We start from the raw sequence: 56396 nt of genomic DNA on the forward strand, positions 1-56396 counted from the left end.
GAGCATGCGCCGGCGGTTCAGATGTGATGTGCCGGCGGTGAGCGTGCTGGTGCCGACTTTCACCACAAGCGTTTCGATGGCGGGCGTCGCGGTCACGCGCGGGATTATAGAATCGTGAGCGAAGTCCGCTGCAAGCGGGGGGAGTAAAGCACAAGTGGATTGACCAGTCCGCGCCAAGCCCGGGTTGAGCGATGCGCGCTGGGCTGCGGTCGCTGCCGATGTTGAAACGCTCGGCGTCGGCGGCGTCATCCGCGACATCATCGCCGTCAGCGCGCGCCCGATCGCCAACGCGGATGTGCTGTGCTTCGTGCCGCGTGCGCTCAGGCGTGATCGCCGGCATCGAGGACTACGGCAACAAGATGGGCATTCCTGCGACAAGCGGCGCGATGGCGTATGACGCCGGTGACGTCGCCAATCCGCTGGTGTATGGCGGCTGCGTTGGCATCGCGCCGGTGAACGCGCATCCACGCCCCCGCACTTTGTGCTCGCCGAACCGGTCACGCAGCGTCATCTCCAACGCTCCGCCCAAGCTGATCGGCGGGCGTAGCCCTGCCTCGCGACGCGACGGGGCGAGTAATCCCTACAGCGGCGCCTCGATCAACTCAGCACCTCATCCGCGTTGCACATCTCACGCCGTGAGCGCGCCGGGCGGCTCGACCGCATCGCGCGTGAGCGTGCGGATTCTGCTGGCCAGGACGGCGGCGTTTTTTGTATTGCCGCTGGCGCGCAAATCAAAATCCGCTCGCTAAACGCAACAGGAAGCCTGTAGCGGCCCCCCTGTTTGGCCCCGAAAATCGCTGCCTGTGCGGCCCGGCGTAGCGTTTGCCGAACGGTCATTTTGCCCTGGACATCGTGTGAACGACGAGGCAACCCATCGTTGCCGTGTATATTCACACGTATGGCAGCCGCACATGACCTCGGCCCGCTCCCGCACTGGGATCTTTCGAACGTCTTTCCCGCACTCGAATCGGACGAGCTGAACGCCGCGATTGCACGCTGCGATAACATGCTCGGCGAACTGGAAGGCTATCTCGATGCGCAGGGCATCGCGAAGGATGCGCCGCGCGCCGAAGATGACACCCTCCGCACGACGCTCGACGGTTATCTCGAACGCATGAACGACCTCGTCGCTTTGTATCACACCATCGGCAGCTACATCCGCGCATTCGTGACCACCGATTCGTTCAACCAGACGGCGCGGCGCATGTTGAGCGAGATTGAGCCGATGGGCGTGCGGCTACGTCAGATAGACGTGCGCGTCGGCGGCTGGGTCGGCGCCATCGCCGATGCGCTGCCGCGCATCACGGCGCAACCTGGGCCGGCGCAGGCGCACGCTTTTTACCTGCGCGAGACGGCCGAGCAAAGCCGCTACCTGATGAGCGATGCCGAGGAGTCGCTGGCTGCCGAGTTGAGCCTGAGCGGCGCGAACGCCTGGAGCAAGCTGCAGGGCACGATCACGTCGCAGTTGACGGTGGACTTCGCACGGGACGGCAAGGTCGAGAAGCTGCCCATGCCGGCGCTGATCAACCTGATGCAGCATGATCCCGATCCTGACGTGCGCCGGCGGGCCTACGAGGCGGAGATCGCCGCCTGGGAGACGGTGAAGGAGCCGCTGGCCGCGGCGATGAACGGCGTGAAGGGCGCGACGAGCACGTTGGACAGGCGACGGGGCCGGCGCGACCCCCTGCACGCCGCGCTCGATCATGCTCGGATCGACCGCGAGACGCTGGACGCGATGATGGGCGCGATGCAGGAAGCCTTCCCCATGTTCCGCAGATACCTGCGCGCAAAGGCCAAGCGGCTCGGCCACGCAGGCGGGCTACCCTGGTGGGACTTGATGGCGCCCGTGGGCCGGCGCGAGCGGACGTACACCTGGGACGAGGCGCGCGCGTTCATCCTAGAGCACTTCGCCGGCTTCAGCCCACGGCTGGAGCGTTTAGCGCAGCGTGCGTTCGATTCCTGTTGGATTGACGCCGAACAGCGGCCGGGCAAGCGCGCCGGCGCGTTCTGCATGGGCGTGCCGCTGGTCAAGGAATCGCGCATCCTGTGCAACTACGATGGCTCGCTCGACCAGGTGTTCACCATCGCGCACGAACTGGGCCACGCCTTCCACAACGAATGCATCTATGCCGCCGGCAAGACCGCGCTACAGTCCATCACGCCGATGACGCTGGCCGAGACCGCCTCGATCCTGTGCGAGACCATCGTCACCGATGCCGCGCTGGCCGAAGCGCAGAGCGCCGATGAAGAACTGGCCATCCTCGAAACCGACCTGATCGGCAAGACGCAGGTGATCGTGGACATCACCTCGCGCTACCTGTTCGAGCTGGAAGTGTTCCGGCGACGTGCGAAGGCGGAGCTGTCCGCCGACGAGTTGTGCGAGCTGATGCTGCGCTACCAGAAGGAGACCTACGGCGACGGGCTGGACGAGCGCTATCTGCACAAGTTCATGTGGACGTGGAAGCCGCACTACTACTTCGCCGGCCTGTCGTTCTACAATTTCCCCTATGCTTTCGGCCTGCTGTTCGGGCTGGGGCTATATGCCATCTACAAGCAGCGCGGGGAGGCGTTTGTGCCGGAGTACGAAGCGTTGCTGGCCAGCACCGGCGAGGACACCGCCGCCAACCTCGCGGCGCGCTTCGGGATTGACCTCCGCGATCGCGCCTTCTGGAAGCACAGCCTGGACCTCATCGGCGAGCGAATCGAACGCTACGTGAGCTTATAGGTCAAAAATCCTCCACATTGATGATCCGGCGCTTGACGCGGTTCTCCACCGCGCCGCTGAGGAAGAACAGAATCAGCACGTCCACCCAACCGACGAAGACCAGCGCCCCAACGGGCAACAGGTTCTCCGGCGAGAGGAAGCCGGTGGAGATCAAGCTGGCGAAGAGTTGAAGGATGAAGGCAATCATCACGACGGCGATGACCGTCGAGCCGATCGCGTTGCCCAACAGCACGCGCCGCTTCAGCCAGAACGGCAAGGCGGCCAATGACCCCAGCGCCACCGGCAACAGCATGTAGACCAGTCCCCACCAGACCAGATCGAGGATCGTGTCCATGGGGTGATTATCCACCGGCCCCGCGCATCGCTGGTATTGCCGCTACCGCCGCGACAACGCCGGCAATCACTTCGGCTGTTGGGTCAGTTGTGGGTTCAGACGACAAATTCCCCATCCACCATCACGCGCTCCACCTTCACGTGGAGGATCTCATCGGGCACGATGGCCGTCAGGTCGTGCGAGAGCACGGTCAGGTCGGCCAGTTTGCCCGGCTCGATCGAGCCAAGTTCATGCTCGCCGTAGCCGGCGTAAGCCGCGCCCATGGTATAGCCGTAGATCGCCTCTTCAACCGTCAGGCGCTGATCGGCATACCAACCGCCTGTAGGCGCACCGTCTTTGCGCTGGCGTGTGACCGCCGCGTGGATGCCGACCAGTGGATCGAACGTCTCGACCGGCGAGTCGCTCCCCAGCGCCAGCCGCGCGCCGCCGCTCAGCAAATCGCGGAAGGCATAAGCGTAGCGCCCGCGCCGGCCCCAGTAGCGATCCACCATGAACATGTCCTGCGTAGCGTGAATCGGCTGCACCGAGGCGATCACACCGAGTTGGCCGAAGCGGGCGACGTCGTCGGGGTGGAGCACCTGAGCGTGTTCGATGCGGTCGCGCAGCGGACGACGGATGGGGGACGGAGGGCGATCCCCCTGCCTCACCCGCGCATACGCATCCAAGACGGCGCGATTGGCGCGGTCGCCAATCGCGTGCGTGGTGACCGATAAGCCGTGCGCATGTGCTTTCGTTACCCACGCGACGAGCTGCTCCGGGTCACACACAGCGATGCCGTAGTTGTCCGGCTCGCCCTCGTAGGGTTCGATCATCCAGGCCGTGCGTGGGCCGAGCGCGCCATCGGCGAAGATTTTGATCCCACCGATGCGCAGCCAGGCGTCGCCGAAGCCGCTGCGCAGGCCGGCGGCGATGACCGCGTCGAGGTCTTCGACCGGCAACTGCTTGCAGATGCGCAGCGTGCTGCGCCCCCGTTCGCGCAGGCGCTGGTAGGTGTTGAACGTGCCGATGCCGCCTGCGCCATCCATGCAGTGCACGCCGGTCAGTCCGGCCACGTTCATGGCGCGCATGGCCGCTAGCGTCGCCTCTTCCTCCTGCTGGGGCGTGGGCGGGGGGATCACTCGCGCAACCAACGCCATTGCACTTTCGAGCAGCACGCCGCTGGGTTCGCCTTGCGCGTCGCGCACGATCTCGCCGCCGGCCGGGTCGGGCGTGTCGCGCGTGACGCCCGCGAGATGCAGCGCCAACGAATTGACCCACAGCGCATGCCCGCTCTTGGCGCGCAAGGCCACCGGATGCGCCTGGGTCGCTGCGTCGAGCTGCGCCGCTGTGGGGAACGGGTCGCCCCAGAGGGCTTGTTGCCAGCCCCAGCCTTGGATCCACTCGCCGGCCGGGGTATGTGCCGCGCGGTCGCGCACGCGGCGCGCGGCTTCCTCAACGCTGGGCGCCGCGTCCACATTCACACGCTGCATGGCAAAGCCGGTGTGCTCCAGGTGCAAATGCGCGTCAATCAGCCCCGGCAGCACGAACGCGCCGTGCATGTTCAGCCGCTGCATATCCGGCAGCCGGATGGCCTCGATGTCTTCATCGCTGCCGACGGCGAGGATGCGGTTGCCGGCGATGGCGATGGCCGAAGCGCGAGGCTGGCGCGGGTTGACCGTATAGACGCGGGCGTTGGTAAGTAGGAGATTCATCCTCGCTGGCGGGACTCCCTGAAGGCGCTCTCTCGGCGCTTTCGGGATTGTCTGCTGGATAACCCGCCCAGGATGCCGCGCACCAATGCGCCGGTTGAGCCGCCCAAAGACCGCGCGGCGCTTTTGGCAAACGCTTCGAACACCTCGCCGACGACCTTCTGACGCTCGCGGGCCTCGCGCTCGGCCTGGCGTTGGCGCTCGCGCTCCCAACGCTCCAGTTGCTTCGCTCGCATCGCCTCCTGCTTGGCCTGCGCGCGCGCTCGCCGTTCGGCCTCCTTGGCGGCCCTGGCTTCGGCTTCCTTCTGCGCTTCGAGCGCAGTGGCCTCGGCCGCAGCGCGCTCCACCTGCTTGGCCAACATCTCGTAGGCCGACTCTCGCTCCAGTGGCTTTTCGTAGTAACCGTAGACCAGCGAACTGGTGATGAGCTGCCGGCGCTGCTCCGGCGTGATGGGCCCGATCTGGCTGCGCGGCGGCACGATGAGCGCGCGTTCGACGACGCCGGGCATGCCCCTCTCGTCCAGGAAGGACACCAGCGCCTCGCCCACGCCCAGCTCGGTGATGGCCTGCTCGGTGTTGATCTTCGGATTGGGGCGGAAGGTGGTGGCGGCCGCGCGCACGGCTTTTTGGTCGCGCGGGGTGAACGCGCGCAGGGCATGTTGCACGCGGTTGCCCATCTGGCTCAGGATGACGTCGGGGATGTCAATTGGGTTCTGGGTGACGAAGAACACGCCGACGCCTTTCGAGCGGATGATGCGCACGACTTGCTCGATTTTGTCGAGCAGCGGCTTGGGCGCCGCGTCGAACAACAAGTGCGCTTCGTCGAAGAAGAAGAGCAACTTGGGCTTGTCCAGATCGCCGACCTCCGGCAGTTGTTCAAAGAGTTCGCTCAGCATCCACAACAGGAAGGTGGTGTAGAGCTTGGGCGATTGTAGCAGCCGGTCGGCGACGAGGATGTTGACCACGCCGCGGCCGTTCGCGTCGGTCTGGATCATGTCATACAGGTCGAGCGCCGGCGCCAGGCCGTGATGCAGGCCGACCGCGCGCAGTTGGCAGCGAATGACCTTCGGTCATCTCAGCGATGAGGTCCGGCTGGAAGGCGCTGGCCAGGCCGATGGGCTGGGGAAGATGGCACTCTGGCGCACCATCGCGTCGGGCACAGCATTCCTTGTGCAAGATGGCTGGGATGCCCAGCCAGGTCTCCTCGATGAAGAAGCGCTGAATCTGGTTGATGGCCTCGGCCAGCGCGTCGGGGGGCAGGGCAGCGCTTCCGCCGGTGCGGATGATCTGGCCGATGCCGTGGCGGAGATGCCGGCGCAACGAGCCAGGCCTCTTGCTCCTGCCCTTTTCACTCGCGTTCGGCGGGACGGTGGCTGTTAACGTGGGCTTCGTTGGAGGATTCATCCTTTGCTTCATCGGCGCGCGACGATTTCTGCGTTTCTTCACATTCTGAGTTCGTCGCCTCGTTGGGCGCCAGCGCAGTCACGTTCGCCCCTGGGCGCACCGCTCACGTCTCTCGTATAAGGCGCTCTGGTTCGCGAATCTGGATTCTGAGGGGCTGCTCAACGGCCTGGCCAGCTTAGCGATGCTGCGCCGCGCCCAAGTGGGAGTGATCTTCGCGTACTCTACGACGCGAACAATCCCAGACCGGCGCCCCCTCTCCGTGCTGGTCGAGCGGCTGCGCGTGCTGCCGACGGAAGCCGCAAATGCAGGCCGGTAAAATAATCAGCAGTGCATGATAGGACACGACAGCTCCACTCCGCCCTTCCCTATGCTCCTGTCTGTGGTTTGCGTGCTGCGCAATCAAGCCAAACACCTGGAGGAACTCGTTTGCGAAGTCTCCAGCCAACTTGCGTCGCTTGTGACAGATTATGAGTTTATCGTCGTTGACAACGCCTCGGAAGATGACAGCATGAGGGTGCTCAAACGACTCACCAGCGAGTCGGGCTACCCCAATTTACAGGTGTATGCGCTGACCAAGGCGGTGGACGACTCCACGGCGTGCTGGGCAGGAATCGAGAATGCGCTGGGCGATTTCGTTGCCGTGCTCGATCCCCTTGTGGACGACATCCGTTTTTTGCCGACCATGCTTGAGCGCGCGGCTGACGGTGCCGATGTGGTCTTCGCGCGGAACCAACAAAAGCCACAGCAAGGCTTCGCCTACAGGATAGCGTCTTCCATTTTCAACCTGCTCTACCGATTGTTCAACGGCGTGGACCTTTCCAAAGAAGCGCCAAGCTATCGGCTGCTCAGCAGGCGGGTGGTGAACTTCATCCTTCGACACCCTCAGCCGGTCATTAGTTACAGATACCTGCCTGCGACAAGCGGTTTCGCTCGCGTGAATCTCGAGTACAGCGCCGCCCCGCGCACCCAATTCAACAAAAAGCTCAGCCAGAGCATTGAACAAGGCATCCGTCTTATCTTCTCAACCACGCGTACGCCGATGCGCATGGTGACCTCGCTGTCACTCTTCGGCGCTGTCGCCAACCTGCTTTACTCCATCTATGTGGTGCTGATCGGCATCTTCAAGCGCGATGTGGCCCCTGGTTGGATCAGCCTGTCGCTCCAGCAGTCTGGTATGTTCTTTCTCCTGTCTCTGGTGTTGCTGGTGCTGGGCGAATACATCTTGAACATGGTCCGGCTGAACAACGAAGGCCCGCCCTACCACGTCAGTCAGGAATTGACCAGCGCGCGCCTCACCCGTAAAGAGAGGCTCAACGTTGAGGAAGCTGAACCCCAACCGTCGAACCGACTGCAAGATGCGCGCCTATGACAACTGTAGACGTTGTGATCATCGGCGGCGGCTTTTACGGGTGCGTCATCGCCATTTACCTTGCCCAGAGAGGGGAATTCAAGCGCATCGTGCTTTTCGAGCGGGATGACCAGCTATTGGGCCGCGCCTCATACAACAACCAGGCGCGCATCCACGCCGGCTACCACTACCCGCGCAGCTTCACCACCGCCTTTCGCAGTCGCGTGAATCTTCCCCGCTTTGTGCGCGATTGGCCCGACGCGGTGCAGAGCGACTTTATCAAGCTTTACGCTATTGCCAGGCGCAACTCCAAGGTCACCGCGAAACAGTTCGAGCGATTCTGCGCTGAGATCGGCGCCAAGCTGCAGCCTGCCGAAGCCGCGCTCAAACGACTCTTCGATCCACACCTGGTAGAGGAAGTTTTCCTCACAGAGGAATATGCTTTCGACCCAACAAAGCTGGCAGAATGGGCGCGGCGAGAGCTGCGCCAGGCCGGCGTGCAGGTTTACTATCGAACGACGGTGACAGCCGTTGCTCGTGCTCAGGTCGGCGCGGGGCTGCGTGTGACGGTCAAGCTGCCCAACGGCGCGCTGGAGTCGCTCGCGTGTCGCTATGTCTTCAACTGCACGTATAGCTGGCTCAATCAACTGCAAGGCGACTTCCCAGGCGTCCAGACCAGCCTCAAGCATGAGATCACCGAGCTTGCGCTGGTCGAGCCTCCGCCAGAGCTGAGAGAGATAGGCGTCACCGTTATGGATGGGCCGTTCTTTTCCATCATGCCATTTCCTGCGCGGCGGCTACACACGATGTCGCACGTTCGCTACACACCTCATCTGAGCTGGAAAGACGAGCGCGGCAGTGACCCCTATCTAAAGTTAGCTGCGTATGACCAACAGACGCGCGTGGATCGCATGTTGAGAGACGCAAGCCGCTATCTGCCTTGTGTGCTCAAGGCGAGATACGTAGACTCCCTGTTTGAGGTCAAAACTGTGCTGGTTAAAAATGAGGGCGACGACGGCCGGCCGATTCTCTTCGAGAAGTATACTGCGCTGCCAGGCTGTTACTCCGTGCTAGGGGGAAAGATAGATAACATCTACGACGTGCTAGAGCGCCTGGAACAGGAGATTGCACTGCCTCAACACGAAAAGGCGGAGGTGGCATGAGCAACGCCCTTATCGGCTACACCGGTTTCGTTGGGAGCACAATACTAAAACAGACAAACATCTTCGATGCGCTCTATCGCTCAACTAACATCCACGACATTTGCCATCGCACGTTTGAGATGATCGTGTGCGCCGGCGCGCCCGCCCAGAAGTGGATCGCTAACCGCGAGCCAGAGCAGGACCGAAGCAACATCGAGCGGCTGATGGATTGCCTTCGGACCGTTGACTGTCAACATTTCATCCTGATCAGCACGGTGGATGTCTTCAAGACGCCAGTGGAGGTTGACGAGTCATCGCCAGTAGAAGAAACCGGCTTGCATCCCTATGGGCTTCATCGCCGACTGCTTGAGAAGTTCGTCGAAGAGCGCTTCCCACGGCATCTCATTGTTCGCCTGCCGGGGCTGGTCGGCCCAGGGTTGCGCAAGAACGTGATCTACGACTTGCATCACCATAACAACCTCCACGCTGTGGACAGCCGAGGTATCTTTCAGTTCTACCCGATGGTAGGCTTATGGTCTGATATCCAAACTGCGCGCGAAGCCGGCTTATCCCTCGTGCACTTGACGGCTGAGCCGATCAGCGTGGCCGACGCTGCGCTGCACGGCTTCGGGCATCCTTTTGTGCAAACCCTAGACGGCACGCCGGCGCACTACGACATGCAGACCAAGTTCGCTACCCTTTTCGGCGCGCGGGGACGCTACCAGTACAGCGCGCGGGAAAGCATCATGGCGATCCGCTGCTACGCGCAGTCGGAACCTCGCTGAGCCAGACCAGGCGCAAAAAAGATGCGGCTAGCTATCTCTAACCTTGCTTGGGACGCTGCCGAAGACACCGAAGTGGCAGCCATGCTCGGCGAGTTTGGCGTCAACGCGATTGACGTCGTGCCAGGAAAGTACTTTCCCACGCCACAGGAGGTGGAAGATGCGGCGATCAAGCGCGTCAAACAGTGGTGGGCGGAGCGCAGTATCGAGATCACCGGCATGCAAGCGCTGCTGTTCGGTGCTTCGGGCCTAAACTTATTCGGCGAGGCTGCCGTCCAGGAAGCCATGCTGACGCGCCTGCGCTCGATATGCCGCATTGGGGCTGGCCTCGGCGCGCGGCGTTTGGTGTTCGGCTCACCCCGAAACCGCGACCGCAGCGGCTTGAGCGACGCGCAGGCGCTCGAACAGGCTGTGACCTTCTTTCGTCGGCTGGGCGACATTGCGCAGGCGTATGGAGTTGTGATTTGCCTCGAACCCAACCCCGTAGAGTACGGCGCGAACTTCATGACCAACAGCCAGGAGACCGCCGCCGTCGTGACAGCCTTGAGCCATCCCGCTATCAAGATGCAGTTCGACACCGGCGCTATGACCCTCAACGGCGAGAAGCCGGAGGAAGTGCTGAAAGCGTATGCGCACCTCATCGGCCACGTCCACATCAGCGAGCCTCACCTGGCACCCATCGGGGACGGCGAGACCGATCACCGCGCTGCGCGCGACGCGCTGCAGCGCTACCTGCCCGAACACGTCATCGCGATCGAGATGGCGGCGACAAAGGACGAGCCTCACACCGCATCCATTCAGCGCGCGCTCGCCAGGGCAGTCGCGTGGTACTGCGCGAGCTAAACCACACGCATATGACCAGCACAGCTTACGACGCAAGAGACGCAACCGGCGACATTGACCCCGCTTACCGCGCCACATGGGCAGTGCCCGCCATGGAGACGCCGCTATGGCTGGGCAAACAGCATACCCACTGCGTCGTCATTCCGGTGATTAACGAAGGCGAACGCATTCGGCGCTTGCTTCGACGCATGACGAACCATCGCATCGCAGACATCGCCGACATCATCATCGTAGACGGCGGCAGCACCGACGGCTCGCTGGCGCTGGAGGTCTTACAGCGACACAACGTGTGCGGCCTGCTGGTCAAAACCGGCCCAGGCAAACTCAGCGCACAGCTTCGATGCGCCTACGCCTTTGCGCTCGACCAAGGCTATCAAGGCATCATCACCATAGACGGCAACAACAAAGATGACCCAGAGGCGATCCCGCGCTTTGTCGTCGCTTTAGAGCAGGGCTTTGACTTTGTCCAGGCCTCTCGATTCCTGCCCGGCGGCAGGGGGGTGAACACGCCGCTGCTCCGGCACCTTGCCGTGCGATACATTCATGCCCCCTTGCTCAGCCTTGCTTCTGGTTTCAAGTGGACCGACACCACTCAAGGCTTTCGCGCATACAGCCGAAGGCTGCTGCTGGATGAACGACTTGCGCCGTTCAGAGACGTCTTCAACACCTACGAGCTGCTCGCCTACATCTCCTACCGCACCCCTAGACTCGGCTACCGGTGCATTGAGATCCCGACCGTCCGCGAATACCCCCCCGATCAGGTGCCGACCAAGATTGGCGGGGTTGCCGGCAACTTAAAGCTGCTTTCCATCCTCTTTGCGGCGTGCTTGTCGAAGTACAACCCTTAGCCTAGCTTCCGGGTCGCTACGCGTTGTGGCCCTAATTGGACTTTCACTTGAAGCGTGTATCCGATACCATGTGGGCATGATAACCAAGCAACAATGCCGTTGAATTTCTGATTTGCACCATCGGCAACTTCATGAGCACACACCTTGCCGAGCATTTGGATGATGTTCGCCATGACGTCATCACCGACGATTTGAGTCAGGTGCGTCGTACCACGCCTGGTCTGTGGGATTTGATAGATTATGGCCATCCCGTTTTACTCAAAACCGCCTGAGGCAGCTATGACACAAAGGGTGAGACTTAACATTACCGCTACACTCAGCATCCTGGTCGCATCGCTCGGCATTGCTATTCCTGCCCTCATGCTGATACTCCGCGTCGAATTCGGCCAAGCCTACACAGAGTTCCTGGCTGGCGATGTGACCACCTTCAAGGCCCTGGGGAAGCAGCAGGACCTCGTCGCCATGCCGGTGTTTATCCTGGCCTTCTATGTTTCTTTCTCCGTGCTCAGCAGAGTAACCCGAGAAATCCACTATCATGCCGACGCCATAGCCGCCACCGCCTTTGTCGAGCAAATCGCTTGGTGGTCAATTCCCTTTTACTTCGGCCTTGCCACAATTCTTCAGGAATCTCAATTGACGCTCACGCGCGCTGAGCTGCTGATATCAGCGCTCGGCATCATCTCTTTGACTGCTATCGTGGCCTTCAACAGGCGCTCATTGCAAGCGGCTGACATACGCACCTGGAGCGTTTTGCTTTTTCTTGCCTTTCTACTGGCGCTCATCCCTGTCAACCTGGCTGCTCTGTTGAGCAGAGCACCTATGAGCCTCGTTGGTCACTTTGACCATACGGCCTTCGCCCAAGCCAGCGAGGCGCTGCTGATCGTCTGTCCTGCGTTGATGGTGCTGCTGTTACTCCTTTCGCCACGGGTGAACGCTCAATCTTGGTTTGTCAGAGTACTGTATTGGCTATCGTATGCGACTCTGCCCCTGCTCTTTGTCACCTTATACCCCGCCAAATTGTTTGACGCTTCAACATCTCAGCTCTACGCCTACCCTGCCACCCTATACCTGAAAGCGGCTATCCTGATCTTGCTGCTCGTCTCTTATGCGGATGTGCTCATCCGGTTCAGGAAGCTGAACCCGGCAGACCTTGGCCGCGCCATCTCACCCTTTGCGCTGCTGGCGCTCGTGCTTGCAATACGCGAAGGTGTGACTATTCCTCCCCTCCTCAGCGCCGATGATTACCACTTTGGCGAGCGGCTTATCGGCCGATGGAGCTACGCACATGGCTTTTTGCCTTATGTGGATTACATACCCCAGCACGGTTTGCTCGATGATGATCTTGCGGCGTTTATCTCGTTTGTCTTCTACGACGGCTCAGCTGCAACTCTCCCCGACGCTTCTCGCCTAACTGCAGCGCTGCTCGTCGCGATTGCTTTCTTCTCTATCTATGCCTTTACAGGGAGCAAAGCACTCAGCGCTGCAGTAGGCCTGACTATCTCTACGATTCGACTATGGATAGCGTTCTTCGTTCCTTTCATCTGTCTGTGGTCAAGCAGCCGGCTGCGCTCGCGCCCGTCTGTGTGGCTTGGGGCATGGTTGCTGGGCGCCATTGTCTTGATACTCGTGGTTCCTGGTCAGGGCCTCGTCCTGAGCGCCGCCTTCGCTCCTCTCGCCGCGAAGATGGTTTACGACTTACTGCGCGGCAGAAACAGGAAGGAGATCGGCTACCTTGCCGGCTTGGTGATCGGCATCGTTGTGGTTGTTGCTGTCACGCCGCTTTATCGAATGTTGCTTGGAGCTGTTGAATACACCCTGCAGAACAGTGCGATCAACCAGATCAGCTACGGCATCCCCTGGAATTTCAGCTTGAACTCCCCAACTCGAGCCAACAATTTTCTAGAGCTTGGGCTTGAAGTAGGGGGCGCATCCTGGGTTATCCTCTCCATCCTGTTTCTCTTCGCTGCGCAGAGAAAACTTCCGGAGATTGCGAACCGGCAGAGCGACGTGTATGCGCTAGGAGCTGCCTTGATATTTGCTTTGCTGATGACTCCCTATTCTTTCGGAAGAATAGACTGGAACAACTTGGCGCGCTCAATGCTTGTCTCCACATTGGTCTGGTCTGCATTTGCGCCGGCTCTGTTCTGGAAGGCGGCGCAATCTTCCCAACGCGCTTTGCTCGCATTAGCGATCGTCTGCGCGCTCGCTTTGCCCATAGGAGAGCCTAAGCTTCCCTCTCGGCTTACCTCAGCAATCACCCGGCGAATTGAGACGCCGCCCCTGCGCAACGCAGCAAAAGAGGGATTCCCAAACATCGGTCTGGCGCATGTCACTGCTGACCACTGGGCGCGCTTGAGCAGGCTCAAGCAGTTCCTCGACGCGCAACTTGCGCCAACCGAGACCTATCTCGACCTCACCTCACGGAATGCTCACTACTTCTACTTCAACCGACTCCCGCCGATTCCCATCACCGCTCCCTTCAACACGCCTCATCCCGATCAACAAAAGCACGCGGTCAGGATTTTGACGGCTTCAACACCTAGAGTCGCACTCTTCCAAGCTGACAACTCCTTTGGAGCCTTGGCAAACCTTCCCATCCGCAATTACTATTTGTATCGCTTCATCATGGACACTTACCTGCCCAGGATGGAAGACCGCTTCATCCTCGGCTACTCCAGGCAAAGCAGCCTGCTCCCACCGCCCGAGCGCTACATCCTCTCCGCCGAGATCAAAGATCTCACCGACGACAACTGGCTGAACGGGATCAGCCGCAACGAGCCGGCCGTCCTCCTCAACGACCCTGTCCTCGCCTCTATGCTCCAACCCGGCGACTTGCTCCGCTTCGCCGACGGCAAGCCGCGCGCCATCCAGCGCGTCTGGCCGGAAGGCTCTGCGGTTTGGTTTGACGCCGACGCCCCAGCGCCGATTACGCCGATCCAGCAGCGTTTTGTCGAGATCACGGTCAGCCCACAGGTCTATCAGGAATACACTGCCTCGCTCTTCCAGCGCGCCTTCGGCCTTTCCGACCTGCTAAAGCTCCCCCTCGCCTGGGGGCGCTCCGCGCACGCGCTGCAGGGCAAGATGACCTTGGTCGGCGAGCTGCCATCGCCGTTCCACACCTTCCACGTTTCCCCCATGGGAGATGCCTACAAAGCGGAGGGCGATGACCCACAGATTAGCTTCGACATCGCGCACTTCGACATCTCGGGCCGCCAGGCGGGCCTGCTCAAGTTCGACTTCGCCTGCCAAGGACAGAAAGCCGAGCCGCGCCTCGAAGTGTTCTGGTGGGGCGATAGTCGCGGTGGGGCGTTCGAGTCGGCCAGCCTGCGCCTCACCGCCGAGAACGGCACGCTGATTGTGCCGCTGGACGCATCGCCGTGGTGGTATGTCCTGGAGCACGTGAAGGGCATCCGCATAGACCTCGACACCCCGCAGGCTTGCGTGGCCTTCCGCTTGTCCAACCTCGGACTTTACCAGCGCGTGCTGGATTAAAAAGAGATCGCCCCGGCGCTGCCTGTCTGACCTTGCCGATTTTGCGTGAATTGGGCGTGGTCGAAGCCGTTACTGCGGTGTGCGCCAGCAACCACGATGTTTCCCCACAGGACGATAACCTGTTAGCGGTCAATCGGCTCCAAGACCCGCGCCCCCTCTCCAAAGTTGGCGCGTTGCCGGAATCCACCGCCCTGAGCCAAGCCCTTGGCGTTCGATCCGAACAAGCGCACGATGCCCGTCCGGGCGAAACGCTAGATGCGGTCTATCCTCACCACCTCACGATTTGGCAGACTGTCATTCAAAGCGCCGTGCAACGCCATCGCTTGCCGCTCCAGTGGTTGCACTACGACATCACTTCGGCGTATTGCGAGGAGCTGTACACCGAAAGCGAGTTGATCCAATTCCCGCGACCAACGTCCCGACAGCAAGCAGATCGACATCGGACTCAAGTCACCGGTGAAGGTCTGCCTCTGGCGCTTCGGGGGCTGGTCGGCAACACCGCCGATCGCACGACGCCGCGCCAGAATTGCGAAGCGGTGCGGGCGCGGCTGACTGAGAGTCAACGGACGGAAGCCACCATCGTACATGACCGCGCAATGGGTACTCCCGAGACCCTCGTGCGGTTGGCCATCTTGGGTAGGATGAAGCAATCTGTCTCGCCTTTCGCGATGAGCAGGGGGTTGGCCATTAGGGGGATCCTCGTCTTTAGAAGTGTGCGCCGTGGCATGTGGATTATAGGCCGACGGCGCGCCTTCCGGCGCTTCCGCTTCGGCCTTGTGCCGCGATCTCGGTATAATGACGAGTGAGAATAGCAACGAAAGACGATGACCGAGAGGAGTAGGTGGTACCGCGCCGACAGGGAGCGCAGGTCCTAGACTGAGAGCCTGCGCCGGAGGGCAACCGCCGAAGGTCGCTCGTGAGTCAATTCGGTGAACCGCGCCCGGCGCTAGCCGAATTCGGGAACGCCCGTTACAGCGTCCAGAGTGTGCCTGCGCGGGTTGCGCGTGTTTGACTGTGCAGGCGAACGTCGGTGGTACCGCGGGGAGCGCCCTTCTCGTCCGATGCGGATGACGAAGGGCGTTTGTGTTTGTCACGATTGACGACGAGCGACTGGCGAATTTCAGCTAAGACTAGGAACGACCGATGACCGAGCTATCCAAGGCTTACGATCCGAAGGCGGTAGAACGCCGCATCTACGAGTGGTGGGAGAAGCGCGGCTATTTCAAGCCGGAAAGTCAGCGCTATCTCGACCCGAGCGAACCACAGTTCGTCATCACCATCCCGCCGCCCAATGTCACCGGCACGTTGCATATGGGCCACGCGCTGACCAGCGCCATCGAGGACTTGATGACGCGCTACCACCGCATGAAGGGTGCGCGCACGCTGTGGGTGCCCGGCACCGACCATGCGGGCATCGCCACGCAAGCCGTGGTGGAGAAGAAACTGGAGCGGGAAGGGCGCCGCCGGCGAGATATGACTCGCGACGCGTTCCTCGCTGAGGTGTGGGCCTGGAAGGAGCATTCGCAGCGCATCATCAACAGTCAGCAGCGCGCCCTGGGCATCAGCGTGGATTGGGACCGCGAAGCGTTCACCATGGACGAGGCGCGCACCCTCGCCGTGCGCAAGGCGTTCAAACACCTCTATGACAAAGGGCTGATCTACCGCGACACGCGCATGGTGAACTGGGACCCGGTGCAGCTCACCGGCGTGAGCGACCTAGAGGTGGAGACCGAGGAAGAGGGGGAGCCGGGGTTCCTCTATCACGTGCGCTACCCACTGCAGACCAACCGCTGGGAAGGCCCGTTGCACCCCTGGGGCAGTGGGCGCTGGGCCGAGGGCGCAACCGAGTGGATCACCGTTGCCACCACCCGGCCGGAGACCATCCTGGGCGACACGGCGGTGATGGTGCACCCGGAGGACGAGCGCTACACGCACCGCGTGGCTTGCCGCGCGATCTTGCCGGCCATCGGCCGCGAAATCCCCATCATCAGCGACAGCGCTGTCGACATGGCGTTCGGCACCGGCGCGGTGAAGGTGACGCCGGCACATGACTTCGTGGACTACGAAGTGGGCAAGCGCCATCATCTTCCCTTCATCGAGGTGATGGATGAGACGGCCAAGATGAACGCCAACGCCGGCCCCTACGCCGGCCTGGATCGCTTCGAGTGCCGCAAGCGCCTGGTGGCCGACCTGGAGAAGGAAGGACTGCTGGTGAAGGTTGAGCCATACACGATCAAACTGGGCCGCGGCCAGCGCAGCGGCGCCGTCATCGAGCCGCGCATCAGCCTGCAGTGGTGGTGCGATACGAAGGCGATGGCGCAGATGGCTGCCGATGCCGTGCGCAGCGGTCGCATCAAGATCGTGCCGGAGCGCTTCGAGAAAACCTGGTTCCAGTGGCTTGACAACATCCGCGATTGGTGCATCAGCCGTCAATTGTGGTGGGGGCATCAGATCCCCGTGTGGTACGTGGTGAACGCTTCAGCATTGAAGCGCGACCGCGCGGACTTGCCCACGCAATACTGCGCGCTGAGCGAGGAAGAGGCATACCAGGCGGCGCGCGCCGATTGGGGGCCGGACGTGGCGCTGCGCCAGGACGAGGACGTGCTCGACACTTGGTTCTCGTCCGGCTTATGGCCGTTCAGCACGCTGGGCTGGCCGCGCGATACCGAGGATATGCGCCGCTACTACCCTACGACCATGCTAGAGACCGGCTACGACATCCTCTTCTTCTGGGTGGCGCGCATGGTGATGCTGGGGTTGGAGCTGACCGGCGACGTGCCGTTCACCACCGTGTATCTGCACGGCCTGATCCGCACTGCCGACGGCAAGAAGATGAGCAAGAGCCGGCCGGATCAGATCATTGACCCGCTCGAGCTGATTGACACCTACGGCGCCGATGCGCTACGCTTCTTCCTGGTCACGGCCGGCGCGCCCGGCAATGACATCAAGATGGATGCGCGCAAGGTGGACGGCAAATGGCGCAGCGATCGCATCGAGGGTGCGCGCAACTTCGCCAACAAGTTGTGGAACGCCGCGCGGTTCGTGTTGGGGAAGTTGGATGCACCAGCCGAGCCGCCGCGGCCCGAAGGCGCCGACCTGCGCACACTGCCCGATGCGTGGATCCTGGCCCGCATGCGCCGGACGATCTACGACGCGCGCCGGCTGATGGACGACTACCAATACGGCGAAGCCGCCCGATTGATCTACGACTTCATCTGGAGCGACTTTTGCGATTGGTATCTGGAGTTCTCCAAGAACCGGCTCAACCTCGACGTGTTAGTCCAGTCGCTCGACGTGGCGCTGCGTCTGCTGCATCCCTTCATGCCCTTCATCACCGAGGAATTGTGGCAGAAGTTGAAGGAGGCGGCCGCCGGTCGCTGGTCGTTGCCCAGCTTCCAATACCCTGCGCTGATGCTGGCACCCTATCCGCGGCCGGATGAATTGCCCGCCGCCGACGAAGACGCGCTGGCCGGTATGGCGCTGGTGCAGGCAGCCATCCACGCCATCCGCAATGCGCGCGCCGAGCACAACGTGGCGCAGCACCGGCGCATCCCGGCGGTGATCAGCGCCGGCGGGCACAGGGCCTACTTCGAGGCGATGCGCGAGAGCATCCAGGCGCTGGCGCGCGTGAACGACGACTTGATAATCGCCGAGCACGCGCCCGCGCCGGAGCAAGCCGTAACGCTGGCGCTGGGCGACGCGACGGTGTATCTGCCGCTGGCCGGCCTCGTGGACTTGCAAGCCGAGCGCAGGCGCCTGAGCGACGAGATAGCCACGCTGGAAGCGCAGATCGCCAAGAGCGAGCAACTGCTGGATGGCGACTTCAGCCGCCGCGCGCCGGCGGCTGTGGTGGACAAAGAGCGCGCTAAGCTGGCCAACCTGCGCGCCCGCCGCGACGAACTGCGCGCCCGGCTTGATGGTCTGGCCGCCTAGGGCCTCCACCAGAACGCCGCCGGAGGTCTGGAGCGCTCAACGCCGCCGCGCCCCGCCCGGTCGCCCTCGTTGCCGGCGCGTGTCGGCCTATGCCGGCTCGTTCACCCGCATCATGGACAGTCGTATCAGGTCAGGCGCGGCGCGACATCGCCCCTAAAACGCGTCGAATGCCATCCCCGCCATCGTTCCATGCGTGGCGCAACCCCTACTTCGCCGACGGCGGCGGTAGTTTGCGGGCGGCTAGGCGAGCTGCGGCCAAATCCCAAAGCGCGTGGCCGACGCTCTTGAAGATGATCGGCGAAGGCGGCGTTGCCCCTGCGGAGATCGTCGGGGGGGTTCCTGCGACAACCGCTTCCAGCGGCGTCACGCAAGACCAATCTACGCCGGCCTGGATCAGGTCGCCGGCCTCGGCGCGTGCACCCTCGAGCGTATCCGTGAAGATGCGCGCGCGGCGCGCGAGGCTGGCGGGCAACTCGGCCATCTCGGCTGAATAAGCGCCCACGGCGATCACCAGCGCATCATCGCGCACGCGGTCTTCGATCACCGGTTGTCGGCTGGTGGTGGCCGTCACGATGATGCCGCACGCCGGCAACATGTCGCCGACCGTCCCAATGGCCTGCGCATTGATCCCCATCATGCGCCCGTGATGGGCCAGCGCCTCGGCATCGGCGAAAGCGCGCGAGAAGATGAACACGTCGTTCGCCGGCAGCCACTGACCCAGCGCTTCCAGGTGCGCCTTACCTTGTGCGCCCGCGCCGACGATGAGCAGCGCGCCGCGCTTGGCTTCTTCGGACGCGAGCATCTGCGCGGCGAGCAGCGAGAGCGCCGCAGTGCGCCGGGCTGTCACGGCTTGACCGTCGAGGAGCATCAAGCGTTCGCCGGTGTGGGCATTCATCACAATGACTTCGCCATGAATGCTGGGGAGGCCGCGCTCGGTGTTGCGCAGGTGCGCGGTGACGAGCTTGGTGATGGCAATGTCCTGGTCGGCGGCGGGCATCACGAATAACATGCCGCTGTCGCCGATCGGCAGCGTCAACCGTTGAGGGGCTATCGTGATACCGGCGTGCTTGTCGCGTAGCACAGCGCGCAACTCATCGGCCAATTCCAGATAGGGCAAGAGTTGGTGGGTGGTCGCGAAATCGAAAATGCGCACGCGGCAATTGTATGCAAGCGGGCCCCAGACGCCTGCGCGCCGTTAAAATTGCAGCATGGCATCAACGATCAACCCGGAACTGCTCGAGATCTTGCGTTGCCCCTACTGCGTCAGCACATCCACGCGTCAACCCGGCGAAGACCCTGGCCGGCTCATCCTCTACAAGGACTGCTGGTTGATCGAGCCGGTCTATGGGCGCAAGTATCCGATTAAGGACGGCATCCCGATTATGCTGATCGAAGAAGGCGAGAAGTGGATCAACGTGAAACCGGAGGACTTGCCCATTCCGCCGCCTGCTGATTAGTGACGGCGCGCCGGCTGGGTCATGCGCCTGCTCAAAGCGCTCACCCTCCTTTTGGCCACGAGTAGCGTGATCGCGCTCGTCGTCGCATCGCGCGCGACGCCGCGCCCGCTCACCACCATCGCCGCAGTGCAGCCGGCGATGAACTTCGGCTACGTGCGCATCGAGGGCGTGGTCGTTGCCTATCCCACCCTCTCGGAGCAGGACAAGTTTCTGTCATTCCGCGTATGGGACGCCAGCGGGGAACTGCGGGTGACGGCCTATCGCGCCGTGGTGGAACGACTGCTGGCCGAGCGCCGCATCCCTCTGCCCGGCGATCGCGTCCGCGTCGAAGGCACGCTGCGCATCCGCGACGATGAGCCATCGCTCATCTTGAACGCTGCCGAAGGGTTGAGCATTGAGACGCCGCCTGCTTCGGCTATTCGCCTCGCTGAGCTAAACGGTACACCGCTCGGCGAGCGCGTGCAAACTACCGGTCAGGTTCGTCGTATCCGCAACGTCGGCAACCGGCTGCGCGTCATCTCGGTCCGCGACGGCGATGCCACTGCCGAAGTTGTCTCTGCGCTCGATCTATCGGTGATCGTCACCCCGCCGCCGCTCGGCGCCGGCCAGTGGATCCGCGTCACCGGCGCAGTGGGGGAGTATCGCGGCGCGAAGCAAGTGCTGTCGTCTCATGTGGACATCGTTCAAGGCGACCGGATACCTTCAGCCGACTATTTCCGTTCCATCGCCGAACTCGATGAGCGCCTGCTGAGCCGCTGGGTGGGCGTCGAGGGCGTGGTGAGCGACCTCCGGCCGTTCAGGCAAGGCATGCGCGCCGACGTGACCGACGCATCGGGAGCTTCGATCGTCGTCGTGATGTTTGATTCGGTGTGGCAGCATTTGCCCTTCTCGACGACGCTGAGCGTAGGCGACCGGGTTCGTATCGAGGGCGAGCTGGCTGAGTACCGCGGACAAATCGAGCTGCTGCCTGAGCTGCCGGCGGATGTCGGCCTGGCGGGTGCCTCGCGCGCTTCACCGTGAACCGCCGCTGACTCAGCGAGTGAGCCGGAGCGCCACTGCGTTGACCTGGGTGCGCACCGCGTGCCCCTCAGCGTAGAGCTTAATCGCCTCAATCGTCTCCACGTCAGGGAGATAAAGGTAGAGATTCTCCGATTCCCAGCGCATGCGCTGGCCCAGTGGCATTTTGATGTGCTTGCGCTGCGGATTGGTGAGGATCGAATCGGGCAAACTGAGCGCTCCCGGCTGGATTTGGGGTGTGCCGTTGGCGTAGAACCCTTGAATCCACTCGCGCGAGCGCCCTTTCGTGTCACGCCAGGCGATGGAGACGAAAAGCGGACACTCGCTGCCGGCGCTGGCGCACACCGGCAGCTCTTGGAACAAGATGGCGAAATCCAATACCAGCCGCAGGTCGCGCCCGTTGTTGACCCGCGCATCAAGCGTCTGGATGATGCCGGTACGCCCCCATCCCAGTCCCTCGCCCATGCGCTCAAGGATAAGCGCTCGCGTCGCGCCATCCTCGACGATCTTGGCTGTGCCGAGCGGCGCATTCGGCGCGGCGGTCAGCGTTTCCACTCGCCACAAGGGCTGCAGCGACTCCTGGAATTGGCCATTGCGAACGAGATTGCGCGGCGGCGGCATGAGGCCGGCGACGCTGGACATCGTCACCACGGTGTGCTGGCCTGACGACACGTTGAGCGACATTTCCCCACCATGCGTCACGGCCACAGCGCTGCCCTCCGCCACATCCAGTCGCAGCGCGTCGTTGAGTTGCTCGACGACGTATAAGCCGGGCGTGCTGATCAACACGCTGCCGTGATCGCTTGCAAAGCGCAAGTTGAATTTGCGACGCGGCGCGTGGATGGCAGCTTGGACTCGGCCGCCGACGAGCCGGAAGGCGAATTCATCACCCAGGGCACTGGCGCTAAAACGCGGAAGCCGTGCCCGCTCGACACGCAGCCGGGCGTTCGGATACAACTGCATGGTCAACAACGGGCGCGGGGGGGACGAAGCGTTATCCAGCAGCGTGAGCAGGCCGGCGGAGTCGGCGCCGAGCGCGACGAGGCTGCCTTCACTGATGTCATATCCGTCCAACGACACGACGCTCGGCGGGTCGCGATCGGTCTGCGTCGGCCGCCACACGCTCATCTGGCCGGCTTGCAGCTTGACGTTGATGCCGGCCTCAACCGTGGCCGTGTTATAGAAGGCCAACGCTGCCGCTGGCACGCCGACGGCCAGCGCGCAACATGTAAACAACGACGCAAACAGGACGATCCACGCTGTTCGTTCGGGAGAGCGTTTCACAGAAGTCAGAAGCCAAAGTCCAGAAGCCGGAGTCCAGAAATCCGGTTTCAGAAGTCGAGCACCGGTTTTCTACTCCCACGTCTTGCGCAGGCTCCAACGCCAATGCGAGGCCCGCCCGTGATCGGTGCGTTCGATGCGCTCGGCGGCCTCGCGCCCCTGCCGGTGCGCAATCAGCGTAGCCGCGATGGCGGCCACGTCGCTGTGAGCCTGGGACTGCTCCTCAAGCTCGAAGCGATCTTCGACGAAACGCGTGTCGAACTGGCCGGCCTGGAAGCGCGTCGAGCGGAAGAGTTGTTGGTGGAACGGCACATTGGTCTTCACGCCCATGATGCGGAATTCGTTCAGCGCGCGCTTCATGCGCAGGATCGCCTCGGCGCGCGTGTCGCCCCAGCAGATCAGCTTGGCGATCATCGAATCGTAGTACGGCGTGATCTCGTAGCCCTCATATACGCCACTTTCTACGCGCACCCCCGGCCCGGTCGGGAAGTTGATGCGCTTGATCAGGCCGGTGCTGGGCATGAAATTGGCGAACGGGTCCTCGGCGTTGATCCGGCACTCGATGGCCCAACCGGTCATCTTGATGTTCTTTTGCTTGTAGCGCAGCGGCCGTCCGCGCGCGATGCGAATCTGCTCCTTGACGATGTCCACGCCCGTCACGCGTTCGGTAATCGGGTGCTCTACTTGCAGGCGTGTGTTCATCTCCATGAAGTAGAAGTTGCCCTGCTTGTCGAGCAGGCATTCGATTGTGCCGGCGTTGACGTAGTTCACCGCCTGCGCGGCGCGCACGGCCATCTCGCCCATCTTGGCGCGCAGTTCCGGGTTCATCGCCGGCGATGGACACTCTTCCACCAGTTTCTGGCGCCGGCGTTGCAGGCTGCATTCGCGCTCGCCCAAATGGATAATGTTGCCGTGATGATCGCCCAGGAGTTGGAATTCGATGTGCCGGGCGCCTTCGACCAGCTTCTCGAGATATACCGAGCCGTCGCCGAAGGCCGACTCGGCCTCGCGCCGCGCGCTGGCCAGCAACGCCGGCATCTCCTCCAGGCTGTGCACTTCGCGCTGCCCCTTGCCGCCGCCGCCGGCGCTGGCCTTGATCAACAGGGGGAAGCCTATCTTGGGCGCAATGTTCAGCAGCTCCTCGTCCGATAGATTCGCCTCGCCTTCCGTTCCAGGGATGACGGCGACGCCGGCGCGCTGCACCGTTGCGCGCGCCACGGCTTTGTCGCCCATCTTGGCGATGGCGCTCGGCGATGGGCCGATGAAGACGATGCCCTCGTCGGCACAGGCCTGGGCGAAATCCTCGCGCTCGGCCAGGAAGCCGTAACCGGGATGAATCGCGTCAGCCTCGGATTTCTTCGCGACCTCGAGGATCTTGTCAATCCGAAGATACGAGTCGCGCGAGGGCGGCGGGCCGATGTGATACGCCTCGTCGGCAAAGCGCACATGCAGCGCGTTGCGGTCCACATCGGAATAGACTGCGACCGTGCCGATGCCCAGCTCGTTGCAGGCACGAATGATGCGCACGGCGATTTCGCCACGGTTAGCAATCAGAACCTTCTTGAACATGGCGCGCATCCAATCTTAACACCGACTGCGCGGGTAGGCGAACATGCGCACAGAGGGTATGGCCGATGCCATCGGCGATGGGGGCTGTGCAAATCGCCGCTTCACGGTTTAATAGGCGTCCCATGAAGCTACGAATCGCTGTTCTTCCGGGCGATGGCATCGGGCCAGAGGTGTGCGCCGAAGCCGTCGCCGTGCTCCAGGCGCTTGGCCTTGACCTGGAGCTGCACACCGCCCTGGTTGGGGGATGCGCCATTGACGCGCAAGGTACAGCGTTGCCCGACGAGGCGTTGCGAATAGCTCAAGACGCCGACGCTGTGCTGTTCGGCGCGGTCGGCATGGCCAAGTTCGATAAAGATCCCACCGCCAAAGTCCGACCCGAGCAGGCGATCCTGGGCCTACGCAAAGGCTTGGGGCTGTTCGCCAACCTGCGGCCGGTGAAGGCGTACGACGCGTTGCTCGACGCCTCGACGCTCAAGCCAGAAGTCATCCGAGGCGTGGATCTGATCATCCTGCGCGAGCTGACCGGCGGGACGTATTTCGGCAAGCCGCAAGGCCAATCCGGCGAAGCGCCCCATCGCCAGGCGGTGGACACTACCTTCTACACCGAAGACGAGGTGCGCCGATTGATGATCATGGCCTTCGAGTTGGCGCGCGGGCGCAAGAAGAAGGTGACGCAGGCCGATAAGGCCAACGTCATGGCCACCGGCCGGCTATGGCGACAGGTGGCGCACGAGGTTCGGGAGGAGTATCCTGATGTCGAGTATGAGGACATGTACGCCGACGCCTGCGCCATGCATCTGCTGCGCAATCCGCGCGCCTTCGACATCATCGCAACCGAGAACCTGTTCGGCGACATCCTCAGTGACGAGGCTTCCATGTTGACCGGCTCGATGGGGATGCTGCCGAGCGCATCCCTCGGCGATGCGCTCAACCGACATGGCTATCGGCGCGGCCTCTATGAGCCTATCCACGGCGCGGCGCACGACATCGCCGGCCAAGGCGTCGCCAACCCATTGGCGATGATCCTGAGCGCGGCCATGATGCTGCGCTGGTCGTTCGGGTTGCATCGCGAAGCCGAGCGCATCGAGCAGGCGGTGGCGCGCGCGCTGGATGACGGCCTGCGCTGCGGCGACATCAAGCAACCCGGCACGACCGTGCTCGGCACGCGGGAGATGGGGCAGGCCGTGATCGCGCGCCTGTAATATGCGCCGGACACGCTTGGACAGGCTCGGCCCACGCGACGCATCCTGAGCCTGTCGCAGGGTGTGCCCGTCGTAGAGCCCGTTGTCCAAGAAGTAGACTGCTCTAGAATACGCGTATGCGCTCGCCGTTCCCGGGCATGGATCCGTATCTGGAGCATCCGGCGCTGTGGCCCGATGTTCACAATCGCCTAATCGCTGCGATCGCAGACACGCTCGCGCCGCTCGTCGCGCCGCGCTACTACGTCGGCCTGGAGCGGCGCACCTACCTGCTCAGCCTCGACGACCTCGTCTTCGTCGGCCGGCCTGATGTGGCGGTGCTCACCGGCTCCGCACGCGTCGCCGAGCCTCAGGCGCCGGCCTACGAGGTCGCTGCCGTCAGCGCCCCTAGCCCGCTCTGGGTCGAGCTGCCCACCGAAGACGAAGTGAGTGACAACTACTTGGAGATTCGCCTGGCCGATGGTGGCAAGGTGATCACCGTGCTGGAACTGCTCTCGCCTGCCAACAAGCTGCACGAGCGTGGCCGGGAGATCTATGAAAGCAAACGCAGCGCGATCTTCGGCTCGCGCACCAATCTGATCGAGATTGACCTGATGCGTGCCGGCGAGCCGATGCCTCTGCGCGGTAAGCCGGTGCACAGCGACTATCGCATTCTGATCAGCCGGAGCTGGCAGCGACCGCGCGCGCAGTTGTATCACTTCAACCTGCGCGCGCCGATCCCGGCGATCACCGTTCCGCTCCAGCGCGGCGAGGACGAGCCGATGCTCGACCTAAACGCTGTCCTGCATGACCTGTATGCGCGGGCGCGTTACGACCTGATGCTGGACTACAACCAGCCGCCGGTCCCGCCGCTGAACGATGCCGACGCCGCCTGGGCGCACGAGTTGATCGCCAACGCTCAGCGGGCGTAGAGCCGGTGATAGATCGCATAGTTCGCTGCAAGGGCGCGAACGTAGCGTTGCGTCTCATCGAATGTGATGGCCATGAAGAAGACATCGGGGTCGCCGGCGCTGCGTTCCTTCCAGCGCAGGGCGTTGCCCGGGCCGCCGTTGTACGCGGCGATGGCCGCGTAGAGATCGCCGCCGAAGAAACGACGTTGTTTGGCCAGGTAGTGGCTGCCGAAGCGCACGCTCACGTATGGCTTCTGCAAGTCGGCAGTGGTGTAGTTCGGCGGCCAGTTCAGCTCGGTGTGGATTTCGCGGCCGGTGCTGGGGATCACTTGCATCAAGCCGTTCGCCGCTGCGCTGGACACCGCGAACGGCTCGAACAGGCTCTCCTGTCGGATGAGTGAGAAGAGCAGCAGCGGATCCAGCCCGAATTCTTGGGCGTGCCGTAGCACAAGATCGGCGTAGTAGGTGGGGTAGAGCAGCCTGGCGATGAAGGCCGGCAACGCCGACGGCGTTTTGGCCGGCGAGAGGCGCATCAGCGTATCGGCGGCGCCGATGGACGAGCGGTATAGCCCGATGTCGCGGAAGAATAGCGCGAGCTGATACTGCGCCAGCGCATCGCGCCCGAACGCGGCGCGCAAGCCCTCGAACTCCTCGCGCGCTTCCAGCTTGAAGCCCAAACGCCACAGCTCGCTGCCGCGGATAAATCGCGAATCGCTGCGCACGTCCGCGCGCAGATCGCGCACATTGGCCGATGCCTCCAATCCGAGCCAGCCGCGCAGCCACGCCTCTGCCTCCTCCTGTCCCGTTGCATCCATGCGGCTGCCCAACGATGGGAACGGCGCAGAGAGCGGTGGCTGGTCCGGATCGGCCGCCAGTTCCGCAGCGCGCGCGCCTTCGTAGGTGTCGGGCGCTTGCTGCGCCAGCGCCTGTAGCGTCTCCATGCCGCCGGTCAAATCGCCCAGCGCAAGTTGTGCTTTGCCCAGCCACAATCGCCCCAACAGCGCTTGCGGCGAACGATCGTACCGCGCCAGGAGCTTCTGGGTCGTTGTGACCGCCTTGGCGTATTGCCCCAGCCGGTACTGCAGCGCTGCGGCACGCGCCAACGCCTCCGGCCCTCGTTCGGCGTCGAATTGCAACGCTTCGGCCGTTTCATAGGCGCGCGTCGCCTCGGCGACGAGCGCGTCGTTGCGAGCGAAGGTCTGCGCGACATCAAACAGGACACTCGCGCTGGCCTGCCCGCGTGGGGCGTTGGCGCTCAGCCGCTCGAAGGTCGCGCGCGCATTCGCCGCATCGCCTACGTTCGCATAGATTTTGGCCTTCTCGCCCAGCGCCACAACGGTTGCCGGCGCGTTAGCGGGGTTACTGGCGATGGTCTGGTCGAGGTTGCGGAGGGCATCGGGGACGCTGCCCAGTTTGAGGTAGTTCAATGCGGCCCAGTAGCGCACGTCGTTGGCGCGCTCGGGGTAGCGGGTGATCGCCCGGCGGAATGCCTCGCGCGCGGCGACGTGCGAACCGTTGTGATAGCCGATGATGCCGCGTTGTAATTCGTCGAATGGCTGGCCGGCGTTGAGGAGCGCCTGCAACGCCTGGAAGGCCTGCGGCGTCTTCGGATAATTCGCCGTCAGTTCGTTCATCCGCTGGTAGGCGGCCTCGGGCTGGCCGGCCGCCTGCAGCGCCTGTGCCAATTCCCAAAGGATGCGTGCGCGATAGGCCGGCAGTTGCGCGCGGCCGAGGATGACTTCGTATTGCGCAATGGCGGCCTGGAAGTCGCCGCTCAGTTGGCTGGCCAGCGCCAGTTTCTCGCGGCGGGCGAATTCCTGGGCAGGAGTCGGCGCAGCGTCGAGGCTGGCGCGGTAGTGCGGGATCGCTTCGGTCGGTCGGCGCGCGTCCAGATGTGCGTCGCCCAGCCAAACGTGCAGCCAGGGCGAGATGACCGCGCCGGCGGCCAGCGCCGCGGCGTATTGCGCCAAGGCGTTGGCAGCGTCGCCGGACAAGGCGTAGGCGCGCCCAAGCAGGGCCTGCGCGCCAGGCAACTCCGCGCCGGAGTCTGCCCCGTTGGCGCTCAAGTCGGCGACGACGGACGAAAGTGTTGCAACGGCGGCGTCGGCTCGGCCGGCGTCCATTTGCCAGCGCCCGATGTTCAGGCGCATGCGCAGCGCGTCTGGGCGCATCTCGCTGCCCGACGCTGCGACAACCCGCTGGCCCAACTCAATCGCACGCGCATAGTCGCCGATGAAGGCAGCATAGTGCGCGCCCGTGGTCAATGCAGCGATGTCGGGCGTCGGCTCCGGCGTGGGCAAGGGGGCCGGCGTCGCAGTCGTCCGGGCGGGTCGTGTCGCATAGAGCGTCGGCTGGGCCGGCGGCGCAGTGACCGCGCGGGTTGCTGGTTCGGCTGGCGCATTGTCGGCGCAGGCAGCGCAAACGAGCAACCCCAGGGAAGCGAGGACAAGGGTCAAGCCGCGCTGCCCAGGGTGCAGTTTAGGCGGCATGCGTCGGGCAGTCTAACATGCTTCCTCGTGCGATTCGCCCATCGGCAGCCCTCGCTTATTCTGGCGACTCTATGGTCTCCTCCTCGTGCATATTGCCTCGCCCGTGTTGCCGCAGCGGCTCAGCCATGCGCCCGACGTTCCGCAAAACGCCTCGAAAGCGCAAGGCGGGCCTTTGAGACGGCCCACCTTGCGCAATCGAGCGACAGCCATGCGAGCCTGCGCCGGCGTCACTTCACAACTAGCACCGGGCAATCGGCGCGCTGCGTCACGGCCATGCTCACGCTGCCCAAGAACGCGCCTTGCCAAGTGCCCAGCCCGCGCGAGCCAACCACGACCAGATCAGGTCTGCGTGTTTCGATCAACCCTAGGATCACGTCCGTGGCCGCTCCCTCGACAAGCTCAGGGACCACTTCTTTTACGCCCAGCTCACGCAGGCGGTTGGCTACGCCCTCCACCAGCTTTCTGCCGTCCTCCAACACGCGCTCCACCGCTTGGCTGTAATTCGGCTCGCCCAAGAACATCGGCACAGGGGCATAGGCATGCACGACTGTGAGCTTGGCGTCGTAACGCTTGGCGAGCGAAGCCGCCATGTCGGCGGCCCGCTCGGCAGCCGCCGACCCATCCGTCGCTAATAGGATGTGCTTAATCATGATAATTCTTCCTCACGGTCAGTTGATGTCAACTGTAGCAGCCACACTCCGACGGACCGCCCGTCCACTCAACGCATTATCATCATCGTGCTAGAATCGCGTTAGCTGAGCCGCTGCGCCGACTGACGATGCGAGTGGAATGGACCACATGGAGGCGCAGCGCACGTGCCGAGCCGATCGTCTGGGCAGGAGGCAATCGAGGTGAGCAGCCTCATTGCCTCCTTTTTGACATCTACCCTATACGGCGTGGGAGCTACAAGGCGCGGTGATGTCATGCGCAACCATGGCCATCGGTGCGCCAGCCGATGATTCGGATATTCGCAGGGAGAGACGACGGGATGAATGACTTTCTAATTCGCGGCACGCTGGCCGATGTTGATCCTGACGTGGCCGAGCTGATCCGGCATGAGCACGCGCGCCAGCTCGACAAGCTGATCATGATCGCCAGCGAGTCCTACGTGCCGGCCGCCGTGCGCGAGGCCGAAGGCTCGGTCTTCCAGAACATCTATGCCGAGGGTTATCCTCATGCCGACATGCACGGCTTGAGCGAGGCCGAGATCCTGGATTACGAGTCACAACTGACTTTCTACCGGCGGAACGGCGACCGGCGCTACTACAAAGGCGTCGAGTACTGCAACTTGATCGAGGCGTTAGCGCAGCGGCGCGGCGCGGAGGTATTCTGCCCGCCCGGCATGACGCCGGAGGAGTTGTTCGTCAATGTACAGCCGCTCAGCGGCGCTGTGGCCAACGCCGCCATTTACGAAGCATTGGTGCAACCTGGCGACACGGTGATGACGCTCGACCTGTTGCACGGCGGCCACCTCTCGCATGGCAGCCCGGTCAACGTCACCGGCCATCGTCAGCGCATCGTGCACTACCGCGTGAACGAAGAGACCGAGCTGCTGGATTACGAGGAGATCTACGAGCTGGCCCAGCGCGAGCAACCGAAGATGATCATCGCCGGCTACACCTCGTATCCATGGGCGCCCGACTTCCACAAGTTCCGCGCCATCGCCGACTCGGTTGGGGCCTATTTGCTGGCCGACATCGCCCATACCGCCGGCATGGCCGCCGCCGGCGTCTATCCTAATCCGGTCGGCGTCGCGCACGTCACGTCGTTCACCACTCACAAGACGATGATGGGGCCGCGCGGCGCGGTGATCATCACGACCGATCCGGAGCTGGCCAAGCGCATAGACCGCGCGGTGTTCCCCGGGCTGCAGGGGGGGCCCAACATCAACAAGATCGCCGGCATGGCTGTCATGTTCAAACTGGCGAAGACGCCGCAGTTCAAAGCGTTGCAACAGCAGATCGCCAAGAATGCCGTTGCGCTCAGTGACGGCCTCAAGGCGAATGGCCTACGCGTGGTGCACGGCGGCACCAATACGCACATGGTTCTGCTGGATTGCAAGTCCATCGCGCAGCACGACGGCGTGCCGCTGATGGGCAACGTCGCGTCGCGCATCCTCGACCTGATCGGCATCGTCTGCAATCGCAACACCATCCCCGGCGACAAAGACGCCGGCCGTCCGAGCGCGCTGCGCTTCGGCACGCCGTGGGTTACCCAGCGCGGCCTGAAGGAAGAGGACATGCGCGAGATCGCCGACGTGATCGCCTTAGTGCTGAAGACCGCCAAGCCGTACACCACTCCGACGAAGAAGTCCGTGGCCTACACGGCGCGCGTGGATTTCGACGCGCTGATGGAGGGCGTGGCGCGCATCAACGCGCTGGTCGCCAAAGCCGGCCGCGACTTCGACCTGCCGCACGAGGGCTATCCGTTCGTCTGGTATGCGGTGAATGGGCAGGGGCCGGGGATCGGGCATCAGGGACCAGAGGACAGGGGCCGGGGAACAGAGGTCAGGGATCGCGGGTCGGAAGTAGCGAGTCGGATCGAGGTGAGCGGCGCGCAGGCGGCGGCGTTCCTGAGCGTCGTGTTGGGCATAGATGTGAACACGCTGGCCGACGGCGCCGCGGTGACCGTGCTCGGGCGCAACCGCGCGCCGCTGTGCGTGGCGACGTTGGCCCGCACAAAAGACGGCTACGCGCTCGACGCACCGGCGAATCAGGCGTCGCGTGTCACGCAGTGGCTGCGGGCGCTCTCCGACGGCTACGTGATCTTCGACGATGCTGACCTGAGCGCCGACATCCCCGGGCCGGTGGTGGTGCGGCTGGTCGCCGGTCGCCCATAGCCCACAGCGCATCACTGACACATGGCCGATCTCAAACGCACCGCCTTGTTCGAGACGCACAAGCAGCTCGGCGCGCGCATGGCGCCCTTCGGCGGCTGGGAGATGCCGCTGTGGTATGCCTCGGCGCGCGAGGAGCACTTGGCCGTGCGCACTGCCGCCGGCCTGTTCGACGTCAGCCACATGGGTGTGTTCGACGCGCGTGGGCCGGACGCCGGCGCCTTTCTCGATCACGTCGGCACGAACGACGTGAGCAAGCTGGCCGTCGGCCGCTCGCACTACAGCTACCTGCTCGACGAGCGCGGCGATGTCGTGGACGACATCATGGTCTATCGCCTCGAGGCGGAGCGCTACATGGTCGTGGTCAACGCAGCCAACAACGACAAAGATTGGGTTTGGCTGCGCGCCCAGGTCGGCGACTTTCGCTGCACGCTGCGCGATCTGCGCGATCTGAGTTCGGGCGCCGACCGGCGCGTTGACCTGGCGCTGCAGGGCCCCAAGTCGCTGGAGATTCTGCAGCGACTGCTGCCCGACGACCAGCGCGCGACGCTCGGCGCGCTCCCTTATACCGGCGTGATGCGCGCCTCGCTCGCCGGCCACCACGTCTTCATCTCGCGCACCGGCTACACCGGCGAGCGCATCGCCTATGAGGTCTTCGTGCATCCGGGCGAGTCGGTCGCGCTGTGGCATGCGCTGCTGGACGCCGGCCGCGACCAGGGCCTGAAGCCGTGCGGATTGGCTGCGCGCGATAGTTTGCGCATCGAGGCCGGCTTGCCGCTCTATGGCCACGAGCTGGCCGGACCGCTCAACCTGGCCCCGTATCACATCGGCTTCGATAACTTCGTAAAAACCGACAAGCCCGCCGAATTCATTGGCAAGGCGGCCTACAAGGAGAAGGCCGCGCGCAACACGGCGAAGCTGGTGCGCTTCCGCATGAACGAGAAGGGCGTGCGGCCGAGCAAGCTGGGCGATCCGGTGCTGGACAAGCGCGGCCGGGTAATCGGCACGGTCACGTCGTGCGCACAGGATGGGGAAGGCTATCTGCTGGGCCTGGCGCTGGTCGAGCGATCGGCGGGTGTCGAAGAAGGCAGTGTGATCTACGTCGTCGCGCTGCCGGAGCGCATGCCCGAGCCGCTCAAGCCGTTCGCGCCGTTGGGCAGCCGCGCGCTGATGCCGGACGCAGTCACGGTGCTCTCACGCTTCCCGCCTCGCAGGGGATGAGCGCCGGCATCACACCCGCGACAAACACGGATCGTCCCGCACGAAGGCCGGCACGAAGCCGAGATAGGGCAGTGGCGCGAGGCCGTGCCAGTGGCGGAGGAGATGATACGTGTGTGAAGTGAGCAGCCGGCAACGGTCTACGGCCTCGCGCCATTCCGCTCTGCGTACCTCGGCGATCGTTTCGGGAAGCGGCAGGATGCCGAAGTCCCATGCGCCGCACAGCCGAGCGATGAAGTCCGCGCGCTCCTCGGGGGTCTTCAGTTGCGCCGGCGGCTCGTCTAGGTCGGGATAGAGTGCGCCGTCAATCCATTCCATCCAAAAACTCCTGCTTGAACCAGGCGCGGAGCGCAGCGCTGCGCTCATCCACGGCATCGAGCGGGCGCGCTGCCTCGATGCGGGCAAGATTGGTCCGGACGGCAAGTTTGGCACGTTCGAGGTCGTCATCTTCGCTAGCGGCGCGCTGACGTTCTTGCCACAAGCGCCAACACGTGGCGGGATCGGTATGCTGTGCTTGGCACACACGCCGGCGATCTCGTGACGCAATAGAGCCGATCGCTCCGCAACCTAAAAGCTGAATACAGTGCGGCCTTCCTGCTGCAGTTCGATGCTGACTACGTCACCCCAAGCGCGCTTGCGCGTCGGGCCAAACTCTGCCAGGGCTGTCTCAATGACAGCGATGACGCGCTGTTTATCTTCGCGCGTTGCTTCATTTGTCCACCAGGCATCGAGAGCGCGCGTCGCGCGGTACTCGTGATAGTGCGCCAACCCAAACGCGCCGCCGAGCGAGATGCATCGCCCTACATCTGACCTGGCGAGCGCATCGAGGCACGCACGCGCGAAAGGCGAGAGTTGCCGTGGCGGACGAGGCGTCTGCACTGGCGCCATGAACAAGATCGTACCGGTCGAGCTAGCCTCGCTGACTGCAAGGTGCTGCTTTCGGTTATATTCTTGGCACGCCCGGCTTCAGCGCCGGCGAATCCTTTGCTCGAAAAGCGATGCTCGACGAAACCCTGTTCCCGCTCTCCCTCTATCACAAGGCCAAACAACTCGTCTGGGATCCGCGCGATATTGACCTCGCGCAGGACGCGCGCGACTGGCAGCGCATGAGCGAACGCGAACGCGACATCATCACGCGGCTCTCGGCGCAGTTCCTCGGCGGCGAGGTCGCCGTGACGCACGACCTGACCCCACTGCTGGCAGCCATCCGCCGGCAAGGCGGCCTGCTCGAGGAGGAGATGTTCCTCACCACGCAATTGTTCGAGGAGAGTAAGCACGTCGAGTGGTTCGACCGATGGTGGAATGCGATGGGCGCGCTGCAGGCGCCCTCTTGCTCTGCGCCGTATCGCCAGCTCTTCGAGGTCGAACTGCCGGCAGCGTTGAGCCGGCTGTTGCACGATGACTCGCCCCGCGCCCAGGTCGAGGCGATCGCGACATACCACATCATCATCGAGGGCGTGCTGGCCGAGACCGGCTACCACGGCTTCGCGCGCGCCTTGCGCGATCACGGCCTGATGCCCGGCACGGTGCGTGGGGTGGCGCTGGTGCAGCGCGACGAAGCGCGACACATCGCCTACGGCCTATATGCGTTGGGACGTTTGCTGCGGGGCGAGCCGGCGCTGTGGGACGTGCTGATGGCCCGGCTGAATGCGCTGCTGCCGTTGGCGCTAGAAATCGTCAGCGAGACCTTCGCGCCTTACGGCGACGACATTCCCTTCGGCCTCAACCCGGCCGAGTTCATCGCCTACGCCGGCGAGCAATTTGACCACCGCCTGAGCGTGTTGGAGCGCGACCGGTAGAGGCGCAGCGCAGCAAGGATGGGGGGGTTAGCTCATGCCGCGCCAATCGTTAGGCCGAGTTGGTTCAGCCACTTGCGGTAGGCGATCGCGGTGCGGTCGCTCTTCAGATGTAGCTCGGCCTGCAGGTCCAGCGGCAACAGCTCCGGCCGCTGCGACTGCACGATCGGCGCGTCCTGGCCGAAGATGCGATCCTGGAACGCCACGAACGCCTCGACCGGCGTCTCGTGCCCGTAGTTCATCGCCATCCACATCCACGCCGTGCTGTCCACCAGGTCGTGCGGCGTGACCATGAGCTGAATCGCCAAGCGCTGGGCAGATTGCTTGAGCAGATAGGCCGTCAGCGGCCGCAGCGCGCGATACACGTAGGTCACGTAGTCGCCGACGCCGGTGCCGTAGGGATCCGGTTGATACACGCGCACGTTGCGCGCGATCACGCCCTCGTCGGTGATCTCGGCCTCGTAGTCCATGATCTCCGGATAGGCCCGGTCGCCTAAGATGCCTTCGTGGACGAACGGGAAGTGGCCGACGTCGAGGAAGTTCTCGATCACGCGCGGGCCGCTGGCCTTGACGCGATACGGCCCGCACAGCACTTTGCGATACGATGGGTCATCCCACTCGGCGAAGGGCGGCACGTCGTGCTGCGGCGCGCCGAGCGAGGCCCATACCAACCCATACTTTACCTGGGCGCGATAGGTCTTGGCGCGAGCCTTGTCGGGCGGTTTCTGGCCGGGATGCGCCGGGATGTGCACGCAGCGGCCATCCAGGCCGTAGCGCCAGCCGTGGTAGGGGCAAGCCAGCGTTTCGCCGACGATCTCGCCAAGCGAGAGGCGCGTGCCGCGATGGATGCACAAGTCCTGCCAGACCATCACGGCGTCACCGCTGCGCCACACCACCAGGTCTTCACCGAGCAGGCGCACGCCCAGCACTGGCTGCGCGTCAAGCTGTTGTAACGACGCGACCGGATGCCAATCGTTGAGGAGCACAGGGTCTGGAATCATGGCTTTTCGCGCACCAGATTGTAATGGCGGCCGGCAGCGAAGTCACTCCTGCCGCAGCGCGATCGGGGTGAGGCGAATGCTGACCCAGCCGGGGCGCTTCCGACGGCTCAACCGGTTGCGGATGGCTACCTGCCCCTCGATCAGCCGCCAGATCAAGCCGTATTTGGCGGCGATCTTCTGCCGGGCCGCCTCGCTTGCTGCCGGGTCGTCGAGGATCTGCGCGCGCGCCTCCACCCAGTCGCCCAGCGGGTCGCCGCGGCCGGTGCTGGGCGCGATGCGCACGCGATCGCTGTTGCGGATGCGCTTGACCTTGCCGGAGTCGGCCTCGGTGCGGATCAGCAGCACATCGCCATCGCGCACAAAGCCCACCGGCGTGCGCACTGCAACGCCGTTTTTGCGGAAGGTCTCCAGGGCCAGGAAGCGTTGGCCCTCGAATGACTGTAAGGGGTCTGCCTGGGTCATGTTCTGACTATCTACCTGACGAACGACGCCGACAGCGCGATGAACAGTTGCGCGCAGTAATAGGTGGAGAGTACCCAGATGCTGTTGCGCTCGCCTTCGCCGTCGAAGACGAACTTGTTGATGGCGAGCATGAAGTCGGACATGTAGAAGAGCAGCGCGCCGCCCATCGCCAACGATGGCTGCGCCAGCAGGCCCCCGCCGATTTGCACGCCGGAGAAAGCCTGGTGCACCATCAGCGAGATCACCGTCATGTAAAGCAGCACCGGCTGCCGCAGGTTGCCCAGCGACGGACGCAGGTAGAAATACAGCACCATGCCGATGAGGGCCAGCACGCCCGCGGCCAGCACAGCGCGGTTCAAGTCGAACGGCGTGCTGCGCGCGATCTGCGCGTAGGCGAAGGCGGCGATATAGGCGATGTGCGCGAACAAAAAGGCCGCCAAGCCGGAGACGAACAGGCCGGGGCGCTCGTCCGCGTCAATCAGCAGCCAATCGCCGGCTAATGAGAGCGCCAAGCCGGCGAGGATCAGCGCCGAGTACAGCGGCACGTGCATCGGCTGGGTGAACGACAGCGCCGCGATGAGGATCACCAATGCCGTGGACAGCAGCTTCCAGAGCTTGACCTGCCGCTTGTTGCGCGGCGTCTGCGTCTCTGCGCGAAGCAACAGAAAGACGGTGATGATCGGCAAAGGGACGAGCAGTAGCGGCAGGATCATGCGCGATGAGTCTATCACGCGCCGCTCCGGCTATGCTTCCGTGCGCAGCAGCCTGCCCTCGCTCGGTGTGAAGCGCTCGGTCGTGAGGATCACGGCGCTCTGCTCGGCGCCGCCGCGCGCATCGTCTACCGCTTTGTTGTCCTTCGCTAACGCCTTGCGCCATGCGCGCAACGTCTCGGCTTCGGCAGCGCTGATCTCGTAGCGCGCGCTGTGAGCGAGGATGTGGTCCACCAGCAGCCGGCGCGCGCGCCAGCGCAACTCAGAGGCGTCGCTGAACCCTTGCCAGCGACCGAACTTCGCCGCTTCGCGCACGAAGGCCTGGGCGGCTTGCGTCTGGAGCGCTGACGACTTATAGAACAATGCGACAACGTTGCCGGCGCGGCGCGCCGTCGCCCACTCCAGGCCCACCGGGGCTTGGATGTCGCTGCCCAGGATGAGCAGATGCACATCGGCGCGCGTCACCGCGTCGAGGTTCGGTTCGCGGTCGGCGCCCGGCGTCTGGGTGATCGTCCAGCCCAGCGAGGTAGGGATCTCGGCAACCGCGCGCGCCAGCAGGTCGCGCTCGAAGCGCAACTCCGGCGCAGCAGAGATATACAACCTGAGCTTATCCACCATGGCGATTAGATTAGCACAATTTGTCCCCGGTGGACGAGAGCAGCGCCTTCGCCCACCCAAGATTTGACTTGGCACATCCATATAATGCGTGTGATGAACGCTATCGCTACGCTGCTCGCAATGCTGCCTTTCTTGTTTGCCATCTTCCTGGCCAACGTCGCAGAGAAGGAGCGCAGCGTCCGCATGTTCGTCTATCTTTATCTGCTGTTGCTGAACGGTCTGGCTGCCGTCACGGGGTTGTTCAGCCTGGCCGGCGCCGAGCTGCTATCCAGCGAGGTCTTCCTGAATGCTATACAACAGCAATATCCCGGGGTGGAAGTGTCGCAACTGCGCGCCGTCCGGTTCGATCTCGCTGGTCTGATCCTCATAGCTGCTGCGTTGCTGGCGATGGTCGTCCTATTGTTGCCAGTGCGCCAGCTCGCGGCGCGCATCCTGCCGATGCAAGCGGACAGCGTGGTGCACGCGACAGCGCTCTCGCTGACGGCGACGGCGCTCGGCATCAACCTCTTCCAAATGGTCGCACTCGCGCCGCTGCTGTTCGCCGTGACCGCCACCGAGCAGGGCGTTCAGCAAATACAGCAAATGGGCGGCGTGTCTTATCTGGACGTGTTGGTGTTCCCGTTGCTCACGTTTGTCGTCGCCGGGTTGCTGGGCGTTGGGCTCTACACGCGGCGCAGTCAGCCCGAAGCGCTCGCGCGCCTGGGTTTGGCGCCGCTCACGCTGCAAGAGTTGGGCATTGCCGCCGGATTCACGGTTGCGCTGCTCGGCATGGCGATCCTCACCGAACGCGCCTGGCAGTCGTTCGATCCGGATAGCCTGGAGAAAGTGGGCGGGCTGTCGAAGGCGCTGATGGGCAACTTCACCGGCCTGAGCGGCGCGTTGGCCATCGGCGTTGCAGCAGCCATCGGCGAAGAGACCTTCTTCCGCGGCGCGTATCAACCGCGCATGGGCATCCCGCTCACCTCGCTATTGTTCACGTCGTTTCACGTCCAGTATGGCATCACGCCGGCTACGCTGTTGGTGCTGGCGATGAGCGTTGTCCTGGGGCTCTTGCGCCAACGCACTTCGCTCACGGTGTGCATCCTGGTGCATTTCCTTTATAACTTCACCACAGTGCTGGTGGCGACGTAGGGCGCGTCGGCAAGGTGGGGCCTAGGGCAACGGCGCGCCCACCAGCTTGTACACCGCGCCGTTGTGATCCAGCACGTAGAGTTCGCCGGCCTCGTCCTCTCCGAACGAGCTGATGTTGTAAGGCGTGCTGAAGAGCACGTCGTTCTGCCACGCTCCGTTGCCGTTCGGCCGCAGCGTCCAGATCCGGCCGGAGCAGAAGTCGCCGTAGATGTAGGCGCCGACCAGCGACGGCAAGGCGGAGCCGCGATAGACGTATCCGCCGGTCACCGAGCAGCCGCCTTCACGATGCGCGTATTGATGGATCGGATCGGTGAGCGCCAGCGTTCCCGGGTCGCCGGCATAGAGCGCCAAGCCCTCGCGAAACTTCCAACCGTAATTCTGGCCGCCCTGGCCGGCGGGCTGGAAGTTGATTTCCTCGAAGGCGTTCTGGCCGACGTCGGCGATGAATAAGTCGCCCGTGGCGCGGTCGAAGCTGAATCGCCAGGGGTTGCGCAGTCCGAATGCCCAGATTTCTGGGCGTGCGCCATCGCCAACACTCGGATTATCGGCGGGCACACGATACGGCTGCGCCGGCGAGGATCGTGACACGTCAATCCGCAGCATTTTGCCAAGCAACGAGCGCATGTTCTGCGCGAAGTTCTGCGGGTCGCCGGCGGCGCCGCCGTCGCCCATGCCGATATACAGCATGCCATCTGGGCCGAATTGAATCTGGCCGCCGTTGTGGTTCGCGTAGGGCTGCTCGATGCGCATCACCACCCACTCGCTGGACGGATCTGCGGTGAGGCCATCGGCGTTCGCGATGAAGCCGGAGATCACCGTATCGCCGCCGTTGTCGGTGTAATTGACGAAGAAGCGGCGCGACTGCTCAAAGTCCGGGCTGAAGGCGATGCTGAGCAACCCTTGTTCGCTCCCGCGGTTGCCGACGCGATCGGTCAGGTCGAGGAAGGGCGTGGGGAGCAATTGCCCATCGCGCCAAACGCGCACGCGACCGGGCTGCTCGGTAATGTAGAGCGCTCCACTGCCATCGCCAGCGTGCGTCAGATAGGTTGGCTTGTCCAGACCCTCGGCGATCATCTGCAGCGCCGGTTGCACATTCTGGCGAACCTCGACACCGGCCGATGGTTCGACGGTTGCCGGCTTCGATGATGATGAGGCGGGCGGCGCTTCTGTTGAAGCCGGCGTCGGCATCGCGGCCGGCGCAGTCACGACGACTGCCGTTGGCGCCGGCGCCGCAGCCGGAGCGTTCGCGCCCCCGCACGCCTGAAGCAGCAATGCGATGCCGATCCCCATGCCGGCCCCAGCCAACGTCCCAATCCGTCGTTTGTTCAACTCGTTTTTTTCCATTGAATCCCTTCCTGGCCGGCGCGCCCTGAAAGCTCGTCTCGAGCATGGCGCGCGTCTTGTTTGGACGGCTGACCGACGAGATGATAGCGGGAGCAAATGAGAAGCGGACGAGAAGCCGATGTGAGGTGCCGTGATATAAACGCGCGCATGACAACGGAGACCCGCGTCGCATATCAGGGCGAGCCGGGTGCCTATAGCGAGCAAGCGATCTTCGATTTCTTCGGCGCATCCGCGCAGCCGGTGCCCTGCCCATCCTTCGATGATGTCTTCGAGCAGGTGGCGCAGACGTCATGCGACTACGGCGTGGTGCCGGTGGAGAACTCGCTGGGCGGCAGCGTGCACCGCAACTACGACCTGTTTATCCGCCACGCGCTACATCTGGTGGGCGAGGTGGTGGTGCGCATCCGATGGTATCTCTATGCGTTACCCGGCCAGCAGCTCAGCGATATCAAGCGCGTCATCTCACACTGGCAAGCGTTGGCGCAATGCGAACGCACGTTATCGGCGTTGCTCCCCGGCGCTGAGCGTGAGCCGGTATATGACACCGCCGGAAGCGTGAAGATGCTGGCCGAATCGCAGCGTCGCGATACGGCCGCCATCGCCGGCCGACGCGCGCAGGCGCTCTACGGCCTGCCGATCTTGCGCGAAGGCGTGGAGGATGATCCAACCAATTACACGCGGTTCGTGGTGATTTCGCGCAGCCCCGACCTGCCGCTCGCTGCGCAGGTCGAAGCTGCCGACGAACGCAAGTTCAAGACTTCCATCGTCTTTGCCATGCGCAATCAGCCAGGCGCGCTCTTCCGCGCGCTGGCTGCCTTTGCGCTGCGCGATATTGACCTGACCAAGATCGAGTCGCGCCCGCTGCAAGGGTCGCCCTGGGAGTATCTTTTCTATCTCGACTTTGCCGGCCATGCCGAAGAGGCGCATTGCCGGCGCGCGCTCGATCATCTGCGCGAACTCACCACCATGCTGCGCGTGTTGGGTAGCTACCCACGGGCTAGAATGCCCGAATGAACAAACGGAGACGGAGAAGCCGGCTTTCTCGCACGGATTTTTATCAGGGAGGTGACCAAGATGAAGATGATTCTTGCGGTGGTGCAGGCCGACGACGCGTCCAAAGTCACTCAGGCGTTGATCGAGGCCGGCCATCGCGTGACGCGCATCGCCACCCAGGGGGCATGGCTGCGCCGCGAGAACGCCACCTTGCTGCTCGGCGTGAACGACGAACAGGTGGACGATGTGCTGCGCATCCTGAAACAGACGGCCCGGCGTCGCACGTCCTACATCAGCTTGCCGCGCGAGGTGCCCGGCGCGTTGAACGCCCAGGTCATTGACGTGGAGGTCGGCGGCGCGACGGTCTTTGTGCTCAATGTCGAGCGGTTCGAGCAGATTTGACGGCGTTGAAGCACGATGGGCGGCGCTAGGCCAACGTCAATCGTTCGCCGCCCGTTCCAGCCGGTCGTACTCTTCCCGCAGGCGCAGCGGCAAGCGGTGCACGGCCGATGATGGCGCACGCAGGTTGAAGTGAAAGATGTCGCGATTGATCTCTTCGACTTCGCGTTCAAACTTTGCGCGCGCGCGTTCCCATTCGCGCTCGATGCGGCTGCGCTCGCTTGCCTGTGTGGCCTGCGCCAGCCGAAGGCGCCGCCAAGCATAGGCCCGGTGGAGCGCGCCGCGCGCTGCATCGAGCTTCTCGCGCAACGCTTTGTCCTCCTCGATCCACGCCGGCAGGACGTCATTCGACTTGAGCAGATGCATCGCCAGCCGCTCGTCTTCTTGCACGCCATCGTCTTCGCTCAGATCGAGTCGTCCCTTTTGCGGCAGGTTGTCGAACTGGCCCGCCTCGCGCGCCTCCTTTAACTTCTGCTCGATCAATCGGCTGAAGTTCATGCTCGCATTGTAAAGCCTTGTATCACGCAAATCTGGCCGCGGTGTTAAACTGTTTAACGCTCAGCGCTATCACCGTGCGAGTCCAGCATACGGTTTCGAATGTGAGGGTTGAATGACAGAACGAAATCCAGCCGCCGAAGCGCTGCCCGATCGCGCTTATGGGTCGGGCTCTCGCGCGCGCCGGCGGTCTGTCCACAGCCACAAAGTCACGATTGGCGACATCGCCCGACACGCCGGCGTATCGAAGACGGCCGTTTCATTCGCCTTCAACAAGCCCGGTCGGTTGTCGGCCGAGACCACGCGCCATATCCTCGACGTGGCCCGCGAGCTGGGCTATACGCCCAATCCGGTCGCCCGCAGCCTAAACACGCGCCGCACCCACGCGCTGGGCGTGATCGTGCCGCAGGATATCCCCACGGTGCTGAGCAACCCCTTCTTCGCCGAGCTGATGAGCGGGATCGGTGAGGTGTGCAAAGTCGAAGGGATGTCGCTGGTGATCGTACCACCCATGCGTGGATCGTTGGTGGAGGCGACCTATGCGGCTTTGGTGGACGGCTGCATCGTCACCGGCCTGAGCGCTGAGGATAAGGTCGTTCGTGCATTGCGCATGCGCCGCATCCCATTCGTCATGCTCGACGCGGATGCGCCGGATGACATCGCGTCGGTTCAGGTGGATGATTCTCGCGGCGCTTATCTGGCCATGAAGCATGTGCTCGACCTGGGACACCGGCGCATCGCCATAGCCACGTTCGAGCCGTTCACCGGCCGCGTCGAGGACTACACCGGCACGCTGCGGCATCGCTTCTCGGGCTATCAGGCGGCGCTGACCGAAGTCGGCATGTTGCTGTGCTCCCCTGGCATCCACGTCATCGAGTGCTCCTGTGACGTGGCAGGCGGCCAACGCGCCTTTCAGCTTCTGACGAAGCTGCGACCGCAGCCCACGGCTGTCATCGCGTTGAGCGACGTGATCGCATTCGGCGTGATCGCAGCGGCGCACTGCGCAGGCGTGCGCGTGCCGGAAGATCTGTCGGTTGTGGGTTTCGACGACATCGAGGCCAGTCATCTGCTGCGGCCGGCGCTCACCACGGTGCGTCAGCCGACGCGCGAAAAGGGCCGCCAGGCTGCCGAGATGTTCATCCAGATGCTGCACGCCGAGGGGGCGGCCAAGCCACGCCACGTCATGCTGCCGGTGGAGCTGGTCGTGCGCGAGAGCAGCGCCCGCGCCACCAGGTGAGAGCCGGATGCACTATCGCGTCGTCGCCGATCACGTTCGCTCGCACGACAATACGATTTGTTTTGAGCGGGGCGAGTCCATCCGGGTTGAGCAGCCGGACGCGCGCTATCCGGGCTGGTGGTGGTGCACCGACCGGCGCGGTCGCAGCGGCCGGGTGCACGAGAGTTACTTCGAGGAAGAGGACTACCGCTTTGTGGCGCGCGAAGACTATGATGCGCGTGAGCTAACCGTATGCGCCGGCGAAGTGGTGGAAGCGCTCGACGTGCGGGGCGATTGGGCGCTTTGCCGCAATAGCGCGCGCGAAACGGGCTGGGTGCCGCTGGCCAAGCTGGCGCCGGTCGCCAGTTGTTAGCCGCCGGCTGCCGGTCATCAATCCCCCCTATGTGCACAGCGCTGCCACGAGCATATCGAGCGCAGTCACATCGTCCATGCGCCCGGTCTTGATGGCGAAGTCAGCTTCTAATAGCGCGGCGTGCGCTTGCTCCAGTTCGCTCAGCGAAAAGCGGCCGGCCTGTTGAGATGCCTTCTTCGCCACGAACGGATGCACGCCGACCACGCGCGCCAGTTGCTCTGGGCTGAGATCGGCGTTCTCCTTCGCCTGGATGAGCAAGCGCGTTTGCCGGGCAATGTGGGCAAGCACAACCAACGGCGATTCGCCGCGCGCCAGCAAGCCCCGCATGGCGCGATAGGCGGCCTCGGCATCACGCGCGCCCATTGCATCAACGAACTTGAAAATATCGGCCACGTCCTCGTCCTGCACTAACAACTCGACATCTCGGCTTTCGATGCGCCGGCCCAAGGCGTAGCTCACCAGCTTGTTCAGCTCGTTGTCCAGCTTGAGCAAATAGGCCCGGCTGTCGGATTCAAAATGATCGCGGTCGTTGGCGTTGCCGCGATTGATCTTGAGCGAGAGCAACTGCGCCGCCTGAGTGGAAATGTCCCCACCTTTCGCCCTCGCCCGCTCGATGATCCACCGCACAGGGTCAGCGGGCAGCTCATACCGTTTGACGACGCCGCCGGTTTTGTCCGCAGCCAGTTTGACGAGCGGATGCGCGTCATCCAGCGTGACGTCCTCGGCAAACACCAGGCGCGTGGTTTCCGGCATGGTCGGCAAATAGCCGAGCAGCGCCTGGAGCGGGCCGACGCTTTCCCCCGGCTTCGCCTTGGCTTTCGACGCGCCGGGGCCGGTCAGCCAGCCGTATGCGATGACCAGGCGCTTGTCGGTGAGGAAGGGCAGCGCGTCGCAAGCTGCGATCAGGTCGCGCAACAGCGCGCTGCGCTCGATCACCGTCGTGTTGAGCGACGCCATCTCCGGCTCGCCCAACTTCGCCTTCATGCGGGCGATTTCCTCATCCCGCGCCAAGGTGTTGGGGCCATGGAAGAGATACCACATGGTGCAATGAGTCGGCGCGTGAGTTAGCCTAGCGTGTTGCGGCGTTGCCAGCCAGGTAGCCGTGCGCAACGTACCACCGATGCGTGCGGGCGACCGTCTCGGCAACGGGGCGCATCGTGAGTCCTAGTTCGCGCCGCGCTTTGCTAGAGTCGAACCAGAATGTCTCGACGGCGAAGCGCACCTGCTCGCTGCTGACCGGCAGCTTCCGGCCCAGTCGGCGATGCAAGAGATCAACCAGCCAGGCGGCGGCTCTGAGAGCGCAGGGCGGCAAGACCAGGCGGGGCCGCGGCCGACCCACGACATCGGCCACGATGTCGAACAGTTGTCGGTAAGTGAGATTCTCGCCGGTCAGGATGTAGCGTTCGCCCGTGGCTCCGCGCTCGGCGGCGGCGATGTGCCCGGCGCACACGTCGGCGACGTCCACAACGCTCACACCGCCGGGCGGGACGAACGGAATCGTGCGCCGCGCCGCTTCGACGATCAGGCTGCTGCTGATCACGTTCACATCGCGCGGGCCGAACACCACCGCCGGATTGACGATGACCACGTCCAACCCGCGCCCGACGAATTCGCGACACACCTGCTCGGCCAGATGCTTGCTGTAGCCATAGGGGAACTCGTGCGGCTGCAGGTTGAACTGCGCGCGTTCATCGAGCATTTGGCCGAACGGCGGCCGGCCGAGCGCGGCGCAACTGCTGGTGAACACGACGCGTCGTGCGCCGGCGTCCAGCGCCGCCTGGAGCACATTGCGCGTGCCGTCCACGTTCACCCGCATCATGCTGCCGACGTCGCTGCGCCAGTAGTCGGCGACAGCCGCGACGTGGAAGACGACATCCACGCCGGCCATCGCCGCGCCAAGCGACGACGGCTCGGTCACATCGCCGATGGCCGATTCGTAGCGCAAGCCGGCCAACGCTTTGAGTGAAGAGGCCGGGCGGCGCAACGCGCGCACCGTCCAGCCGCGCTCAGTCAACATTTCGACGAGATTGGCGCCGATGAAGCCGGTGGCACCGGTGACGAGTGCAAGCATAGCGCTGCAAAAGTCTACAAGACCGGCGCCGTGCGCACCTGTTACGATTCGTCCCCATGGATTTATCCCTGCTGTTCAAAGCGCTCGTCATGGGCATCGTCGAGGGCCTCACCGAATTCCTCCCCATCTCTTCCACGGGCCACCTCATCGTCGCAGGCGCGTTGATCGGGTTCCCTGAAGCGATCGCTGCGACGTTCGAGATCTTCATCCAGCTCGGCGCCATCCTGGCCGTCGTCGTTTACTTCGTGCGCGACCTGCTCGATCTGTTGCGGCGGGCGACGCGCGACCCGCGCGCGCGGCGCGCGCTGGTCAACGTGGCGATCGCGTTCATTCCGGCGGCGGTCGTCGGCGCGCTGTTTCACCGCTCCATCAAAGACTACTTGTTCAATCCGCTCACGGTCGCGTCAGCGCTGATGGTCGGGGGCGTCATCATGTTGATCGTGGAGTGGCGACCGCGTCGGGCGACGACGCACGAGATAGAGGACGCGCACTGGCGACAAGCGCTGGCCGTCGGCCTCGCGCAGGTCGCCTCGCTTTGGCCGGGCTTCTCGCGGTCGGCGTCTACCCTCATCGGCGGCTTGCTGGCCGGCATGGATCGGCCCACGGCCCTGCGCTTTTCGTTCTATCTTTCTATTCCCACGATGCTGGCGGCCACCGTGTTCGACTTCGCGCGCAACCTGGACGCCATTCAACCGACCGAGCTGCCGGCCTTCGCCGTCGGACTGGTCACCGCTTTCCTCGTCGCGCTTGTCGTCATCCGGTTCCTTCTCAGCTACGTCGCCCGGCACGACCTGAAACCCTTCGCCGGGTATCGTATCGCTGTTGGCGTGATGTTGCTCGCACTGGCCGCTGCTGGCTTCTTTGAGTGACGTTGTGTTGGACGAATGTCATACCCACCTATGACAAAACGTCACTGACGGGACAAACGTCTCGTGATATATTGCGCATCGGTCCGAGAGCGCCCTGGCGCATGCGGGCGCAGTCTGGCGAGGGATCTGCGCGAAGTGAGGCGATAGCGCCCGAGCATAGCGCTTGGCGAGTCGCTAGGTCACACAGCGCAAACGACGACTTTGAAGGAGTGTCCATGACAGAGACAACGGAACCTAAGGGAGTAACGGCTTCTCAACCCACTGGCGGCGCTCAGCCCGCAGCCGAACAGGCGACCGGTAAGGTTGCGGACAAAGCGCCCCCTGCCGTTGAGAGCACGGCGAAAGCAGCGGCTCCCAATCCTGCGCAGCCGGCTGCAGGCGCCGCAAAGTCGGCAACGGCATCAGCGGGTGCAAAGCCGGCGGCGGCGGCCAAGCCCGCAGCGGCAAGCGCAGCGCCAAAACCGGCCGCCGCTCCGAAGGAGAAAGAAGCGGAAGCGCCGGCGGCTGCGCCGAAAGGCGTGACGCGGCGGGAGTTCCTCAACTACGTGTGGGGCGCGTCCATGGCGCTCTTCTTGGCGCAATTCGGCGGCATCACATTCTTCTTTGCCATGCCGCGCTTTCGCGCCGGCGAATTCGGCGGCAAGATCACCGTGCGCGCCGATGAATTCCCGCAGCCCAACCAAGCGCCGGTCTCGAACAACGCCGGCAAGTTCTGGTTGGTGCACACCGACGCCGGCATTAACGCGCTGTATAAAATCTGCACCCATCTCGGCTGCATCTTCCCATGGAGCGACGCGGCGAAAATTTTCGCTTGCCCGTGTCACGGTTCGCAGTTCAAGCTTGACGGCACTTACATCGCCGGGCCTGCGCCGCGCGATCTGGATCGTTTCACCTTCGAGGTGCTCGACGCCAACGGCAATGTCATCGCCGCATCTACGGATGGTCAACCCATCCCGATGCCGCCGGGCGCCGACACCGTGGTCGTCAACACCGGACAGAAAATCCTGGGCAAATCGCATTTTTAATAATGCAGGGACTGAGATCGTATCGTGTTGTGTTCATGAGAGTAACGAGGAGGTAAAACCGATATGGCCATTGTTGGACAGAAACTGGTCAAGCAGATTCAGGCCACCGGCCTGAAGGCGACGATGGCGCAGCGCCTGGATGACGCGTTCACCCGTTTCACGGCAGGTTTGTCATGGAACGACGTGCGCGGCGTTTTGCGCGGCGATCCTCCGGCCAAACCGAACCCGCGTGTGAAGCCGCACACCGAGGGGTTCTGGTTCCACATCCGCCCGACGTTCTATCACGAAGCCGTCACTACACTGTATCCCACCTTCCGCCTAGGCCTGCTCTCGGCGCTGTTCTTCACCTTCGAGATCATCACCGGCATCTTCCTGATGATCTTCTACACGCCATCGCCCACCTATGCCTACGGCAACATGCTTGACATCCTCACTAACGTGCCGTTCGGCAAGTTCGTGCGCGATCTTCACCGCCTGGGCGCGGAGGCCATGGTGATCATCGTCACGCTCCACATGGTGCGCACCTTCGTCACCGGTTCATACAAGAAGCCGCGCCAGTTCACCTGGTTCACCGGCGTGGTGCTGCTCGTCGTCACGCTGTTCTTGTCGTTCAGCGGCTACCTGCTGCCGTGGGATCAGCTTGCGTTCTGGGCCGTGACGATCGGCACCTCCATGGCGGATGCTGTGCCCGGCATTGGCCCACAGCTCAACCTGCTACTTCGCGGCGCGCCTGACATCGGCGCTGGCGGCTTGCTGCGCTTCTACCTCTTCCACGTCGTGCTGTTCCCGCTGATCGGCGTGATCTTCGTCGCAGTGCACTACTACAAGGTCGTGCGCTTCGGCATCAGCCTGCCGCCGGAGATGGAAGCCATCGGTGAAGACACTGCCCGCAAAGTGCCTCCGGAGAAGCGTGTGAACTTCTTGCCGGACATCCTCACCAACGAACTGATGTACGCCGGCGTGGCGTTTGCCATTCTGGCCATCTCCTGCGCGACGTGGTACTCCGCCCCGCTGGAGCATCACGCCGACCCGCTGGTGACGCCCAATCACACCGTGGCGCCGTGGTATTTCTACTGGTTGCAGGGTCTGCTCAAGATCCCGCACATGATTCCGCTCCTGCCCAGCGGCATTGCCGGCGAGGTGGATCGCTTCTTCGCCAACGTCTTCGGCCTGACGCCGAAGGTGTTCTGGGGCGTGATCGTCGGCCCGTTGATGTTTGCCCTGCTGTTCGTCCTGCCCTACATTGATCCAAACCCGAGCCGCCGCTACGGCGATCGGAAGGTGATGCTCACCTTCGGCGCGCTCTTCGCCGCTGCGATCATCTACCTATCGCTGGCCGGCATTCCCACCGGTGTGCCGATCACCGGCTTCGGCTACGTGGGCGGCGACCCTGCCTCAGAGGTCGGACAGGCCTTCATCCCTGATGAGGGCGTTGGCCCCGTGCGCCGGTTGCCCTATGAGGCGTATGTGGTCGGTAAGTTCGACATCAACGCCCAACCCAACACCGGCTCGGCAGGTCTGGATCGGCTCATCCGCGACATCCACAACGACATGGAGGCGCGCAAAGCCCGGCCTGATCCGTTGGGCAAGATGCTCTCTGCCGACGCCAGCGGGTCACTGGAGGTGAAGCAGATCCAATCCAACCTTCGACAGATCATCATTACCATTGACTACACCGACGTGAACGGCGCACCGGCGCAATTCAAGAAGTACACCTTCCTGCATGCCGGCTCAGGGTATGCAGATTGAGGATGGCGTTTGATGAGCATCGTTAAGAAGATCATTACCTTTCGTCCCAGCTTTACCGTACGCATCCTGACCGGCCTGATCAGCATGCTCATCCTGCTGAGCGTGTGCACGTTCATCGGCCTGGCCGACCAGACGCGCCTGAACGTGCGAGCAGCGCAGTTTGATAGCCGCGCGGTCGAGGCCGGCGCGAAGGTGTACTTCGATCAATGCGCGCGCTGTCACGGGGTCAACGGCGAAGGTGTGGAGGGTTTGGGTCCAGCCTTGGCCAGCGAGCACTTCGTCGGGCGCATCGAACTCGTGACCGACGCCATGCAGCAGCAATCCATCCGGGTGATTAAGCCCAGTGAGCGCCTCAAGCAGATCGAATGGTCGGGCACGCTGGAGAGCTACATCGAGAGCGTCACCGCCGCCGGCCTGCCGGTCAAGACCAGCAACTTGTGGGACGTCACGCATCCGACGTTCAGCGAGCGCTTCGGCGGGCCGCTGCGCGAAGACCAGATCCGTGACGTGACGCGCTTCATCATCAACTACGGCCTCGACCCACTGCCCAACGACCAGGCCCTCCTGCCACCCGCACCCGGCGAAGGCATGGCGCCGCGCCCCACCCCTGTGCCGCTCACCCCTGCACAGGAGGCCGGCAAGCAGGTCTATGTGGCCAAAGGTTGCACTGCCTGCCACGCCATTCGCGGCGTAGGTGCGCAAGGCGCCATCGGCCCCAACCTGAACAAGATAGGGGCAGTGGCGGAGGAACGCATCGCCAGCGAGAGCTACAAGACCAACCTGAAGGATCAACCCCCTGCCACCACCGGCGCGGAGTACATCCGCCAATCCATCCTGTACCCGAATGCCTACGTTGTGGCGCAATGTCCGCAGGGCCCTTGCCCGGCCGGCGTGATGCCGCAGAACTATGCGCAACAGTTGACGCCGGAAGAGCTGGACAACCTGGTGGACTATCTGAACTCGCTCAGATAAGCATTGTCCTCAAGCGTGAGCGAAAGGGCGGGCCTTCAACCCGCCCTTTCTGTTTTCGCCGGATAATGCGCGATCATGTCCTCCTCCCATCCGGCTTCCTTGCTGCGCGTCACGATCGGGCTAATGCTGGCGCAGAGCTTGGCGCAGGCCGCTTACTCCGCCGCCGTCACGGTGAATACGCTCGCCGCCGTGCAGTTGAGCGGCCAGAAAGCGCTGGCCGGCCTGGCCGGCATGGCGGTTCTGGGCGGCTCGGCCTTAGCCGCCTATCCGGCCGGCCGCCTGATGGCGCGCTTGGGGCGTCGCTATGGTTTGGTGTTTGGTGCAGCCACAGCATCGCTGGGCGCGGGCCTGGCCGGCTTCGGCATCGTGCGCGCCAGCTTCTTCGCCTTCCTGTGGGGGCTGTTCGTCATCGGCATGGGGCGCGCTGCGCTCGACCAGAGCCGCTTCGCCGCAGCCGAGGTTACGCCGCAGGAACGTCGCGCACGCGCGATGAGCTTGGTGATTTGGGGGGCGACCACCGGCGCCGTATCGGGGCCGCTCTTGGCGGCGCCGGCGGGCAACTGGGCGCTAGCACTGGGCATGAACACCTACGCCGGCCCGCTGCTGCTCACCGCTGCCGGCTATGCGGTGGTTGCCGTGGTGCTGTGCGTGGCGCTCGCCGTGGACTGGCAGGCGTTGGTGAACCGTGCCGCCGAGCCGGCGACGCGCGCGACACCGACGCCGCCGGGCATCTCCCGCTCCCAGCAGCGCTCTTTCCGCGAGGCCCTGCGTCAGCCGGCGATGCTCGCTGCGATGGTCGCCATGGCCTGCGGTCAGGCGGCGATGGTGCTCCTGATGGCTAGCGTGAGCGTGCACATGAGCGATCACGGCCACGACCTGGGTGACATCTCGGCGGTCATCAGCATCCATGTGTTGGGCATGTTCGCCCTCTCGCCGCTGGTGGGCCAGTTGACCGACCGGTTGGGCCGGCGCGCGGTGATTGTCGCCGGCGCCGTGGTGCTGATGGCCGGCTGCGTCATTGCGCCGTTATCGCTGGATACGCCGTGGATCGCGCTGGGGCAGTTCTTCGTTGGCCTGGGATGGAGCGGGTGTTACGTGGCCGGCTCGGCGCTGCTGGCCGATACGCTGGGCGCTGCTGAGCGCGCCCGGCTGCAGGGCGCCAACGACGCCATCGTCAACGTCGCCTCGGCGGCCGGCAGCCTGGGCAGCGGTCTCTTGCTGGCGGGAGCGGGGTTCACTGTGCTGGCGGCCGTCGGCTTTGCCGTGGCGCTGCTGCCGTTGTTAGGAGTAAGCTTCACATCGTCAAGGCGAGCCCCTAATGCGCTCCGCACGCATTAGGCGCCGCCATCCGCCATCTCATACAATCATGCACCATGCACGACATCTGCGACCTGCGTTCCTATATCGCCCTGCTTGACCGGTGCGGCCAACTGATGCGCATCATCAAGCCGGTGAACATCATCCACGAAGCCGCCGACATCGGCGCCACCTGCGAGCGGTTGGGTGGGCCGGCGCCTTTGTTCGAGGCGATCTACGAAAACGGCGCCGCAACAGGCGCAGATCAGCCTGCTGCAGCTCCGGTGCAAGTGTTCAAAGGCTGGCGGCTGTTCAGCAGCGCCGTGGCCAATCAAACGCGTGTGGCGTTGGCGCTGGGCTGCGAGCAGAGCGAGGTGACGGCGACCATGGCGCGCGCGCTTGAGCCGGCCAACGCCATCCCGCCGGTTCGCGTGGCCGACGCGCCGTGGAAGAAGAACCTCATCACCGACCCGGATGCGATTGACGTTCGCCGCTTGCCCATCCCTAAACATGCGGTCGGCGACGGCGGGCGCTTCATCACCGGCGGCGTCGTCGTCAGCAAACACCCCGAGACCGGCGTGGGCAACCTGGGCTATAACCGCATGGAGATCCTCGGCCCGCGCACCTTCGGCATGAACATCAACCAGTGGCGTGATGTGCAACGCGCGCATGCCGCTGCCGAGGCGCAGGGCAAACCGCTCGGCATCGCCGTCGCCATCGGTCTAGACCCAGCGCTGATGATTGCCGCCGGCTGCAAATATGAAGGCGACGAGAACAACATCGCCGGCGCGATCCGCGGTCGGCCGGTTGAGGTGACGCGCGGCGTCACGGTGGACGTGGATACGATCCCCGCACACGCCGAGCTGGTGCTGGAAGGGCACGTGCTGCCCGGCGTGCGCCGCAGCGAAGGCCCGCTGGCCGAGTTCCACGGCTACTACGGCGAGCCGTGGGAATCGCCGGTGTTTGAGGTGACGGCGATCGGCTATCGCGACGATCCCATCTTCCAGACCATCGTGCCCGGCTGGAACGAGCATATCTACATCGGCAATGTGCTGCCGCGCGAGCCGTTGCTCATGCGCTTCGTCCGCCATGCCAGCAAGAATGTGCGCGCGGTGCACATCCCGCCCTATACCAACGGCTTCCTGGTGGTGGTGCAGCTCGACAAAAAGACGAACATGGGCGAGCCGCGCAACGTGGCGCTGGCCGCCTTCGCCGCACACCCCAACTTCCGCGTGTGCGTGGTGGTCGAGGGCGATGTGAACATCTATGACCCGAGCGATCTGCTCTGGGCGTTGACCACGCGAGTGGACTGGGGACAGGACGTGTTCACCGTGCCGCGCGCGCAAGGTCACGAGATGGATCCGGCCAACGACAGCAAAGGCATTGGCACGAAGATCGGCATTGATGCAACCTTCGACAAAGGCCGCCGACCCTATGGCCAGCGCGTGAGTTATCCGATGGTGGAACTGGCGAAGTATCTGGCGGCGTAGCCCCGGCGCTGCTGGCTTAGCGCGCAAATCGAATCTGGGGGCGTCAACTGCGCCATCGCCCGCTTTTTAACAAGCGATACACCTGCGCGCCGCCGCAGCGGGGCTCGGCATGGTAGAATCGCCCCCGGCGCAAAGCCGGAAATATCACATCATGCGCTTCGATGGTTGAGGCCTGTTCCACTTGCGGAATCCGAAAACCACGTGAGAGGCGCAGAGGAATCCAAGGAGAAAACCGCCTATGCCCGTTGTCCCCATGAAGGCGCTCCTCGAAACGGGAGTGCACTTCGGCCATCGCACCAAGCGATGGCATCCCAAGATGAAGCCGTATATCTTCACCGAGAGAAACGGCGTGCATATCATTGATCTACAACAAACCATTGTCGCCATTGACGAAGCCGCGGCGCTGATTCGCGACATTGTCGCACGCGGCGGCACAGTCCTTTTCATCGGCACCAAGCGCCAGGCGCAAGAGCCGATCATGACTCAAGCGCAACGCGCCGGCCAGCCTTACATTACCGAACGCTTCCTCGGCGGCACGCTGACCAACTGGCGCACCATCAAATCCCGCCTGGATCGCCTGGCCGAGCTGGAAGCGATGCGAGAGCGCGGCGAGTTGGAACGCTTCACCAAGAAGGAAGCGTTGTTGATCACGCGCGAGATCGAACGGCTGAACCGGCGCATGGGCGGCATCAAAACTATGCGCCGCTTGCCGGATGCGCTGTTCGTTGTGGATGTTGGCCGCGAAGCGAACGCAGTCAAAGAGGCCAACCGGCTGGGCATCCCCGTCATCGCTATGGTAGACACCAATTGCGACCCCGAGGGCGTGGACTACGTGATCCCCGCGAACGATGACGCCATCCGCGCCATCAAGTTGATCGTCGAGGCGATGGCCAATGCGGCGCTGGAAGGCCTGGCCCTGCGCAAGAATGCGGATGAGGTTGCGGCCGTTGCCAGCGTCGAGGAGAAGGCCGCCGCCGGAGAAGGCGCCCACACCGGTGAATTGGCGCTGGACGACGAAATGCTGTTGCGCTCGTTCGCCCCCGACCTGGAAGAGGATGAAGAATAAAGACCGGAGTGAACGAAGATGGCAATCACAGCAGAGATGGTGAAACAACTGCGCGAACAGACCGGCGCAGGCATGATGGACAGCAAAAAAGCCCTGGAGCAATTCGGCGGCGACATGGCGAAGGCGGCTGCCTGGTTGAAGGAGAAGGGTTTAGCCGCTGCGGAGAAGAAAGCGTCGCGCGAAGCCAAAGAGGGGATGATCGAGGTGTACTCGCACATGGGCGGCCGGCTGGCCGTGATGGTCGAGGTCAACTGCGAGACCGACTTTGTGGCGCGCATGTCCGAGTTCCGCGAATTAGCGCACAACCTGGCGCTGCAAATCGCGTCAGCCGCGCCAACCTATGTGAAGAAGGAAGACGTGCCCGCCGAGGTCATCGCGGCGCAGACGGCCAAATTTAAGGAGGACGCCATCGCCGAGGGCAAAAAGCCCGAGATCGCTGAGCGCATTGCCGCCGGGCGCATGGAGAAGTTCTATCAAGACCACGTGCTCATGGAACAGGTCTTCGTCAAAGACGACAAGGTCAAAGTGAAAGACCTGATCGCCGCCGCCATCGCAAAATGTGGCGAAAACATCCAAGTGCGAAGGTTCGTCCGGTATCAGCTCGGCGAAGAGAGCTAAACGATTAAAAAGGGCATTTGAAATGCCCTTTTTATTTGCAACGCGGCCGGCGCATGCGATGCGCAGCGGCTCATGTGAAAGGAAGTAAGCGCTGTGAACGTCCCCAAATACAAACGCGTATTGTTAAAGATCGGTGGTGAAGCCTTCGCCGGGCCAGGCGGCATGGGCATCGTGCCGCAATTGGCCGAGCAGGTAGCCGCGAAAGTCCGCGCCGTGCGACAACTCGGTGTGCAAGTGGTGATCGTGCTCGGGGCAGGCAATTTCTGGCGCGGCAAGGATGGCATCGCACACGGCATGGACCGTACTACAGCCGATCATATCGGCATGCTCGCCACGGTCATGAACGCGCTGGCCCTACGCGATGCATTTGAACGGCTGGGCACAGAAGCGCGCGTGCAGACAGCGATCGAGATACGCTCTGTAGCCGAGCCTTACATCCGCCTGCGCGCCATCCGGCACCTGGAGAAGGGGCGCGTCGTGATTATCGGTGCCGGCACCGGCAACCCCTACTTCACAACCGACACCGCCGGCGCACTGCGCGCCGCCGAGACCAACTGCGACATCCTGATCAAGGCCACGAAGGTGGATGGCGTTTACAGCGCCGACCCCCGCAAGGACGACGCCGCGCAGCGCTATGAATTCATGACCTACCTTGAGGCGCTGAACCAAAAAGTCGGCGTGATGGATAGCACCGCGCTAACTTTATGCATGGAAAACAACTTGCCTATCCTCGTCCTCAATCTCTGGCAGCCAAACAGCCTGGAGCGTGCTGTTCTGGGCGAGAAGATCGGCACACTGATCACTTCAGGAAATGAACCGTGGGGGTCATAACTAGACTACCAAAAGCTACAAATGAATCTGTGATAGCCTTTTGTAGCGCTTCTGCGGATGTGTGCAGGGGTATTCTACTAGAAAGGATGGGGTAATCTGAAATGGCCGACGAAATAAAAAGCGTCATCAAAGAGATCGAGAAGGAAATGGAACGCGCGATCCAGGCAATGGAAGTTGACTTTCAAGCGATTCGCACGGGTCGAGCCTCGCCGGCCCTGGTCGAGCGGATCCCTGTCGAGTACTACGGCGCCCAAGTGCCGCTCCAGCAACTGGCGACGATCACGGTGCCGGAGGCTCAGGTGATTATGATCAAACCGTTCGATCCAACGACGCTGAAGACGATCGAGAAGGCCATCAGCGCTTCCGATGTCAAGCTCGTGCCCAACAACGATGGCAAAGTAATCCGCTTAAACATCCCGCCGCTGACCGAGGAGCGGCGGCGTGACATCGTCAAGTTGGTGCACAAGCGCTTGGAAGAAGCCAAGGTTGCCATTCGCAACCACCGACGCGAAGGCATGGAGATGCTGAAGGCGCTCGAAGCAGAAGAGCGGATTACCGAAGACGAGCACAAACGTGGCAAACAAGAGTTGGAGAACCTAACCCATCGCTTCACTGCGCGGGCCGATGAACTCGGCGCGCGCAAGGAGCGCGAAATCATGGAGATGTGACTCGCGTCTATGGCCCTATCCGTCGCAACCTTCAAGCGGTCCTTCGCACAGGACACGGCGGATGTCGCTGCGCCCCAGACCAGCGCGCAAACCGCAGCCGCGGCGCACGGCATCAAGCACCTCGCCATCATCATGGACGGCAATGGCCGATGGGCCAAGCGCCGCAACTTGCCACGCCTGGCCGGGCACAAAGCCGGCACAGATAATCTGCATCGCATCCTGCGGGCATGCAAGCATCACGGCATCAAGATCGTGACTCTATATGCCTTCTCCACCGAGAACTGGCGCCGCCCCGAGGAGGAAGTGAACGGGCTGATGAAGCTCCTCGAAGTCTCGATCGAGAAAAAGCTGGACGCGCTGCATCAAGAGGGCGTGCAGATCCGGCACATTGGCCGCACCGACCGCATTCCTCCAGCGTTGTGCGAAAAGATCCGCTACGCCACCGCGTATACGCGCAACAACACAGAGCTGATCCTGAACGTGGCGATGAACTACGGCGGACGGGCTGAGATCGTAGACGCGGTGAAGCACATGCTGGCCGATGGCCTCGATCCTGATTGCGTGGACGAGGCCACGGTCAGCCGCTATCTCTACACCCGCGATCTGCCCGACCCTGATCTGATTATCCGCACCAGCGGTGAGTATCGCGTCAGCAACTTTCTGATCTGGCAGGGCGCGTATTCCGAGTATTACGTGACCGATGTGCTG

General features: G+C 63.4%; 53 protein-coding genes, 1 pseudogene and 1 riboswitch (2 of these 55 running past the window's edge). Of the genes and pseudogenes, 33 read left to right on the forward strand and 21 right to left on the reverse strand.

The features are described 5' to 3' along the window. Positions 1-96, reverse strand: the beginning of a protein-coding gene (gene proB / locus GXH28_RS01950; RefSeq protein ID WP_320447894.1) for a glutamate 5-kinase. The gene continues 1020 nt to the left of window position 1, outside the view; 96 of the gene's 1116 nt are visible here — the first part of the coding sequence; it begins with the start codon at positions 94-96; the stop codon falls past the left edge of the window. Between the two features lie 218 nt (positions 97-314). On the opposite strand from proB, the gene GXH28_RS16925 reads away from it, so the two are divergent. Next, entirely contained in the window at positions 315-749 is a 435-nt protein-coding gene (locus GXH28_RS16925) for a hypothetical protein (protein ID WP_169237323.1), read from the forward strand. A gap of 149 nt (positions 750-898) precedes the next feature. Beyond that, positions 899-2725: a M3 family oligoendopeptidase gene (locus tag GXH28_RS01960; protein ID WP_169237324.1), complete on the forward strand. Its 1827-nt coding sequence runs from the start codon at positions 899-901 to the stop codon at positions 2723-2725. A gap of 1 nt (position 2726) precedes the next feature. Here the strand turns inward: GXH28_RS01960 and GXH28_RS01965 are convergent, their stop codons facing one another. From GXH28_RS01965 to GXH28_RS01980, 4 genes and pseudogenes are all read right to left on the reverse strand, one after another. Then, the gene (locus GXH28_RS01965) at positions 2727-3059 is read right to left on the reverse strand and encodes a hypothetical protein (RefSeq protein WP_169237325.1); all 333 of its coding nucleotides are present in this window, start codon (positions 3057-3059) and stop codon (positions 2727-2729) included. A 95-nt stretch (positions 3060-3154) separates the two neighbouring features. Then, positions 3155-4750 (reverse strand): amidohydrolase, encoded by a 1596-nt coding sequence (locus tag GXH28_RS01970; protein ID WP_169237326.1) that lies wholly within the window; start codon positions 4748-4750, stop codon positions 3155-3157. Further along, positions 4747-5763, reverse strand: a pseudogene (locus GXH28_RS01975) (helicase HerA-like domain-containing protein); the annotation flags it as partial. The pseudogene GXH28_RS01975 and the gene GXH28_RS01970, both read right to left, overlap by 4 nt. Continuing rightward, a complete protein-coding gene (locus GXH28_RS01980) occupies positions 5744-6163 on the reverse strand; it encodes a glycoside hydrolase family 3 N-terminal domain-containing protein (protein WP_338140943.1) in 420 nt (139 codons plus the stop codon). The pseudogene GXH28_RS01975 and the gene GXH28_RS01980, both read right to left, overlap by 20 nt. 319 nt (positions 6164-6482) lie before the next feature. On the opposite strand from GXH28_RS01980, the gene GXH28_RS01985 reads away from it, so the two are divergent. The 7 genes from GXH28_RS01985 to GXH28_RS02015 all read left to right on the forward strand — a co-directional run bounded on the left by GXH28_RS01985 (position 6483) and on the right by GXH28_RS02015 (position 14606). After that, the gene (locus GXH28_RS01985) at positions 6483-7520 is read left to right on the forward strand and encodes a glycosyltransferase (RefSeq protein WP_169237329.1); all 1038 of its coding nucleotides are present in this window, start codon (positions 6483-6485) and stop codon (positions 7518-7520) included. Then, positions 7517-8662 (forward strand): FAD-dependent oxidoreductase, encoded by a 1146-nt coding sequence (locus GXH28_RS01990; RefSeq protein ID WP_169237330.1) that lies wholly within the window; start codon positions 7517-7519, stop codon positions 8660-8662. Before GXH28_RS01985 ends, GXH28_RS01990 begins: the two co-directional genes overlap by 4 nt. Then, a complete protein-coding gene (locus GXH28_RS01995) occupies positions 8659-9426 on the forward strand; it encodes an NAD(P)-dependent oxidoreductase (RefSeq protein ID WP_169237331.1) in 768 nt (255 codons plus the stop codon). Before GXH28_RS01990 ends, GXH28_RS01995 begins: the two co-directional genes overlap by 4 nt. 21 nt (positions 9427-9447) lie before the next feature. Continuing rightward, positions 9448-10266 (forward strand): sugar phosphate isomerase/epimerase family protein, encoded by an 819-nt coding sequence (locus GXH28_RS02000; protein ID WP_169237332.1) that lies wholly within the window; start codon positions 9448-9450, stop codon positions 10264-10266. 11 nt (positions 10267-10277) lie between these two features. Beyond that, entirely contained in the window at positions 10278-11114 is an 837-nt protein-coding gene (locus GXH28_RS02005; protein WP_169237333.1) for a glycosyltransferase family 2 protein, read from the forward strand. Between the two features lie 131 nt (positions 11115-11245). Continuing rightward, a complete protein-coding gene (locus tag GXH28_RS02010; RefSeq protein ID WP_169237334.1) occupies positions 11246-11386 on the forward strand; it encodes a hypothetical protein in 141 nt (46 codons plus the stop codon). Next, entirely contained in the window at positions 11355-14606 is a 3252-nt protein-coding gene (locus GXH28_RS02015; protein ID WP_169237335.1) for a hypothetical protein, read from the forward strand. The genes GXH28_RS02010 and GXH28_RS02015 overlap by 32 nt, the downstream gene beginning before the upstream one ends. A 251-nt stretch (positions 14607-14857) precedes the next feature. On the opposite strand, the gene GXH28_RS16025 is transcribed toward GXH28_RS02015, so the two are convergent. After that, entirely contained in the window at positions 14858-15193 is a 336-nt protein-coding gene (locus GXH28_RS16025) for a hypothetical protein (RefSeq protein WP_206156681.1), read from the reverse strand. 556 nt (positions 15194-15749) lie between these two features. Between GXH28_RS16025 and GXH28_RS02020 the strand changes: the two genes are divergently transcribed. After that, the gene (locus GXH28_RS02020; protein ID WP_169237336.1) at positions 15750-18539 is read left to right on the forward strand and encodes a valine--tRNA ligase; all 2790 of its coding nucleotides are present in this window, start codon (positions 15750-15752) and stop codon (positions 18537-18539) included. 205 nt (positions 18540-18744) lie between these two features. Here the strand turns inward: GXH28_RS02020 and GXH28_RS02025 are convergent, their stop codons facing one another. Further along, positions 18745-19692: a delta(1)-pyrroline-2-carboxylate reductase family protein gene (locus tag GXH28_RS02025; RefSeq protein ID WP_169237337.1), complete on the reverse strand. Its 948-nt coding sequence runs from the start codon at positions 19690-19692 to the stop codon at positions 18745-18747. 55 nt (positions 19693-19747) lie between these two features. Between GXH28_RS02025 and GXH28_RS02030 the strand changes: the two genes are divergently transcribed. Then, entirely contained in the window at positions 19748-19996 is a 249-nt protein-coding gene (locus GXH28_RS02030; protein WP_169237338.1) for a Trm112 family protein, read from the forward strand. A gap of 21 nt (positions 19997-20017) precedes the next feature. Continuing rightward, the gene (locus GXH28_RS02035) at positions 20018-21016 is read left to right on the forward strand and encodes a hypothetical protein (protein ID WP_169237339.1); all 999 of its coding nucleotides are present in this window, start codon (positions 20018-20020) and stop codon (positions 21014-21016) included. Between the two features lie 12 nt (positions 21017-21028). Here the strand turns inward: GXH28_RS02035 and GXH28_RS02040 are convergent, their stop codons facing one another. Both GXH28_RS02040 and accC read right to left on the reverse strand, forming a co-directional pair. Beyond that, on the reverse strand, positions 21029-22297 hold the full coding sequence (locus GXH28_RS02040) for a hypothetical protein (RefSeq protein ID WP_169237340.1): 1269 nt from the start codon (positions 22295-22297) through the stop codon (positions 21029-21031). A gap of 69 nt (positions 22298-22366) precedes the next feature. Continuing rightward, a complete protein-coding gene (gene accC / locus GXH28_RS02045; protein ID WP_169237341.1) occupies positions 22367-23863 on the reverse strand; it encodes an acetyl-CoA carboxylase biotin carboxylase subunit in 1497 nt (498 codons plus the stop codon). 122 nt (positions 23864-23985) lie between these two features. Between accC and leuB the strand changes: the two genes are divergently transcribed. Both leuB and GXH28_RS02055 read left to right on the forward strand, forming a co-directional pair. Next, positions 23986-25065: a 3-isopropylmalate dehydrogenase gene (gene leuB / locus GXH28_RS02050; RefSeq protein WP_169237342.1), complete on the forward strand. Its 1080-nt coding sequence runs from the start codon at positions 23986-23988 to the stop codon at positions 25063-25065. A 116-nt stretch (positions 25066-25181) separates the two neighbouring features. Then, positions 25182-25973 carry a DUF4058 family protein gene (locus GXH28_RS02055; RefSeq protein WP_169237343.1) on the forward strand — a complete coding sequence of 264 codons (792 nt, stop codon included), beginning with the start codon at positions 25182-25184 and terminating at the stop codon, positions 25971-25973. Here GXH28_RS02055 and GXH28_RS02060 read toward each other — a convergent pair. Then, the gene (locus GXH28_RS02060; RefSeq protein ID WP_169237344.1) at positions 25961-28441 is read right to left on the reverse strand and encodes a lytic transglycosylase domain-containing protein; all 2481 of its coding nucleotides are present in this window, start codon (positions 28439-28441) and stop codon (positions 25961-25963) included. The genes GXH28_RS02055 and GXH28_RS02060 overlap by 13 nt on opposite strands. A 227-nt stretch (positions 28442-28668) precedes the next feature. Further along, positions 28669-29091, reverse strand: a complete 423-nt coding sequence (locus GXH28_RS02065; protein WP_169237345.1) for a universal stress protein — start codon at positions 29089-29091, stop codon at positions 28669-28671. Positions 29092-29199: 108 nt separating this feature from the next. Beyond that, positions 29200-29285, forward strand: a riboswitch (ZMP/ZTP riboswitch). A 144-nt stretch (positions 29286-29429) separates the two neighbouring features. Here GXH28_RS02065 and glyA point away from each other — a divergent pair. Further along, on the forward strand, positions 29430-31280 hold the full coding sequence (glyA, locus tag GXH28_RS02070) for a serine hydroxymethyltransferase (RefSeq protein WP_169237346.1): 1851 nt from the start codon (positions 29430-29432) through the stop codon (positions 31278-31280). 21 nt (positions 31281-31301) lie between these two features. Then, positions 31302-32498 carry a glycine cleavage system aminomethyltransferase GcvT gene (gcvT, locus tag GXH28_RS02075; RefSeq protein WP_169237347.1) on the forward strand — a complete coding sequence of 399 codons (1197 nt, stop codon included), beginning with the start codon at positions 31302-31304 and terminating at the stop codon, positions 32496-32498. A gap of 9 nt (positions 32499-32507) precedes the next feature. On the opposite strand, the gene GXH28_RS02080 is transcribed toward gcvT, so the two are convergent. Then, positions 32508-32813 (reverse strand): hypothetical protein, encoded by a 306-nt coding sequence (locus GXH28_RS02080; protein ID WP_169237348.1) that lies wholly within the window; start codon positions 32811-32813, stop codon positions 32508-32510. A 249-nt stretch (positions 32814-33062) separates the two neighbouring features. Beyond that, a complete protein-coding gene (locus GXH28_RS02090; protein WP_169237350.1) occupies positions 33063-33383 on the reverse strand; it encodes a hypothetical protein in 321 nt (106 codons plus the stop codon). A 110-nt stretch (positions 33384-33493) separates the two neighbouring features. Between GXH28_RS02090 and GXH28_RS02095 the strand changes: the two genes are divergently transcribed. Next, positions 33494-34294 carry a R2-like ligand-binding oxidase gene (locus tag GXH28_RS02095; protein ID WP_169237351.1) on the forward strand — a complete coding sequence of 267 codons (801 nt, stop codon included), beginning with the start codon at positions 33494-33496 and terminating at the stop codon, positions 34292-34294. Between the two features lie 32 nt (positions 34295-34326). Here GXH28_RS02095 and GXH28_RS02100 read toward each other — a convergent pair whose 3' ends face one another. From GXH28_RS02100 to GXH28_RS02115, 4 genes are read right to left on the reverse strand one after another with little or no spacing between them, the layout of a single operon-like run. Continuing rightward, on the reverse strand, positions 34327-35292 hold the full coding sequence (locus GXH28_RS02100) for an aromatic ring-hydroxylating dioxygenase subunit alpha (RefSeq protein WP_169237352.1): 966 nt from the start codon (positions 35290-35292) through the stop codon (positions 34327-34329). 42 nt (positions 35293-35334) lie between these two features. After that, entirely contained in the window at positions 35335-35754 is a 420-nt protein-coding gene (locus tag GXH28_RS02105) for a PPOX class F420-dependent oxidoreductase (RefSeq protein ID WP_169237353.1), read from the reverse strand. 11 nt (positions 35755-35765) lie between these two features. Further along, a complete protein-coding gene (locus GXH28_RS02110; RefSeq protein ID WP_169237354.1) occupies positions 35766-36467 on the reverse strand; it encodes a lysoplasmalogenase in 702 nt (233 codons plus the stop codon). Positions 36468-36497: 30 nt separating this feature from the next. After that, the gene (locus GXH28_RS02115; protein WP_169237355.1) at positions 36498-37082 is read right to left on the reverse strand and encodes a hypothetical protein; all 585 of its coding nucleotides are present in this window, start codon (positions 37080-37082) and stop codon (positions 36498-36500) included. 93 nt (positions 37083-37175) lie between these two features. Here GXH28_RS02115 and GXH28_RS02120 point away from each other — a divergent pair, with 93 nt between their 5' ends. Then, positions 37176-38213 (forward strand): CPBP family intramembrane glutamic endopeptidase, encoded by a 1038-nt coding sequence (locus GXH28_RS02120; protein ID WP_169237356.1) that lies wholly within the window; start codon positions 37176-37178, stop codon positions 38211-38213. Positions 38214-38234: 21 nt separating this feature from the next. Here GXH28_RS02120 and GXH28_RS02125 read toward each other — a convergent pair whose 3' ends face one another. Beyond that, on the reverse strand, positions 38235-39557 hold the full coding sequence (locus GXH28_RS02125; RefSeq protein WP_240550117.1) for a PQQ-dependent sugar dehydrogenase: 1323 nt from the start codon (positions 39555-39557) through the stop codon (positions 38235-38237). Positions 39558-39704: 147 nt separating this feature from the next. Here GXH28_RS02125 and pheA point away from each other — a divergent pair, with 147 nt between their 5' ends. Together pheA and GXH28_RS02135 are read left to right on the forward strand one after the other, a co-directional pair. Then, positions 39705-40571, forward strand: a complete 867-nt coding sequence (pheA, locus tag GXH28_RS02130; protein WP_169237357.1) for a prephenate dehydratase — start codon at positions 39705-39707, stop codon at positions 40569-40571. A 60-nt stretch (positions 40572-40631) separates the two neighbouring features. After that, positions 40632-40952, forward strand: a complete 321-nt coding sequence (locus tag GXH28_RS02135; RefSeq protein WP_169237358.1) for a cyclic-di-AMP receptor — start codon at positions 40632-40634, stop codon at positions 40950-40952. Positions 40953-40988: 36 nt separating this feature from the next. On the opposite strand, the gene GXH28_RS02140 is transcribed toward GXH28_RS02135, so the two are convergent. Further along, on the reverse strand, positions 40989-41447 hold the full coding sequence (locus GXH28_RS02140) for a DnaJ family domain-containing protein (RefSeq protein WP_169237359.1): 459 nt from the start codon (positions 41445-41447) through the stop codon (positions 40989-40991). 112 nt (positions 41448-41559) lie between these two features. Between GXH28_RS02140 and GXH28_RS02145 the strand changes: the two genes are divergently transcribed. Beyond that, entirely contained in the window at positions 41560-42681 is a 1122-nt protein-coding gene (locus tag GXH28_RS02145; RefSeq protein ID WP_169237360.1) for a LacI family DNA-binding transcriptional regulator, read from the forward strand. A 7-nt stretch (positions 42682-42688) separates the two neighbouring features. Next, complete coding sequence (locus tag GXH28_RS02150; RefSeq protein WP_169237361.1) at positions 42689-43033, forward strand: SH3 domain-containing protein; 345 nt, start codon at positions 42689-42691, stop codon at positions 43031-43033. 27 nt (positions 43034-43060) lie between these two features. On the opposite strand, the gene holA is transcribed toward GXH28_RS02150, so the two are convergent. Both holA and GXH28_RS02160 read right to left on the reverse strand, forming a co-directional pair. After that, complete coding sequence (holA, locus tag GXH28_RS02155) at positions 43061-44074, reverse strand: DNA polymerase III subunit delta (protein WP_169237362.1); 1014 nt, start codon at positions 44072-44074, stop codon at positions 43061-43063. Between the two features lie 28 nt (positions 44075-44102). Then, positions 44103-45104: an SDR family oxidoreductase gene (locus GXH28_RS02160; RefSeq protein WP_169237363.1), complete on the reverse strand. Its 1002-nt coding sequence runs from the start codon at positions 45102-45104 to the stop codon at positions 44103-44105. A 56-nt stretch (positions 45105-45160) separates the two neighbouring features. Here GXH28_RS02160 and GXH28_RS02165 point away from each other — a divergent pair, with 56 nt between their 5' ends. From GXH28_RS02165 to GXH28_RS02215, 11 genes are all read left to right on the forward strand, one after another. Beyond that, positions 45161-45973 carry an undecaprenyl-diphosphate phosphatase gene (locus GXH28_RS02165; protein WP_169237364.1) on the forward strand — a complete coding sequence of 271 codons (813 nt, stop codon included), beginning with the start codon at positions 45161-45163 and terminating at the stop codon, positions 45971-45973. Between the two features lie 215 nt (positions 45974-46188). Beyond that, entirely contained in the window at positions 46189-46998 is an 810-nt protein-coding gene (locus GXH28_RS02170; protein WP_169237365.1) for a QcrA and Rieske domain-containing protein, read from the forward strand. Between the two features lie 63 nt (positions 46999-47061). Continuing rightward, the gene (locus GXH28_RS02175) at positions 47062-48747 is read left to right on the forward strand and encodes a cytochrome b (RefSeq protein WP_169237366.1); all 1686 of its coding nucleotides are present in this window, start codon (positions 47062-47064) and stop codon (positions 48745-48747) included. A gap of 12 nt (positions 48748-48759) precedes the next feature. Then, a complete protein-coding gene (locus tag GXH28_RS02180; RefSeq protein ID WP_169237367.1) occupies positions 48760-49719 on the forward strand; it encodes a cytochrome c in 960 nt (319 codons plus the stop codon). 75 nt (positions 49720-49794) lie between these two features. Then, positions 49795-51057: an MFS transporter gene (locus GXH28_RS02185; protein WP_169237368.1), complete on the forward strand. Its 1263-nt coding sequence runs from the start codon at positions 49795-49797 to the stop codon at positions 51055-51057. A 35-nt stretch (positions 51058-51092) separates the two neighbouring features. Next, on the forward strand, positions 51093-52505 hold the full coding sequence (locus tag GXH28_RS02190) for a UbiD family decarboxylase (RefSeq protein ID WP_169237369.1): 1413 nt from the start codon (positions 51093-51095) through the stop codon (positions 52503-52505). A 238-nt stretch (positions 52506-52743) separates the two neighbouring features. Then, positions 52744-53571 (forward strand): 30S ribosomal protein S2, encoded by an 828-nt coding sequence (gene rpsB, locus GXH28_RS02195; RefSeq protein ID WP_169237370.1) that lies wholly within the window; start codon positions 52744-52746, stop codon positions 53569-53571. A gap of 18 nt (positions 53572-53589) precedes the next feature. Next, the gene (gene tsf, locus GXH28_RS02200; RefSeq protein WP_169237371.1) at positions 53590-54189 is read left to right on the forward strand and encodes a translation elongation factor Ts; all 600 of its coding nucleotides are present in this window, start codon (positions 53590-53592) and stop codon (positions 54187-54189) included. A 93-nt stretch (positions 54190-54282) separates the two neighbouring features. Next, positions 54283-55020, forward strand: a complete 738-nt coding sequence (gene pyrH, locus GXH28_RS02205; RefSeq protein WP_169237372.1) for a UMP kinase — start codon at positions 54283-54285, stop codon at positions 55018-55020. 101 nt (positions 55021-55121) lie between these two features. Then, complete coding sequence (frr, locus tag GXH28_RS02210; protein ID WP_169237373.1) at positions 55122-55688, forward strand: ribosome recycling factor; 567 nt, start codon at positions 55122-55124, stop codon at positions 55686-55688. Positions 55689-55697: 9 nt separating this feature from the next. Continuing rightward, a protein-coding gene (locus GXH28_RS02215) for an isoprenyl transferase (RefSeq protein WP_169237374.1) crosses the window boundary here: on the forward strand, positions 55698-56396 show its 5' portion. Its footprint extends 90 nt past the window's final position; 699 of the gene's 789 nt are visible here — the first part of the coding sequence; its start codon is at positions 55698-55700; its stop codon lies beyond the right edge, outside the window.

The sequence above is a fragment of the Candidatus Roseilinea sp. NK_OTU-006 genome, assembly GCF_012931985.1.
Lineage (GTDB): Bacteria > Chloroflexota > Anaerolineae > J036 > Brachytrichaceae > JAAFGM01.

Bases quoted from the DNA above. Each gene is read 5' to 3' on its own strand.
- GXH28_RS01960 (WP_169237324.1), top strand. From the start codon at position 899: ATGGCAGCCGCACATGACCTCGGCCCGCTCCCGCACTGGGATCTTTCG.
- GXH28_RS01965 (WP_169237325.1), bottom strand. From the start codon at position 3,059: ATGGACACGATCCTCGATCTGGTCTGGTGGGGACTGGTCTACATGCTG.
- GXH28_RS01970 (WP_169237326.1), bottom strand. From the start codon at position 4,750: ATGAATCTCCTACTTACCAACGCCCGCGTCTATACGGTCAACCCGCGC.
- GXH28_RS01980 (WP_338140943.1), bottom strand. From the start codon at position 6,163: ATGAAGCAAAGGATGAATCCTCCAACGAAGCCCACGTTAACAGCCACC.
- GXH28_RS01985 (WP_169237329.1), top strand. From the start codon at position 6,483: ATGATAGGACACGACAGCTCCACTCCGCCCTTCCCTATGCTCCTGTCT.
- GXH28_RS01990 (WP_169237330.1), top strand. From the start codon at position 7,517: ATGACAACTGTAGACGTTGTGATCATCGGCGGCGGCTTTTACGGGTGC.
- GXH28_RS01995 (WP_169237331.1), top strand. From the start codon at position 8,659: ATGAGCAACGCCCTTATCGGCTACACCGGTTTCGTTGGGAGCACAATA.
- GXH28_RS02000 (WP_169237332.1), top strand. From the start codon at position 9,448: ATGCGGCTAGCTATCTCTAACCTTGCTTGGGACGCTGCCGAAGACACC.
- GXH28_RS02005 (WP_169237333.1), top strand. From the start codon at position 10,278: ATGACCAGCACAGCTTACGACGCAAGAGACGCAACCGGCGACATTGAC.
- GXH28_RS02010 (WP_169237334.1), top strand. From the start codon at position 11,246: ATGAGCACACACCTTGCCGAGCATTTGGATGATGTTCGCCATGACGTC.
- GXH28_RS02015 (WP_169237335.1), top strand. From the start codon at position 11,355: ATGGCCATCCCGTTTTACTCAAAACCGCCTGAGGCAGCTATGACACAA.
- GXH28_RS16025 (WP_206156681.1), bottom strand. From the start codon at position 15,193: ATGTACGATGGTGGCTTCCGTCCGTTGACTCTCAGTCAGCCGCGCCCG.
- GXH28_RS02020 (WP_169237336.1), top strand. From the start codon at position 15,750: ATGACCGAGCTATCCAAGGCTTACGATCCGAAGGCGGTAGAACGCCGC.
- GXH28_RS02030 (WP_169237338.1), top strand. From the start codon at position 19,748: ATGGCATCAACGATCAACCCGGAACTGCTCGAGATCTTGCGTTGCCCC.
- GXH28_RS02035 (WP_169237339.1), top strand. From the start codon at position 20,018: ATGCGCCTGCTCAAAGCGCTCACCCTCCTTTTGGCCACGAGTAGCGTG.
- accC (WP_169237341.1), bottom strand. From the start codon at position 23,863: ATGTTCAAGAAGGTTCTGATTGCTAACCGTGGCGAAATCGCCGTGCGC.
- leuB (WP_169237342.1), top strand. From the start codon at position 23,986: ATGAAGCTACGAATCGCTGTTCTTCCGGGCGATGGCATCGGGCCAGAG.
- GXH28_RS02055 (WP_169237343.1), top strand. From the start codon at position 25,182: ATGCGCTCGCCGTTCCCGGGCATGGATCCGTATCTGGAGCATCCGGCG.
- GXH28_RS02060 (WP_169237344.1), bottom strand. From the start codon at position 28,441: ATGCCGCCTAAACTGCACCCTGGGCAGCGCGGCTTGACCCTTGTCCTC.
- GXH28_RS02065 (WP_169237345.1), bottom strand. From the start codon at position 29,091: ATGATTAAGCACATCCTATTAGCGACGGATGGGTCGGCGGCTGCCGAG.
- glyA (WP_169237346.1), top strand. From the start codon at position 29,430: ATGAATGACTTTCTAATTCGCGGCACGCTGGCCGATGTTGATCCTGAC.
- gcvT (WP_169237347.1), top strand. From the start codon at position 31,302: ATGGCCGATCTCAAACGCACCGCCTTGTTCGAGACGCACAAGCAGCTC.
- GXH28_RS02080 (WP_169237348.1), bottom strand. From the start codon at position 32,813: ATGGAATGGATTGACGGCGCACTCTATCCCGACCTAGACGAGCCGCCG.
- GXH28_RS02090 (WP_169237350.1), bottom strand. From the start codon at position 33,383: ATGGCGCCAGTGCAGACGCCTCGTCCGCCACGGCAACTCTCGCCTTTC.
- GXH28_RS02095 (WP_169237351.1), top strand. From the start codon at position 33,494: ATGCTCGACGAAACCCTGTTCCCGCTCTCCCTCTATCACAAGGCCAAA.
- GXH28_RS02100 (WP_169237352.1), bottom strand. From the start codon at position 35,292: ATGATTCCAGACCCTGTGCTCCTCAACGATTGGCATCCGGTCGCGTCG.
- GXH28_RS02105 (WP_169237353.1), bottom strand. From the start codon at position 35,754: ATGACCCAGGCAGACCCCTTACAGTCATTCGAGGGCCAACGCTTCCTG.
- GXH28_RS02110 (WP_169237354.1), bottom strand. From the start codon at position 36,467: ATGATCCTGCCGCTACTGCTCGTCCCTTTGCCGATCATCACCGTCTTT.
- GXH28_RS02115 (WP_169237355.1), bottom strand. From the start codon at position 37,082: ATGGTGGATAAGCTCAGGTTGTATATCTCTGCTGCGCCGGAGTTGCGC.
- GXH28_RS02120 (WP_169237356.1), top strand. From the start codon at position 37,176: ATGAACGCTATCGCTACGCTGCTCGCAATGCTGCCTTTCTTGTTTGCC.
- GXH28_RS02125 (WP_240550117.1), bottom strand. From the start codon at position 39,557: ATGGAAAAAAACGAGTTGAACAAACGACGGATTGGGACGTTGGCTGGG.
- pheA (WP_169237357.1), top strand. From the start codon at position 39,705: ATGACAACGGAGACCCGCGTCGCATATCAGGGCGAGCCGGGTGCCTAT.
- GXH28_RS02135 (WP_169237358.1), top strand. From the start codon at position 40,632: ATGAAGATGATTCTTGCGGTGGTGCAGGCCGACGACGCGTCCAAAGTC.
- GXH28_RS02140 (WP_169237359.1), bottom strand. From the start codon at position 41,447: ATGAACTTCAGCCGATTGATCGAGCAGAAGTTAAAGGAGGCGCGCGAG.
- GXH28_RS02145 (WP_169237360.1), top strand. From the start codon at position 41,560: ATGACAGAACGAAATCCAGCCGCCGAAGCGCTGCCCGATCGCGCTTAT.
- GXH28_RS02150 (WP_169237361.1), top strand. From the start codon at position 42,689: ATGCACTATCGCGTCGTCGCCGATCACGTTCGCTCGCACGACAATACG.
- holA (WP_169237362.1), bottom strand. From the start codon at position 44,074: ATGTGGTATCTCTTCCATGGCCCCAACACCTTGGCGCGGGATGAGGAA.
- GXH28_RS02160 (WP_169237363.1), bottom strand. From the start codon at position 45,104: ATGCTTGCACTCGTCACCGGTGCCACCGGCTTCATCGGCGCCAATCTC.
- GXH28_RS02165 (WP_169237364.1), top strand. From the start codon at position 45,161: ATGGATTTATCCCTGCTGTTCAAAGCGCTCGTCATGGGCATCGTCGAG.
- GXH28_RS02170 (WP_169237365.1), top strand. From the start codon at position 46,189: ATGACAGAGACAACGGAACCTAAGGGAGTAACGGCTTCTCAACCCACT.
- GXH28_RS02175 (WP_169237366.1), top strand. From the start codon at position 47,062: ATGGCCATTGTTGGACAGAAACTGGTCAAGCAGATTCAGGCCACCGGC.
- GXH28_RS02180 (WP_169237367.1), top strand. From the start codon at position 48,760: ATGAGCATCGTTAAGAAGATCATTACCTTTCGTCCCAGCTTTACCGTA.
- GXH28_RS02185 (WP_169237368.1), top strand. From the start codon at position 49,795: ATGTCCTCCTCCCATCCGGCTTCCTTGCTGCGCGTCACGATCGGGCTA.
- GXH28_RS02190 (WP_169237369.1), top strand. From the start codon at position 51,093: ATGCACGACATCTGCGACCTGCGTTCCTATATCGCCCTGCTTGACCGG.
- rpsB (WP_169237370.1), top strand. From the start codon at position 52,744: ATGCCCGTTGTCCCCATGAAGGCGCTCCTCGAAACGGGAGTGCACTTC.
- tsf (WP_169237371.1), top strand. From the start codon at position 53,590: ATGGCAATCACAGCAGAGATGGTGAAACAACTGCGCGAACAGACCGGC.
- frr (WP_169237373.1), top strand. From the start codon at position 55,122: ATGGCCGACGAAATAAAAAGCGTCATCAAAGAGATCGAGAAGGAAATG.